Raw genomic sequence first — 45,986 nt, forward strand, 5'->3', positions numbered from 1 at the left:
GCTCGCGCTTGAGCGTGGCGAGGCCTTCGTCCGTGCCGATGTCCAGGCCGGTCGGGTTGAGGCCGGTCTTGCCGATCTCCAGGCCGCGCAGCGCCTTCTGCAGCGACTCGTGGAAGCTGCGGCCGATCGCCATCACCTCGCCCACCGACTTCATCTGGGTGGTGAGGCGCGCGTCGGCCTGCGGGAACTTCTCGAACGCGAAGCGCGGAATCTTGGTGACCACGTAGTCGATGGTCGGCTCGAACGAGGCCGGCGTGAGGCCGCCGGTGATGTCGTTCTTCAGTTCGTCCAGCGTGTAGCCCACGGCCAGCTTGGCCGCGATCTTGGCGATCGGGAAGCCGGTGGCCTTGGAGGCCAGCGCGGACGAACGCGACACGCGCGGGTTCATCTCGATCACCACCACGCGGCCGTTCTCGGCATTGATGCCGAACTGCACGTTGGAGCCGCCGGTGTCCACGCCGATCTTGCGCAGCACCGCGATCGAGGCGTCGCGCAGGCGCTGGTATTCCTTGTCGGTGAGCGTCTGCGCCGGCGCCACGGTGATCGAGTCGCCGGTGTGCACGCCCATCGGGTCGAGGTTCTCGATCGAGCACACGATGATGCAGTTGTCCGCGGTGTCGCGGACCACTTCCATCTCGAACTCCTTCCAGCCCAGCACGGATTCCTCGACCAGCACCTCGTGCACCGGCGAGAGGTCGAGGCCGCGCTTCACGATCTCCTCGAATTCCTCCTTGTTGTACGCGATGCCGCCGCCGGAACCGCCCAGCGTGAAGCTGGGGCGGATGATGGTGGGGAAGCCGACCCGCACCTGGATCTCCACCGCCTGCTCGTAGCTCTTCGCGACTTCCGCCCTGGGGCAGTCCAGGCCGATCTCGGCCATCGCCTGCTTGAACAGCTCGCGATCCTCGGCCATGCGGATCGCGTCGCGCTTGGCGCCGATCAGCTCGACCTTGTACTTGTCCAGCACGCCGTTGTCGGCGAGGTCCAGCGCGCAGTTCAGCGCGGTCTGGCCGCCCATGGTGGGCAGCACCGCGTCCGGGCGCTCCTTGGCGATGATGCGCCCCACCGTCTGCCAGTTGATCGGCTCGATGTAGACGGCGTCGGCCATCTCCGGGTCGGTCATGATGGTGGCGGGATTGGAGTTCACCAGGATCACCCGGTAGCCCTCTTCCTTCAGCGCCTTGCAGGCCTGCGCGCCGGAGTAGTCGAACTCGCAGGCCTGGCCGATCACGATCGGGCCGGCGCCGATGATGAGGATGCTCTTGATGTCGCTACGCTTGGCCATCTCAGCGGGCCTCCTGCATCAGCTTGGCAAACCGGTCGAACAGGTAACCGATGTCGTGGGGGCCGGGGCTCGCTTCCGGGTGCCCCTGGAAGCAGAACGCCGGGCGGTCGGTGAGCGCGAAGCCCTGCAGCGTGCCGTCGAACAGCGAGGTGTGCGTGACCCGCACGTTCGCCGGCAGCGTGGCCGGGTCCACCGCGAAACCGTGGTTCTGGCTGGTGATCAGCACGCGGCCGTCGCCGTGGTCCTTCACCGGGTGGTTGGCGCCGTGGTGGCCGAACTTCATCTTCAGCGTCTTCGCGCCCAGCGCCAGGCCCATGATCTGGTGGCCGAGGCAGATGCCGAACAGCGGGATCTTCGCGTCGAGGAAGGCCTTGGCAGCGGCGATCGCGTAGTCGCAGGCGGCCGGGTCGCCAGGGCCGTTGGAGAGGAACACGCCATCGGGCTGCATCGCCAGCGCCTCGGCCGCCGGCGTCTGCGCCGGCACCACCGTGATGTCGCAACCCTGCTCGGCGAGCAGGCGCAGGATGTTCTGCTTCACGCCGAAGTCGTAGGCCACCACCTTGAAGCGCCTGGCCGGCTGGTTGAAAGCCATGCGGTCGAGGTCGTAGACGCCTTCGTTCCAGGCGTACGGACTGGTCGCGCTGACCACCTTGGCCAGGTCCATGCCGTTCAGGCCGGGGAAGGCCCGCGCCTTGGCCAGCGCGGCCTCGGCCGAGATGCCCTCGCCAGCGACGATGCAGCCGGCCAGCGCGCCCTTGTCGCGCAGGATGCGCGTGAGGCGGCGGGTATCGATGCCGGCGATCGCCACGACGCCGTGGCGCCTGAGGTAATCGGGCAGGCTTTCGGTGCTGCGCCAGTTGCTGGCCCGGCGCGGCACGTCGCGCACGATCAGGCCGGCGGCGTGCACCTTGCCGGATTCGACGTCCTCGGCGTTGCAGCCGGTGTTGCCGATGTGGGGGTAGGTCAGGGTGACGATCTGCCGGCTGTACGAGGGATCGGTGAGGATCTCCTGGTAGCCGGTCATGGCGGTGTTGAAGACCACCTCGCCAACGGTTTCACCAGTCGCGCCCACGGCATGGCCGTGGAACACGCTGCCGTCTTCGAGGGCGAGCAGTGCGGGGATGGGCATGGGAACCGCCTTTCGGGTGCAGCAAAGTCCGCAAGCCGCGCGAGACAGGCTTGGGACCTTGGAGGGGAGGACATTCGGGCGGGTCGCAATGATAGGCGTCGCGGACCTTTCTGTCCACTTCGAACGTGACAAATGGCGCCAACTCCGTCAGCACCCGTACCGCCTGCCGGCGCTACACTCGCCGCGTCTTTTCACCGGATTGAAACCTGTACATGAACCCGGCCGCCCTGCTGGACCCTGCGCGCCTAGACCGCCCGGATACCCTGATCCGGCATGAACCGTTTCCGTTCATGATCGCGCATGGCCAGTTGCCGGACGAAGCGCGCGGCGACCTGGACCGGGACTTTCCGCCCTATTCCAGCGCCGGCTTCTTTCCCTGGAACCCGGACGACTGCGGCCCCTCGGTCAATGCGCTGGTGGAACAGCTCGTCGCCCCGGCCTTCGCCGGCCTGATCGGCCAGCGGCTGGGGATTCCCGACCTCGGCGACTATCCCACCCTGGTGACGCTGTGCCGGCTGCTGAACCGGCGCCACGGCACCATCCACACCGACAGCAAGTCCAAGGTCGCCACCGCCCTGCTCTACCTCAACCCGCAATGGCGCGATACCAGCGACGGCTGCCTGCGCTTCCTGGAAAAGATCGACGACATCGACGCCACCGTGGCGCCCGAACTGCCGCCGCTGTACGGCGAGTTCGCGGTGTTCAAGCGCGCCGAGAATTCCTTCCACGGCCACCTGCCCTACGAGGGCGAGCGCCGGGTGATCCAGGTGGCCTGGCTCACCAGCGAGGAGGAGAAGCTGCGCAAGACCAGGCGTGGCGAGTTCTCCCGCCTGTTCAAGAAGCTGCTGGGCCGGCTGGACACGCGCTACGGCGCCGGCCGCGACCGCAACGCCGCCCACCGCGACTGAGCCGCGCTCAGCGGGCGAAGTGCCAGGCCACGTAGGCGGCGAACACGCCGTACAACAGGCCCACCGGCAGCAGCCGGCGCGCGTCCACGTGGCCGCGCCGGAACAGCCGCCACAGGTAGACGATGGCAATCGCGGTGAGCGCGCCGGACACGATCAGCGGCGGGTCGAACAACCACGGCGTGGCGAAGATCGCCAGCGCGCTGGGGATGGTGGCCTGGATCATCATCGCGCCGGAGATGTTCGCCAACGCCAGGCGCTCCTTGCCCTGGCGCACCCAGATCAGCGCGTTGAGCGTTTCCGGCAGCTCGGTCGCGACCGGGCTGAGCACCAGCGCCACCAGGTGCGGCGGCAAGGCAAAGGCCTCGCCGATCGCTTCCAGCTGCCCCACGAACACCCGCGAGGCCGCGGCGATCACCGTCAGTGCAGCCACCGTCTGCACCAGCACCCAGCGCATCGCCGGCTCGGCCTGCCGCGGCGACAGTTTCAGCGGCTCCAGCTCCTCCTCGTCCGGCGCGCTGTCGTCGCTGCGCATCTCGCGCCACACGTACAGCGCGTAGGCCAGCAGGAACAGTACGCCCAGCAGCGGCTTCAGCGCGAACACCACGAGGCCCAGGCCCACCTTGACCGCGAAGATCGCCAGGAACCAGGCCTGGTCGTGGGCCAGCCGCTGGTGGTCGACGCGCACCAGGCGGTCGGTGCGCCGCAGGCGGCGGCGGTTGAACCACAGCGCCGCGCCGACCACCGCGTAGGCAATGGTGGCCAGCACCAGCGGGCCACCCATGGCCGCACCCACGCCGATGTCGCGCGCCTCCGGGCTCTTGCCGAAGACCACCGCCACGAAGGTCACCGCGCTTTCCGGCAACGCGGTGCCGAACGCCGCCAGCACGGTGCCGGTGGTGGTCGCGCCGAGCTTGAGCTTGCGCCCCAGCCATTCGATGCCGTTGACGAAGTATTCGCAGGCGAGATAGATCGCGCCGGCCGAGACGAGGAACAGGCAGAACGTGAGCAGCATGGGATGCACGTGGGCCGGGCGAACGGGACAACCGATGGCGCAGCGACACCGTTCGCCCGGCCGGGTGAACATATCGCTGGCCAAAGGTCTCGCCGGGCAAGTCGCCGCTTGGCGACGCTGCTGTCCGCACCATGGCGCCACACGGCGGCGACCAAGTCTGTTGATGCGAACGCCTCTGGGGACGAGGCTGGCTACTCCCCAATGACAGGCTGGCGATGCTAGCTGCCGCCGACAGGCGCGGCAAGCCCTTGCGCGCTCAGCCCGTGGACGCGAGCACGTCCTCCAGCCGCCATTGCCCGGCCGCGCGACCGACCAGCCAGTGCGCGGCCTGCAGCGCGCCGCGCGCGAAGATCGTGCGGTCGGTGGCGCGATGGCCCAGTTCCAGCCGCTCGCCCGGCCCGATCAGCAACGCCTGGTGCTCGCCCACGATGTCGCCGCCGCGCACCACCGCAAAGCCGATGCTGCCAGCCCTGCGCTTGCCGGTCTGGCCTTCGCGGCTGTAGACCGCCGCGGCATCCAGCGTGGTGTCGCGCGCCGCGGCAGCGGCCCGCCCCAGCGCCAGCGCCGTGCCCGAGGGCGCGTCCTGCTTGCGGCCGTGATGGGCTTCGACGATCTCCAGATCCCAGTCCGGCAGTGCCGCGGCGGCCTCGCGCAACAACCGCGTGAGCAGCGCCACGCCCAGGCTGAAATTCGCAGCGCGCAACAGCGCGATGCGCGAGCCGGCGGCTTCCAGCCGTGCCTGCAGGCTCGCGTCGAGGCCGGTGGTGCCGGTGACCAGGGGAATGCCGTGTGCGAGGCAGTGATCCAGCGTCGCCGTCAGGCCGGCCGGCCCGCTGAAGTCGATCACCACGTCGAGCGCCGGCGCCTTCGACCAGTCGTGTACCTGGCACAGCGGGTGCCCGAACCACACCGGCTCGCCGTCGTGCGTCGAGCCCGGCGACACCACCGCGTACGCCAGCTCGAAACGGTTGTCCGAACGGAGCAGCGACATCAGGGCCTGCCCCATGCGGCCGGAAGCGCCGTTGATGGCGAGGCGGATCGGGGAAGTGGTCATGGCGTGCAATCCGGAAACGTGGCGGAACAAACCGCGCGAGAGTAGCAGGATGCCGGACCGGCGCGGGCATGGCGCCGCGCCGCACGCTGCAGTATTACGAAGTCACCCGCGACCAGAACTGCTTCACGCCGTCGACCCAGTTCTTCGCCCGCGGCATGTGCTCCTCGACCCTGCCGTCGTTGAGGCTGGCTTCGAGCTGTTCGAACAGTTCGCGCTGCTGCTTGGTGAGGCGCACCGGGGTTTCCACCACCACCCGGCAGATCAGGTCGCCGGCGCGACCGCTGCGCACGGACTTCACGCCGCGCCCGCGCAGGCGGAAGGTCTGTCCGGTCTGGGTCTCCGGCGGGATGCTGATGGGCACCTCGCCGTCCAGCGTGGGCACCGGCAACTCGGCGCCCAGCGCCGCCTGCGAGAAGCGGATCGGCACTTCGCAGTAGAGGTCGTTGCCCTCGCGCTGGAAGATGCGGTGCTCGCGCACGTGCACTTCCACGTAGAGATCGCCGGCGGGCGACCCCGACGGACCGGCTTCGCCCTGGCCGGTGAGGCGGATGCGGTCGCCGTTGTCGACGCCGGCGGGAATCTTCACCGACAACGCGCGCGTTTCCTCCAGCCGTCCTTCGCCGTGGCAATGCCTGCACGGCTTCTCGATGGTCTGGCCGCTGCCGCCGCAATGCGGGCAGGCCTGCTGGATCGAGAAGATGCCGTTCTGCATGCGCACGCGGCCATGGCCGTGGCAGGTCTTGCACTGCGTGGTCTTGCCGTCGGCCGAACCGCTGCCGTTGCAGTGGTGGCAGTTGACCTGGGTGGGAATCTCGATCTTCTTCTCGATGCCGAACACGGCTTCCTCGAGGTCGAGCTCCATGATGTAGCGCAGGTCGGCGCCGCGGCGCGGCTGGCGGCCGCGGCCACCGCCGAAGATGTCGCCGAAGATGTCGCCGAAGATGTCGCCCATGTCGCCGAAACCGGCGCCGCCGCGACCGCCCATGCCGCCCTCGAAGGCGGCGTGGCCGTACTGGTCGTACAGCGGGCGTTTCTGCGCGTCGGCGAGCACTTCGTAGGCCTCCTTGGCCTCCTTGAACTTCTCCTGCGCGTGCGGATCGTCCGGACAGCGGTCCGGGTGGTACTTCATCGCCAGACGGCGGAAGGACTTCTTCAGCTCGACCTCGGTGACGGTACGTTCGACACCCAGGACTTCGTAGTAATCACGCTTGCTCATTGCTTGCCTTGATCCGCGATTCGATGCGCCGATCAGGGATGAACCAGATCGCTGCCACCGTGGCATAAAACAGACAGGACAGCCACGGCAGCCACTCCACGACCGCCAGCGCCGACAGGTACAGCACCAACGACAGCTTGCCCTTGGTGTCGCTGCCCACCGCCTGCGAAAGCAGCGAATCGCGGCCGTTGAAGGCCACGATTTCCCGCTGCATCAGCAGGAAGGCCACGCCCGTCATCAGCAGCACGACGCCGTAGAGGGCGACGGGCACCGTGTCGAAGTGGCTTTCGCTCATCCAGGCGGTGGTGAACGGCACCAGCGTCACCCAGAACAGCCAGTGCAGGTTGGCCCACAGCACGCGTCCGTTGATGCGCTCGGTGGCCCGCAGCATGTGATGGTGATTGTTCCAGTACAGGCCGATGTACACGAAGCTCAGGACATAGCTCAACGCCGCCGGCCACAAGGCCAGCAGCGCCTGCCACTCGGTGGTGTGCGGCGGCTTCAGCTCCAGCACCATGATGGTGAGGGCGACCGCCATCACGCCGTCGGTGAACGCTTCCAGTCTGCCTGTGCCCATGCCCTTCCCCGGCCGTCTTCACGGCAGCGGCCCGCATGCCTTCGCCAGGCATGCGGGCCGCCGCAACGACATCACTTCTTGCCGTCGTCCTTCACTTCGGTGAACTCGGCGTCCACCACGTCGTCCGGCTGCGCCGGGCCTTGCGGGCCGGGCTGCGGGCCGGCGTCGGCCGGGCCGCCCTGGGCGGCGGCGTACAGCGCCTGCGCGGCCTGCTCCAGCTTGGAGATCTTCGACTCGATCAGCGCCTTGTCGTCGCCGTCCTTGACCTTCTCCAGCTCCGACAGCGCTTCCTCGATGCTGCCGATCTGGGCGCCGACCTTGCCGCCGTGTTCCTTCAGCGCGCTGCGGGTGGCGTGCACCAGCTGGTCCGCCTTGTTGCGGGTGCCGACCAGCTCGTGGAACTTCTTGTCCTCTTCCTTGTTCGCCTCGGCGTCCGCGACCATGCGGTTGATCTCGTCCTCGGACAGGCCCGAGCCGGCCTTGATCTCGATCTTCTGTTCCTTGCCGGTCTTCTTGTCCTTGGCCGACACGTGCAGGATGCCGTTGGCGTCGATGTCGAAGGTCACCTCGATCTGCGGCATGCCGCGCGGCGCCGGGTCGATGCCGGAGAGGTCGAACTTGCCCAGCGACTTGTTCGCGCTGGCGCGCTCGCGCTCGCCCTGCAGCACGTGCACGGTCACCGCGGTCTGGTTGTCGTCGGCGGTGGAGAACGTCTGCGCGGCCTTGGTCGGCACCGTGGTGTTCTTCTCGATGAGCTTGGTCATCACGCCGCCCATGGTCTCGATGCCCAGCGACAACGGGGTGACGTCGAGCAGCAGCACGTCCTTCACCGAACCGCCCAGCACGCCGCCCTGGATCGCCGCGCCCACGGCCACGGCCTCGTCGGGGTTGACGTCCTTGCGCGGCTCCTTGCCGAAGAAGTCCTTCACCGACTCCTGCACCTTGGGCATGCGGGTCTGGCCGCCGACGAGGATCACCTCGTCGACGTCGGACACGCGCAGGCCGGCGTCGTTGAGCGCGGTGCGGCAGGGCTCGATGGTGCGCTTGACCAGGTCCTCGACCAGCGCTTCCAGCTTGGCGCGGGTGAGCTTGATGTTGAGGTGCTTCGGACCGGAGGCGTCGGCCGTCACGTACGGCAGGTTCACCTCGGTCTGGTGCGCGGAGGACAGCTCGATCTTGGCGCGCTCGGCCGCGTCCTTCAGGCGCTGCAGGGCCAGCGGGTCCTTGCGCAGGTCGATGCCCTGGTCCTTCTGGAACTCCTCGACCAGGTAGTCGATGACGCGCATGTCGAAGTCTTCGCCGCCGAGGAAGGTGTCGCCGTTGGTGGCCAGCACCTCGAACTGCTTCTCGCCGTCGACCTCGGCGATCTCGATGATCGACACGTCGAAGGTGCCGCCGCCGAGGTCGTACACCGCGATCTTGCGGTCGCCGCCCTTCTTGTCCAGGCCATAGGCCAGCGCGGCCGCGGTCGGCTCGTTGATGATGCGCTTCACTTCCAGGCCGGCGATGCGGCCGGCGTCCTTGGTGGCCTGGCGCTGGCTGTCGTTGAAGTAGGCGGGCACCGTGATCACGGCCTCGGTGACCGGCTCGCCGAGATAATCCTCGGCGGTCTTCTTCATCTTCATCAGCACCTTCGCGGAGATCTCCGGCGGCGCCATCTTCTTGCCGTCGGCGGTCTGCACCCAGGCGTCGCCGTTGTCGTTCGCGACGATGCCGTAGGGCACGATGTGGAGGTCCTTCTGCACCTCGGCATCGGTGAACTTGCGGCCGATCAGGCGCTTCACCGCATAGAACGTGTTCTTGGGGTTGGTCACGCCCTGGCGCTTGGCCGGCGCGCCGACCAGCACTTCGCCGTCCTTGCTGAAGGCCACGATGGACGGCGTGGTGCGGTCGCCCTCCGAATTCTCGATGACCTTGGCGGTGCTGCCGTCCATCACGGACACGCAGGAGTTGGTGGTGCCCAGGTCGATGCCGATGATCTTGCCCATGTGTCTAGCTCCCGAATCTCGTAGGCGGCCCCACGACCGCGCAATGGTTTCCAGATGGGGCCCGCGTGCGGCGAATCAATGCCGACGGAGCACCCGATGCGTAGCGTTCAGCGTCGCGCGGCTCAGTCCTTCGCCACGGCGACGAGCGCCGGACGCAACAGGCGGTCGTTGAGCACGTAGCCCTTCTGCAGCACGCTGACCACGGTGCCGGCCACCGCGTTGGGCGCCTCGACCATGCTCACCGCGTGGTGGCGCTCCGGGTCCAGCGGCTGGCCCAGCGGGTCGACCTGCGCCAGGCCGTTGCTCTCGCCCACCTTGAGCAGGGACTTCAGCGTGAGGCTCAGGCCTTCACGCATCGAAGCCACGTCGGCGGTCGCGACCGCGAGGCCGCTTTCCAGGCCGTCGTACACCGGCAGCAGCTCGTTCAGCAGTTTCTCGTTCGCGAAGCGGCGCGCCTGTTCCAGGTCGCGGTGCAGGCGGCGGCGCTGGTTCTCGATCTCGGCCTTCTCGCGCAGCACGGTCTCGCGCAACTCGGTATTGCTGGCCTCCAGTTCGGCCACGCGGGCCTTGAGCGCCTCCAGGTCGGCCTGGAGCGCCGCGTCGGCGGCATCGGCCTCGGGCGTCGCCTGCGGGGCGTGCGGATCGTTGTTCTGCATGAATGACTCCAAACCTCGTCCAAGGCCGGCATGTATTGCCGACCGCTCGAAACTCGCGGGTATCCCCGCCTCCCGTGGCCTCTATGAGGCCGTCGCGGCGCGATTCAAGGCATCGCTGAGCAGGCCGGCCGTGGCCTGCACCACCGGGATCACCCGCTCGTAGGCCATGCGGGTCGGGCCGATCACGCCCACCGCCCCCAGCACGCGGCCCTGCACGCCATAGCTTGCGGTGACCACGCTGCAGCCGTCCAGCGCCGCGAAGCCCGATTCCTCGCCGATGAACAGGCGCACGCCCGGGGCGCGCGCGCACACTTCCATCAGCTGCAGCAATTCGTTCTTCTGCTGGAACGCCTCGAACAGCTCGCGCAGCCGCTGCAGGTCGGCCAGCTCGGCATAACCCATCAGGTTGGTCTGGCCGCTGACCAGTACCTCGTCGCCGCCGGCCTGCGGCGCGAACGAGGCGGTGGCCAGCTCGGTGGCGGACGCCACCAGCCGGTTCAGCTCGCTGCCCGCCGCGCGCAGCTCGGCCAGCAGGTGCGCGCGGATGTCGTCCACCCGCAGGCCCACGAAATGCGTGTTGATGTAGTTGGCCGCCTGCTCCAGCTCGCGGCCGTCCAGCGGCTTGGCCAGCTGCACGACGCGGTTCTGCACCTGGTTGTCGGAGAACACCAGGATCACCAGCACCTGCGCGTCGGGCAGCGGCACGAAGTCGATGTGGCGCAGCGGGAAATCCGCCTGCCGCGGCACCGTCACCACGCCGGCGAAATGCGTCATCGCGGAAAGCAGGGCCGAGGCGTTGCCGAGCAGGTCGCGCGTGGGCGCCTGCCCGGGCGGCAGCTCGCGCTGCAGGCGGACCAGTTCCTCGTGCGGCAAGGGCTGCAGCTCGATCAGGCTGTCCACGAACAGGCGCAGGCCGCGCGGCGTGGGAATGCGTCCCGCCGAGGTATGCGGCGAGGCGACCAGGCCCGCCTCTTCGAGGTCGGCCATGATGTTGCGGATCGTGGCCGGGCTCACGTCCAGCCCCGACGAACGCGACAGCGTGCGAGAGCCCACCGGCTCGCCGTCGACCAGATACTGCGCGATCAGGCTGCGCAGCAGGCGCCGCGTGCGAGCATCGAGTTCGTGGTCGTGATGACGGGACATGCGCTCTGTAGCAGTGGATGAGACGACAAAGAGATAAGGTCTGCGCGCCCGTCATGCAAGCCGGCGGGCGCCTATCTGGCTGGGCATTGTAGCGGCAGGGATCGAGCCCGGACGGCTTCTGCCATGCGGCTCCCACTACAATCGCCCGACCGCCACCCGGACTGCCGCCAGCCCGCCATGCTTACTACGCTCCACGTCCGCCAGTTTGCCGTCGTCGAAAAGGCCGAAGTCGAATTCGGCGCCGGCCTCACCGTGGTCAGCGGCGAAACCGGCGCCGGCAAATCGCTGCTGGTGGACGCGCTGCTGCTGCTCGCCGGCGCCCGCGCCGACAGCGGCATGGTGCGCACCGGCAGCGACCGGGCCGAACTCTCCGCCGAATTCGACCTCGCCGCCCTGCCCGAGGCCCGCGCCTGGCTGGCGAAGGAGGAACTGGACGACGGCGAAGCCTGCCAGCTGCGCCGGGTGATCCGCGCCGAGGGCAGCTCGCGGGCCTGGATCAACGGCCGCCCCGCCAACGCCGGCCAGCTCGCCGAGCTGGCCACGCTGCTGGTGGAAATCCACGGCCAGCACGAGCACCAGGCCCTGCTTTCCCGCGCCCACCAGCTCGCCCTGCTCGACGCCTTTGCCGGCCACGAGACACAGGCTGCGCAAGTACGCGAGCTGGCCACGCAGTGGCGCGAGCTGGGCGCTCGCATCCGTCGCCTGAGCGGCGGCGAGGATCGCGAACAACGGCTGGCCCTGCTGCGCCACGAACTGGCCGAACTCGAGCAGTGGGCGCTGCCGCCGGCCGAACTGGCCGAACTGGAAGCCAGCCACAAGCGGCTCGCCAACGCCGGCCGGCTCGCCGAAGGCGCGGCCGGCGTGGTCGAACTGCTGGATGGCGACAGCGAATTCGCGCTGCGCCGCGCGCTGGGCCGCGCGCATGCCGAGCTGGGCAAGCTGGCCATGCTGGACGAGGCACTGAACCCCGCGCTCGAACTGCTGGACAACGCCGCGATCCAGCTGGGCGAAGCGGCCGACACGCTGGGCCGCTACGCGCAGGATGTCGATCTCGACCCCGAGCGCTACGCCGAAGTCGACACCCACCTCGCCCGCCTGCACGAACTCGGCCGCCGCCATCGCCTGCCGATCGCCGAACTGCACGACAAGGTCGCCTCGCAGCGCGACGAGCTGGCCGAACTGGAAGGTGCCGGCGACGCGCTGGAAAAACTTTCCGCCCAACGCGACCGTACCCGGGCCGACTACGACAAGGCCGCCGCGGCCCTGGGCAAATCGCGCCGCAAGGCCGCGGACAAGCTCGGCAAGGACGTCAGCGCGCTGATGGGCGAACTGGGCATGGCCGGCGGCGTGCTGCAGGTCGAGCTCGAACCGGCCGAAGGCGACGAGCCCGACCCGCAGGGCCGCGAACGCTGCGAGCTGCTGGTCAGCGCCAACCCCGGCCAGCCGCCGCGCCCGCTGCGCAAGGTGGCCTCCGGCGGCGAGCTGGCGCGCATCAGCCTGGCCATCGAGGTCGCCACCCTGGGCAAGGACAGCATCGGCACCATGGTGTTCGACGAGGTGGACAGCGGCATCGGCGGCGCCGTGGCCGAGGTGGTGGGCCAGAAGCTGCGTGCCCTGGGCAGCCAGCGCCAGGTGCTGTGCGTCACCCACCTGCCCCAGGTCGCCGCGCAAGGCCATGCGCACCTGTACGTCAGCAAGCACAGCGAAGGCGGCCACACCCGCACGCAGATCCAGGGCCTGGACGCCGAGGGCCGCCGCGACGAGCTGGCGCGCATGCTGGGCGGCGTGGAGATCACCCGCGAGACCCGCGCCCACGCGAAACAGATGCTGGAACGGGCGCAGGCCTAGCCGGGGGCCAGCAAGCCGCGTTCGCTGGCCATCCGGTACAGCTCCAGTTCCGAGCCGGCGTTGAGCTTGCCCATCACGCTGGCGCGGTGGATGTAGGCGGTCTTCTGGCCGATGCCCAGCTCGGCCGCCACCTGCTTGGGCGTGCGGCCGCGGGCCAGCAGCAGGAACACCTCGTGCTCGCGGGCGGTCAGGCGGTGCAGCGGGTCCAGCGCGGACTCCGGCTGCTCGGCGCGACGCTGGCGCAGGTCGGAACTCAGGAACTGCTCGCCCTGCATCACCGCGCGCAGGCCGGCCACCAGTTCTTCCGGCGCGACGCCCTTGGTCACGTAGCCGCTGGCGCCGCGACGCAGGGCTTCGGACACGTACGGCTCGCCGTCGTGCATGCTCAGCACCACGATGCGCGTGGCCGGCGCCACGCTGCAAAGGTGCTCGATCAACGGCAGGCCGCTGCCGTCGGGCAGCGACAGGTCCAGCGCCACCAGGTCGGGTTGCCATTGCGCCACCGCCTCGACCGCGTCGTCGGCGCTGCGGCACTCGCCCACCACCCGCAGGTCGGGCTCCAGTCCGATGAGGCGCTTGAAGCCCTCGCGCACGATGGCGTGGTCGTCGACCAGGACGATGCTGTACATGGGGTCTACTGTATACGCACCGGCCCGCGCCGCGGTCGCCGGACGGCCATGTACCATCCGCGGATGCGTCTGAAACCGTTCCGCCTGCTGCGCTCCGGCCCGCTGGTCGGCGCACTCTATCTCCTGACATGGCTGCTGCTGTGGCCCACCGCGCAGCCTTACTGGATGCTGCCTTACGGCGTGCGCTTCGGCGCGCTGCTGCTGCTCCCCATGCGCCAATGGGGCTGGATCCTCGGGGCGGAGCTGCTCGCCTCCGCCGGCATGAGCCTGCACGAGGGCCTGCCCATGGGCTGGAGCGGCTACCTGCTGGGCGAATTGCCCGAACCGCTGGTGACCGCGGCCGGCCTGTGGTTGCTGCGCCGGTTCAATCCCCACGCGGGCTCGAGCCTGCACAACCCGCAGGAGACGACCCGGCTGCTGCTGGCGGCGATCCTGGTGGTGCTGTGCACCAGCACGGTGGGCGTGGGCTTGCTGACCATGGTCCATACGCTCGCCGCCGAGGACGCGCTGATCCACCTGCTCGGCAACGAACTGCTGGGCGGCTACCTCGGCGTGCTGCTGGTGGTGCCGGTGATGATCCTGCTGTTGCGCGCCCCGCCCAGCCGCCAGGCCGTGGCAGGCCTGCTGCTCGACGGCCTGCAGGTGATGCTGCCGGCCATGGCCGTCCTGTGGTTGCTGTCCGAGAAAGCCGCCTCGGAACCGCAGTTCGCGCGCGCGCTGTCGCTGGCGCCGGTGCTGTTTTTCGCGTTCCGCCACGGCTGGCGCGGCGCGAGCCTGGCGATGATCGTCTCCAGCCTGGGCATGACGGCGCTGGACCGGCAGCTGGGCCACCCGTCCTCGGCGGCGGGTTATCTGTTCCTGGCCGTGGCCGGCACCGGCACGCTGATGCTGGGCTCCGCCACCGATGCCTTGCGCCGCAGCAAGCTGCGCGTGGCCGAACAGAACACCCACCTTGCCGCGGTGAACCGCCGGCTGGATCTGCTGGCGCGGCAACTGCGCGCCGCCGCCCGCGGCAACCTCCAGGTCGACGAAAACCAGCGCCGCCATCTGGCCGCGGAGCTGCACGACGAGCTTGGCCAGAACATCACCGCGATCCAGACCCACGTGAAACTGGCACAGGCGCGCCTGCAGCAGGCCGGGCTGGAGGACATCGGCACCTCGATCAACGGCATCCTCGCCCACATGCGGCGGGCCCTGCACCGGGTGCTGGACGACCTGCGCCCCGCGGTGCTGGACGAGTTCGGCCTGCTGCGGGCGCTGGACGAAGGCCCGATCCGCGACCTGCTGAACACGGCGGGCATCAGCTACCGCACCGAGCTGCGCGGCGATCCGCGCATGCTGGACGACGACACCCGCACCACGATCTACCGGCTGGCGCAGGAAAGTGCGACTAACGCGGTGAAGCACGCCAGGGCCGGCGAGTTCCGGCTGCGCCTGCGCATCGGCGAGCGCCGCGGCGCGGCGCTGGCCCTGCTGGACCTGCGCGACGACGGCATCGGCTTGCCGGAACGGCTCCCGCGCGGCGGTCACGGCCTGCAAGGCATGCGCGACCGGGTCACCTCGCTGGGCGGCGTGTTTCGGCTGCGGCCGGAAACGCAGGGCGTACACCTGCGCGTATTGTTGCGCAGCAGCATCGAATCGCCCGTCACGAGCCGGAATATCTAGGAAATTTTCCGATACCCAGCTCGTAAAAGCTTCGTTAGGATCGGCTTATCGATGTGGGGGAGCCGCCATCGTGAGATGGCGTGCCGGAGTCCTCGTGGGGACGGCGACTCCGGAGAGATGGCAGGACGCCATCTGGTCGTTACCTTGGACGCACCCGGCCTGAGCGAGCAATTCGTCCTGCCGGTGTTCCAACCAGGTATCGAGGCAATCGCGAGGTGGACAGGAGTCCTTCCTCGCGATTTTTTTTGCCCATGATCCGCCCCGGCAATCCGGGACGACGCCCGCTCAGCCCTTGCGTATGCGCTGCTTGGGGCGCACGTACAGCACCAGGCTGTGGTCTTCGATCACGTAGCCGTGGCGCGCGGCGATCTCGTGCTGCAGGCGCTCGATCTCCTCGCTGACGAACTCGATCACTTTTCCGCTGTCCACATCGATCATGTGGTCATGGTGGCGGCCGCGGTCGAGTTCGTAGACGGCCTGGCCGCCCTCGAAGTTGTGCTTGATGACGATGCCCGCCGCCTCGAACTGGGTCAGCACGCGGTACACCGTCGCCAAGCCGATGTCCTCCTGATGGGAGAGCAGCTTCTTGTAGACGTCCTCGGCGGTGAGGTGGTTGCCCTCCTCCTCGTCGAAGATCTGCAGGATGCGCATGCGCGGATGAGTCACCTTGAGGCCAACCCGGCGCAGTTCTTTGGTTTCCTGTTCCATCGTTGTCCCTCACGCCGGCACGGCGATGCCGAACCGGTAGTGTATCATCCGACACCTTCATGATCCGGACGCACCACGCATGCACAAGCTGATCACCCTGCCGGTTGTCGCCCTGCTGGGGCTTGCCGTCGCCGGCTGTCACCTGGTCTACACGCCCGACGTGCGCCAGGGCAACCTGCTCGACAAGACCATCGACGAGCAGGCGGTGAACCAGCTCAAGCCCGGCCTGACCAAGCGCCAGGTGCTGCTGCTGGTGGGCACGCCGTCGGTGGCTGCGCCGTTCGACCAGAACCGCTGGGACTACACCTCGACCTTTTCGCACCGCGGCGGCCCGATGCAGGTCAGCACGATGACGCTGTACTTCGAGAACGACACGCTGGCGCGCGTCGAGGGCAATCCCTACCTCGAGAACAACAAGAACCTGCTCAAGGAAAGCAAGAAGTACCACGTCGATTATCCGATCGACGAGTCCAAGGGCGACAAGGACGTGAACGGCAAGGACGACAAGGGGTCCGGCACCGGCATCGACGGCGCCCACTGAGACGACGGCACGCGCGGTTCAGCCCCGGCCGGCCCTGCGTCGGCGCGAGGCCATCGGATCCAGGCGCAGCGGCCGGTAGATTTCCACCCGGTCGCCGTCACGCAACACGTGGTTCCCGTCGATCCGGCGCGAATGGATGCCCAGTTGCAACGGCGCCGCCGCTTCTGCAGGCAACTGCGCCAGCATCCCGGCCGCCTCGACCGCCTGCAGCGCCGTGCTGCCCGCCGGCAGGCAGACCTCGACACGCTGCACGTCGTGCACGCCGGCGTACACCACCTGCACGGCGATCACGGGCTCAGCCATACACCTGGTCCGCGACGCGGCAAAAGTCGTCGACCATGCGGTTCGCGAGGCTCTGGAACCCCAGCTTGAGCACGCTGCCGCCGATCCGTCCCGCATAGTCGAAATCCAGCGCCAGCGCCACCTTGCAACCGTCCTCGCCCAACGCGGTGAAACTCCACAGGCCGTCCAGCGAGCGGAACGGCCCGTCGACCAGGCGGATGTCGATGCGCTGCGGCCGCTCGGCGGTGTTGCGCGTGGTGAAGCTGTGCCGGAGGCCCGCGAAATGCAGGTCCAGCCGGGCCACCAGCACGTTGCCGGTACGCTCGATCACCGTGGCCGAGGAGCACCACGGGAAGCGCTTTGGGTATGCTTCCACCCCGTCGACCAGGTCGAACATCTGCTCCGGCGAGTGGCGCACCAGCGCGCTGCGGCGTATCTCGATCACGGTATCCTCGCGGTTTTGCATCCTTGATGGATGCGAAGATCAAACGGGCATCCATCCATGGACGCACCCGGTGGTTTCCTGCATTCATCCATGAATGCGAAGATCAAACGGGCATCCATCCATGGATGCACCCGGTGGTTTCCTGCATTCATCCATGAATGCGAAGATCAAACGGGCACCCATCCATGGATGCACTCTTGAATAGAACGCGTTGCCCCCTGACGGGCACGCAGGCAGCGCGGCCACCCAGCGGCCCGAAGTTTAGCGGACATGGCCAAGAGCAAGGACAAGGACACCACCAAGGGCACCGGCACCATCGCGCTGAACAAGCGCGCCCGTTTCGAGTACCACATCGACCAGCGCTACGAGGCCGGGGTCGCGCTGCAGGGCTGGGAGCTGAAGGCGCTGCGCGCTGGCCGGATCAACTTCGGCGACGGCTACGCCATCGTGATCAAGGGCGAGATCTTCCTGGTCGGCGCCTCCATCCCGCCGCTGATCAGCGCCTCCACCCACGTGATCGCCGAGGACCGGCGCACGCGCAAGCTGCTGTTGCATCGCAAGGAGATCGACCAGCTCATCGGCGCGGTCGAGCGCAAGGGCTACACCCTGGTGCCCACCGCGATGTACTGGAAGAACGGCAAGGTCAAGGTGGAAGTGGGCCTGGCGCGCGGCAAGCAGGAGCACGACAAGCGCGATACCGCCAAGCAGCGCGACTGGCAGATCGAGAAGCAGCGCACCATGCGCTCCCACAACCGCACGTCCTGACGGCGCGGATCCGCACCTTGCCCGGCAACGCCGGCGGCCTGTCGGCGTTGCCGGGCGCGACGGCGACGAACAACGCCTGCGCCGCCGATGTCGATCCCGCTTCCCGCCGTTCGTCGCACTTGTGAGAGCGCCACCGGGCCAACCCGTCCCGCCCGCTCCGCGACCCACAGGAGAAACGACGATGCGATGCATGGTGATCGTGAAGGCGAACGCGGACAGCGAAGCCGGCGTGATGCCGGACACCGAGCTGCTCACCGCGATGGGCAAGTTCAACGAGGAACTGGTGAAGGCCGGCGTGATGCTGGCCGGCGAAGGCCTGCACCCCAGCTCGCGAGGCGTGCGCGTGCGCTTCGACGGCAGGCAGCGCACGGTGATCGACGGCCCGTTTGCCGAGACCAAGGAGCTGATCGCCGGCTTCTGGCTGTGGCAGGTGAAGTCCATGGAGGAAGCGGTCGAATGGCTCAAGCGCGCGCCGTTCGACGGCGGCACCGAGCTGGAGATCCGCCGGGTGTTCGAGGCCGAGGACTTCGGCGCCGAATTCACGCCCGAGCTGCGCGAACAGGAAGAGCGCCTGCGCGCGCAGATCGACAACCGCACCTGATCCCCTGCCACCAGACACCGGAGCACCGCGATGCAATTCGTCAGCTACCTCACTTTCGACGGCAATGCCGAAGCCGCCTTCGATTTCTACGCCCGCTGCCTCGGCGGCAAGGTCACCTGGCTCTCGCGCTACGGCGAGGCGCCGCCGGAGATGCCCATGCCGCCCGAGATGCGCGACAAGGTCATGCACATCCGCCTGGAGGTCGGCGACCAGGTGCTGATGGCCTCGGACGCGATGGCGCCGCAATGCCCCTACGAGCCGATCAAGGGCTGCTCGGTGTCGATCCAGCTCGACTCGCCGACGGAAGCGGAACGCATCTTCAACGCGCTGGCCGACGGCGGCCAGGTGCAGATGCCCATCGGGGAAACGTTCTGGGCCGCGCGTTTCGGCGCCCTGGTGGACCGTTACGGCGTGCCGTGGATGATCAACTGCCCGCATCCGCAGTGAACCCCGTGCCGCCGCCCCTTGCCGCCACGGAACGATGATGGTCTGATCGGTCGCCATGACGGCGACCGACACCCACCGCAGGATCGAAGCCATCTGGCGGATCGAATCGGCACGGATCATCGCCGGGCTCGCGCGCATGCTGCGCGACGTGGGCCTGGCGGAGGAACTGGCGCAGGACGCGCTGGTGACCGCGCTGGAGCAATGGCCGCAGGCCGGCGTGCCGGACAACCCCGGCGCCTGGCTGATGACCACGGCGAAGCACCGCGCGATCGACCGCCTGCGCCGCCATCAGCTGATGGAGCGCAAGCACGAGGAAATCGCCCGCGAGCTGGAAGCGGAGCAAGCCGATGCCATGCCTCGCCTCGACGACATGCTTGACGACGACATCGGCGACGACCTGCTGCGGCTGATCTTCACCGCCTGCCACCCCGCGCTGCCTCCCGAGTCGCGGGTGGCGCTCACCTTGCGCATGCTCGGCGGCCTCAGCACGGTCGAGATCGCCCGCGCCTTCCTGCAGCCGGAACCCACCGTGGCGCAACGCATCGTGCGCGCCAAGCGCACCCTGGGCGAGAAAAAGGTGCCGTTCGAGGTACCGCGCGGCGACGAGCTGGCCGAACGGCTGGACGCCGTGCTGGGCGTGATCTACCTCGTCTTCAACGAGGGCTATACCGCCACCGCCGGCGACGACTGGATGCGCCCCGCCCTGTGCGAGGAGGCGCTGCGCCTGGGCCGCATCCTGGCCGGCCTGATGCCGCAGCAGGCGCCGGTGTTCGGCCTGCTCGCGCTGATGGAGCTGCAGGCCTCGCGCGCCCACGCGCGCAGCGGCCCGGACGGCGAACCGATCCGCCTGCTGGAACAGAATCGCGCGCGCTGGGACCGGCTGCTGATCCAGCGCGGCCTCGCCGCGCTGGAACGCGCGCGCCAGCTCGGCGGCGACGCGGAGCCCTACACCTTGCAGGCCGCGATCGCCGCCTGCCACGCCCGCGCGCCCACCGCGGAGCAGACCGACTGGAACCGCATCGCCGCGCTGTACGCCACGCTCGCCGCCGTCGCCCCGTCGCCGGTGGTGGAGCTCAATCGTGCCGTGGCGGTCGGGATGGCCAACGGACCGGCCGCCGGCCTCGCCCTGGTCGACACGCTGCGCGACGAGCCGGTGCTGGCGAACTACCACCTGCTGCCTGCCGTGCGCGGCGACCTGCTGGAAAAACTCGGTCGCCACGACGAGGCCGGCACGGAGTTCGGACGCGCCGCCGCGCTCACCCGCAACACGCGCGAGCGCGACCTGCTGCAGGCCCGCGCCGCGGCCTGCGCGAAACACGACTCGACCAGCTGAGGGCAACTGCGCAGTAGGGGCGGCCGCCCCCGCATCCCGGCCATGCAGCCAGCAAAAAGGGCCGCCTGTTGGCGGCCCTTGCATGAAACGACGGCAAACCTCAGGACTGCTGGCTGTCGTCGACCGGCGCGGCGTCCGCGTCGTTCGACCCGGCGTCGCCCTCTTCCTTCTTGCCGATCATCGACTCCAGCGCACCCGCGCCCTTGAAGCCGGCGACCGCGGCGATGCCCTTGGTCAGCAGGCCCGCATTCGGATCGAGCTTCTCGGCGCCCTCGACCGCGGCCACCGCACCCGCGACTTCACCCAGGGTATCCAGAATTCCCATGACGACCTCCTGTATTGGTTGGAGCCGCGAGCATGTAGCCACGCGGCTAACCGCCATATGAATCCGGCCGCAAGTTCGCCCGCCGCGGAATTGCGAACGCACAAGGGCCGGAACCCCGCGATTCCGGCCCTTGCGATGCATGGGTCGTTTGGTGGAGATGGACCAACTTCGTGACGCCCACGGCTGGCAGGCTGTCGAGAAGCCAAAGCTCACCGTGCTCGCCTTCAACCGCCAGCGGCTGTTCGACGAAGCCATCGCCCGGCACTTCTTCGAGCACACCGTATTGCTGGCGCGGATACCAGAGCTGGTCGGAGACGAGCACTTTCCGGTGGACGGCATGCTGCCCTGGACTTGCTCGCCGCGGCAGGCGTCAGACGCTTCGGATTGTCTCCCCCTTTCCGAGCCCCGCTATTGGCTGGGCCGATCGTAGCGTCATCCATTACGTGCATTGGCCAAAGGCCGTTCCACGCAATCAAGAATGCCGCATCACTACACAGTGCTCTCGACCGTCGGATCGCGCCCGACTTCCGCACGCCTATACCGTCACAACCCACGCTGCTTGATCGTGCAGCGACAAGTCTCGCTGGGCCTGCGCTTCGTCGCGATCAGAAATTCGCGTCCACGGAAAACCATCAACCTTCCACGGGCTTTGCCACCCGGAGCCGAACGAAAATAGGCGCCACATGGGCGCCTAAGTATTTGAAGACAATGGAGGCCTAGGTCGGAATCGAACCGGCGTACGCGGATTTGCAGTCCGCTGCATGACCACTCTGCCACCAGGCCATTGTCGGGCCGTTGCAACCGGGAACGGTCGCCCTCTTCTCGATAAAACAAAACCCCGACGCGCGAGGTTTTGCCTGAAAACTGGAGCGGGAAACGAGACTCGAACTCGCGACCCCGACCTTGGCAAGGTCGTGCTCTACCAACTGAGCTATTCCCGCTTGAGGAACCGTAGATGATAGCAGAATGACAACGGATGGGAAGCCCCGCACCGGTATCGCGCCGGCATCGCGCGCCGCGCCAAGCCCCGGTCCGGAAACGACGAAGCCCCGGCGGACCGGGGCTTCGTGCATGAATCTGGAGCGGGAAACGAGACTCGAACTCGCGACCCCGACCTTGGCAAGGTCGTGCTCTACCAACTGAGCTATTCCCGCTTGAGGAACCGTAGATGATAGCAGAATGACAACGGATGGGAAGCCCCGCACCGGTATCGCGCCGGCATCGCGCGCCGCGCCAAGCCCCGGTCCGGAAACGACGAAGCCCCGGCGGACCGGGGCTTCGTGCATGAATCTGGAGCGGGAAACGAGACTCGAACTCGCGACCCCGACCTTGGCAAGGTCGTGCTCTACCAACTGAGCTATTCCCGCTCGGGAGCGCGCATTCTAATACGCGAACGCCGGGCGTCAAGACTTTGCGCCGCCCGGCTCAATCGCCGCCGCGCATGCCCGGTTGCCGTGGCGCGTCGCCGCGCAGGCTGGGCCATGCGGCGTGCAGGTAGTACAGGCCGGACCAGATCGTGAGTATGCCGGCGATCACCAGCAACCCCTCGCCGATGTGGTACAGCCGCAGCGCGGTGGCCTCCTTCTCGTGCTGCACGATCAGCACCACCAGCGCCACGATCTGCATCACCGTCTTCAGCTTGCCGATGAAGGCCACCCGCACCGTGGCGCGCATGCCGACTTCGGCCATCCATTCGCGCAGCGCGGAGATGCTGATCTCGCGCCCCACGATGATGGCCGCGGTCACCGCCATCACGATGCTGGACCAGCCTTCCGGATGCGACTCCACCAGCAGGAACAGCGTCACCGCCACCATCAGCTTGTCGGCCACCGGGTCGAGGAAGGCGCCGAACGCGGAGGTGAGGTTCATCCGCCGCGCGAGGAAGCCGTCCAGCCAGTCGGTGATCGCCGCGAGCAGGAACACGACCGCGGCGGTGATGTTGTGGCCGTGGAACGGCAGGTAGAACGCCAGCACCATCACCGGCAGCAGGGCCACGCGGAACAGGGTCAGCCAGGTGGGGAGATTGATGCGCATGCACGGGTCCGTAGCTTTCTCACAGTGTCGCACGTCGCTGCGTCGATGGCGCGGCAAAAATGCCAGGCATGCGCGGCCTCATCGACGCGTGCTCAACCGTGCAGCGCGGCATAGATGCGCTCGGCCAGGCCGCGGTCGATGCCTTTCACCCGCATCAGTTCCTCCACGCCCGCGGCTTCCACGCCGGCGAGGCCGCCGAAGGTCTTCAGCAGCGCGCTGCGCCGGCGGGCGCCCACGCCGGGCACGTCCTCCAGCACGCTGCGTTCGCGCGCCTTTTCGCGGCGCTTGCGATGGCCGCTGATCGCGAAGCGGTGCGACTCGTCGCGCACCGCCGCCACCAGGTGCAGCGCCGGCGAGGTGGGGCCGGGATGGATTTCGCGGCCCTGGTCGACCAAGATCAGCGTCTCCTCGCCCGCGCGCCGCGCCGGCCCCTTGGCCACGCCGACCACGTGGATGCCGGCGACGCCGAGTTCCTTCAGCACCTCCAGCGCCTGCGCCACCTGGCCGCCGCCGCCGTCGATCAGCAGCACGTCGGGCTTCGCGCCCTCGCCTTCCACCACCTTGCGGAAGCGCCGGGTCAGCGCCTGGTGCATGGCGGCGTAGTCGTCGCCAGGCGTGATGCCGGCGATGTTGAAACGGCGGTAATGCGACTTCTCCGCGCCCTCCGGCCCGAACACCACGCATGAAGCCACGGTCAGCTCGCCGCGGGTGTGGCTGATGTCGAAGCACTCGATGCGCCGCGGCGGCTCGGGCAGTTCCAGCAGCCTCTGCAGATCCTCGAAGCGCGTGCCCAGGGTCTGGCGACTGGCGAGACGCTGGGTCAGCGACGCCTGCGCGTTGCGCTCGGCCATCTGCAGGAAGCGCGCGCGTTCGCCTCGCACGCTGCTCTTCAGCTCCACCGCGTGCCCGCTGTGTTCCGTCAGCACTTCGACGAGCACCGCCTGGTCGGGCAATTCCTCGCCAAGGATCAGCTCGCGCGGCACCGGGCGGTCCAGGTAGTACTGCGCCACGAACTGCGCCAGCACGTCGGCCGGCTCGGCATCCAGCGGCAGGCGCGGAAAGAAGTCGCGCGTACCCAGGCTGATGCCGTCGCGGAAGAACAGCACGCTGACGCAGGCCAGCCCCGACTCGATGCGACAGGCGATCACGTCCATGTCGGCGCTGGCGCCCTGCACGTGGTGCTGGGCCTGCAGTTGCCGCAGCGCGGCGACCTGGTCGCGCAGCGCGGCGGCGCGTTCGAAATCCAGCTTTGCGCTGGCCTGCTCCATCGCCGCGGCCAGTTCGTCGATCACCGCGCTGCTGCGGCCTTCGAGGAACATCTCCACGTGGCGCACGTCGTTGCGGTAGTCCTCCACCGAAATCAGTCCCACGCACGGCGCGGTGCAGCGGCCGATCTGGTGCTGCAGGCAGGGACGCGAGCGGTTGCGGAAGTAGCTGTCCTCGCACTGGCGCACCTTGAACAGCTTCTGCATCAGGCCCAGGCTCTCGCGCACCGCGAAGGTGCTGGGATAGGGCCCGAAGTAGCGGCCGGGCAGGTTCTTCGCGCCGCGGTGGAAGGCCAGCCGCGGGTAGTCCTCGCCGCCGGACAGATAGATGTAGGGGTAGCTCTTGTCGTCGCGCAACATGATGTTGTAGCGCGGCTTGAGCGACTTGATGAGCTGCGATTCCAGCAGCAGCGCCTCGCCTTCCGTGCGCGTCACGGTGATCTCGCAGCGGGCGATCTGCGCGATCATCGCGGCGATGCGCGGTTCCAGGCGCGGCTTGAGGAAATAGCTACCCACGCGCTTCTTCAGGTTGCCGGCCTTGCCCACGTACAGCAGCTCGCCGTCCGCGTCGAAATAGCGGTAGACGCCGGGCGAAGTGCTGAGGGTGCGGACGAAGGCCTTGCCGTCGAAGGCCTGCGGCGAATCGGATGCCATGCGGCGATTCTAGCTGCTGGGCGGCTCAGGCAGTGCGCAGGCGCGCGACGAAACCGGCGACGCTGCGCTCGGCGAGCGCCACCGCCGCCGCAAAACCTGCAGCATCGCCATGCCACGGATCGGGAAACTCGACCGGCGGCGCCGCGGCGCTCCACTCCAGGAACAATACCGCCTTCGCCGCCAGCTCCCGGTTCGGTGCGTGCTGCCGCAATTCGCGCAGGTTGGCGCGGTCCATCGCCAGCAGCAGGTCGTAGTCGTCGAAATCGCGCGCGTTCAACTGGCGCGCGCAATGTGCCGACAGGTCGTGGCCCGCTACGCGCGCCGCCGCGATCATGCGCCGGTCGGCGCCCTCGCCCGTGTGCCAGCCGCCGGTGCCGCAGGAGGCCACGCTCACGTCCAGTCCCGCTTCATCCAGGTGCTTGCGCGCCACGGCTTCGACCAGCGGCGAACGGCAGATGTTGCCCAGGCACACGAACAGCACGCGCCGCACGTTCATCGCTGCGCCTGCAGCCATTGCCCGGCGCGCAGCAGGTCGGCCTCGGTGTCGATGCCGGGCGGGAACGGCTCCGGCGTGAGCCGCACCGCGATGGCATGGCCGTGTTCCAGCACACGCAACTGTTCCAGCGATTCGGCCTGCTCCAGCGGCGTGCGCGCCAACCGGGCGTATTGCGCGAGGAAACCCGCGCGGTAGGCGTAGATGCCGATATGGCGCAGGAACGGCACGCCTGCCGGCAGCGCCTCGCGGTTTTCGGCGAAAGCGTCGCGCACCCACGGCAGCGGCGCGCGGCTGAAGTACAGCGCCCGGCCGTTCGCGCCGCGCACCAGCTTCACCACGTTGGGATCGAACAGTTCGTGCGCCTCGGCGATCGGCGTGGCCAGCGTCGCCACGGGCGCGTCGTCTTCGGCCAATGCGCGAGCCACCTCGCGGATGCCGGCGGCGGGCGCGAACGGTTCGTCGCCCTGCAGGTTCACCACGATGGCGTCGGCGGCCCAGCCGCACAGCGCGGCGCATTCGGCGAGACGGTCGCTGCCGGATGCGTGATCGGTCCGCGTCATGCACACCTCGACGCCCTGCCCGACCAGCGCATCGGCGATGCGGACATCGTCCGTAGCGACCACCACGTTCGTCGCGCCGGCCTGCAAGGCCCGTTGCGCCACGCGTACCACCATGGGCACGCCGGCGATCTCGCGCAGCGGCTTGGCCGGCAGTCGCGTGGAAGCGTAGCGGGCGGGGATGGCGACGATGAAGGGCGGTACGGCGGACATGGCGACCTCACGACAAGGATGCCAAGCCTAGCGCATGGCGATGTGGCTGACGCTGTTCGCCTGGGCATTGCGCGGCAATGTCGAGGGGTGGCCCTTCGACTCCGGCCCTGCGGGCCTGCGCTCAGGGTGAACGGTGGGAGTTTGTCGGTGGCCGGCAGCCAGCGCTTGGCGATGTGGCCCACTTCCGTTCGCCCTGAGCGTAGCGCAGCGAAGTCGAAGGGCGCCCCTTCAACTTCGGCCTGCGGGCCAGCGCTCAGAGCGAACGATGGGACGTCAGTCCGCGACGGCGAGCGCGAAGCCGCAGCCGTTGGCCAGCGCCATGAAGCCGGGGAACGAGGTGGCCACGTGGAAACAGTCGTTGATGCGCACCGGCGCCTGCGCCACCAGCCCGGCCACCGCGAAGCTCATCGCGATGCGATGGTCGGTAAGGCTTTCCACGGTCCCGCCGGCAAGCGTGCCGCCGTGGATGGTCGCGCCATCCGGCGTCTCGTCCACCTTGCCGCCCAGGGCGCGCAAGCCCGTGGCCATGGCGGCGAGGCGGTCGGATTCCTTGACGCGCAGTTCGGCAGCACCGCGGATCACGGTATCGCCCCTGGCCACGGCTGCAGCAACGAACAGCGCGGGGAACTCATCGATCATGTCCGGCACCAGCGCCTCGGGCAACTCGACCCCGTGCAGCGGTGCGTAACGAACCACCAGGTCGCCCACCGGCTCGCCGCCGCTGCTGCGCTGGTTCTCGACGCGGATATCCGCGCCCATCAGGCGCAATGCTTTGAGCAGGCCAGTGCGGCGCGGGTTGAGGCCGACCGCAGGGAGACGCAATTCGGAACCCGGCACGATGCTCGCGGCAACGAGGAAAAACGCCGCCGAGGAGAAATCCGCCGGCACGTCCACGTCGATGGCGCGCAGCGCGTGGCCGCCGGTCAACTTCGCGCGGCCGGGCTCGAACGCGATCGGCCAGCCGAACGCGGCCAGCATGCGCTCGGTGTAGTCGCGGGTGGGATGCGGCTCGATCACTTCGGTCTCGCCTTCCGCGTACAGGCCCGCCAGCAGCAGCGCGGATTTCACCTGCGCGCTGGCCACCGGCAGTTCGTAGCGGATGCCGTGCAGGCGTTGGCCGCCGTGGATGTGCAGCGGCGGCAGGCCATCCTGGGTATCGATGCGCGCACCCATCGCAGCCAGCGGATCGGTGACGCGACGCATCGGCCGCTTCGACAGCGAAGCATCGCCGACCAGCGTGCTGTCGAACGCCTGCCCGGCCAGCAGGCCGGCCAGCAGGCGCATGCCGGTGCCGGCGTTGCCGCAATCCAGCGGGTCCGGGCTCGCGCGCAGGCCGTGCAGGCCCACGCCATGCACCAGGCGCTCACCCGCGGCCGGCGTCTCGATGCGTGCGCCCAACTGCTGCAGCACCGCGGCAGTGGCGCGGGTGTCCTCGCCCTCCAGGAAGCCGCGGATGCGCGAGCTGCCGTCGGCCAGCGCGGCGAACATCAGCGCGCGATGCGAGACGGACTTGTCGCCCGGGACGCCCAGCGTGCCGCGCAGCGGTCCGGCCGGGCCGCTGCGCCAGTCCAGCCGCCCGCTCACGGCAACGCCACCGGGTAGGAACCGAGCACGCGCAGTTGCGCCACCGATTGTTCGATCTCCTTCACCGCTGCCTGCAGCGCCTCGTCCTGGATGTGGCCGGAGACGTCGATGAAGAACGCGTATTGCCACCTGCCGCTGTGCGCGGGGCGCGATTCGATGCGGTTGAGGCTCACCCCGCGCCGGGCGAACGGGCTGAGTACGTGGTACAGCGCGCCCGGCTGGTCGTTCACCGTGATCAGCAGCGAGGTGCGGTCGTTGCCCGAAGGCGGGAACAGGCTGCGGCCGATCACCAGGAAGCGCGTGGTGTTGTCGGCGCGGTCCTCGATGCCGGTGGCGAGGGTCTTGAGGCCGTAGACCTTGCCGGCCGTCTCGCCGGCGATCGCGCCGGCGTCGTCGGCGTGGCGCGCCCGGCGCGCCGCCTCGGCGTTGCTGCCCACCGCCTCGCATTCCACGTCCGGCAGGTTCATGCGCAACCAGGTCTTGCACTGCTGCAGCGACTGCGCGTGGGCGAAGACGCGCTTGACGTCCTCCAGCCGCCCCGCCATCGAATGCAGGCACTGGTGCACGCGCAGCTCGATCTCGCCGCAGATGCGCGCGTCGGAGGTGAGGAACATGTCCAGCGTCACCTGGATCATGCCCTGGCCGGAATTCTCCACCGGCACCACGCCGAAGTCGGCATGGCCGGCGGCGACCTCCTGGAACACTTCCTCGATGCTGCCCAGCGGCAGGCCGTAGGCGGCGTGGCCGAAGTGCTTGCGCACCGCCTGCTCGCTGAACGTGCCCTCGGGACCGAGGTAGCCGATCTTCAGCGGGTCTTCCTGCGCCAGGCACGAGGACATGATCTCGCGGAACAGCCGCACCATCTCGGCGTCGGGCAGCGGCCCCTTGTTGCGGTCCACCACCATGCGCAGCACGTGCGCCTCGCGCTCGGGGCGGTAGTAGTCGATCGCGGACAGGCCCTCGCCCTTCACCCGGGCCACTTCCTGCGCCCAGTTCGCGCGCTCGGAGATCAGTTCCTGGATCTGCCGGTCGATGCTGTCGATGCGCTCGCGCACATCGGCCAGCGAGGTCTTGCTGTCGGTCATGTCGGCTGTCTAAACGGATGGAAGGCCAAATGCGGGGGATCGATGATGCCCGAAACGCGCGGCTGTTGCGAACGCCTCCGCTTTCGGCGGACCGGGACGGCGCCGCGCCTCAGCCGTGCCGCGTCGCGAAGTCGCGCATGAACGCGACCAGCGCGTCCACCGCCTCGGGCGGCACCGCGTTGTACAGCGAGGCGCGCATGCCGCCCAGCGCCTTGTGCCCCTTCAGCGCGATCAGGCCGGCGGCCTCGGCTTCGGCGAGGAAAGGCGCGTCCAGCGCGCTGTCGTGCAGCGTGAACGGCACGTTCATGCGCGAGCGCGCGGCCGGGTCGACCGGGTTGCGGTAGTAGCCGCCGGAGCCGTCGATGGCGGCATACAGCCGCTCGGCCTTGGTCCGGTTGCGTGCGGCCATCGCCGCCAGGCCGCCCTGCGCCTGCAGCCACTGGATGGTGAGCCCGGCGAGGTACCAGCCCCAGGTGTTCGGCGTGTTGAGCATGGAGTCGTTCGCCGCATGCTCGGCGTAGCGGAAGATCTTCGCCATCGGCCGCGTGGCGCGCGCCAGCAGGTCGCGGCGCACGATCATCAGCACCAGGCCGGAGGGGCCGATGTTCTTCTGCGCGCCGGCGTAGATCAGGCCGAAGCGGCGCACGTCCAGCGGGGCCGAAAGGATGTCGGAGGACATGTCGGCGACCAGCGGCACCTCGCCCACGTCGGGAACGTCGTGGTACTGCACGCCATGGATGGTCTCGTTGGGCGTGTAGTGCACGTAGGCCGCGCGCGGGTCCAGCTTCCACTGTTCGCGCGGAGGCAGGCGGCGGTAATCGTCGGCCTTGCTGTCGGCCGCCACGTTGACCTTCACGTAAGGCGCCGCCTCGCTGGCCGCCTTGGCGCCCCAGTGGCCGTTGACGATGTAGTCGGCGCCGGCGCCCTCGCCCGCCAGGTTCATCGGGATCTGCGCGAAGTGCTGGGTGGCGCCGCCCTGCAGGAACAGCACAGCGTAGTCGTCGGGGATCGCGGCCAGTTCGCGCAGCTCCGCCTCGGTGCGGGCCGCCATCGCGATGAAGCGCTTGCCGCGGTGCGACTGCTCCATCACCGACATGCCGCTGCCGTCCCAGTCCAGCAGTTCGCGCTGCGCGCGCTCCAGCACCTCGCGCGGCAGCGCCGCCGGACCCGCACTGAAATTCCACACCTGGCTCACCGAGCTGTCCCCATGGCTGCGTCCACCGCATTATGCCGCGCCGCAGCATGGGAAGGTCAATGGGACTCTTGCCAAATCCCCCAGCCGGAAACGGCTGTCCGGTCGACTGCCCCGATCAAGAACGTCCCGGGCTCAGAACCGTATCCACAGCACCAGCGCAATGCCCAGCGCCAGCAGCGCGGCGGTGAGGATCAGCCACCACCCCTCGCCGCGGGAGCCGGCAGGCTCCCCGGACACGGCCGGGGCCGGCGGTGCGGGCGGCGCCACCTCGGGCTCCGCCTCCATCCCCGGAGCGTCCAGCACGAAGCGGTGCGGCCCCAGGCTGAGCTGGTCGCCGGGCTGCAGCGCGAGGCGCTGCACCGGCACGCCATTCACCCGCAACGGATAGGCGGCCGACGCCTGCACCGTCTCCAGCATCAGCCGGTCGTCCTGCCAGGCCAGCTTCAGGCTGGCCACCTCGCCCTGCGGCAACTCCAGCGGGCAGCGGCCATACGGCCCCAGTTCCAGGCCATGGCCGATCGGCAGGACCCGTCCGGAATGCGCACCGGCCAGCGCGCGCAGCGCGGCGGTGCAACGCGCCTGCGCCGGGGCCGCCGTGGCGTTCCGCTGTTCCGGCGACGCGTCGTCGCGCAGCAGCATGCGGCAGTCGCCCACGCTCAGCATGTCGCCGGGGCGCAGCAAGGCGCGCTCGCGCACCGGCCGCGCATTCACGTATACACGCATGGCCGCGGGCAGCACCCGCAGCACCCAGCCACGCCCATCCTGTTCGATGCACAGATGCCGCGGCGCGGCCTGCGTGACCGACAACACCAGCTCGTTGTCCGCCGCGCTGCCGATGCGCAACTGCGGCTTCGCCCACAGGAAATCCTCGCGGGCGGAATGGAGGAACTCGATGCGCATCGCCTCACCAATCCATTGACCCGCTCACTCTAGCATGCGGTTCCTGAGCGTCCGTTCACGTCTTCAGGGTTGCGCGCGACGTCGATATCGTGGCGGCCGGGGACTTATCATGCGGCCTCCCTCGACGGAGCCCGGCATGCCCAGCATCGACATCCACCGCCCCCATTCCCTGCCGCTGGCGGAAGCCCGCGCCGTGGTCGAGAAGGTCGCCGCGCGCATGCACGAGAAGTTCGACCTCGAAGGCCGCTGGCAGGGCGACACCCTGCACTTCTCGCGCCCCGGCGTGAACGGCCGGATCGCGGTGGGCGTGGATGCGATCCGGGTACGCGCCGACCTGGGCCTGCTGCTGTCGCCGCTCAAGGGCATGATCGAGCAGGAGATCCGGCGCAAGCTGGACGAGCACTTCGCCTGACGGTTCTTTGCGGCCGCCATCCATGGCAGCCGCCCTCCGGGCCATCGCTGCGCGATGCCGGATATCGCTCCCGGCGATATTTTGATCGGAGGCCAGACCGTGGCATAATCGCCGGCTTGTGCGGCCATCATGGCCGCTCTCCGACCCGGAACACATGGCCAAAGACGACGTCATCGAAATGGAAGGCACGGTCCTCGAGACCCTGCCCAACACCATGTTCCGCGTGCAACTCGAGAACGGGCACGTGGTCATCGCCCATATCTCCGGGCGCATGCGCAAGCATTACATCCGCATCCTCACGGGCGACAAGGTCAAGATCGAGATGACCCCGTACGACCTGAGCAAGGGGCGGATCACCTACCGCATGAAATAAGGCGATTGCCGCATCGGCATGAAAAGGCCGCGCATTGCGCGGCCTTTTGCTGTTGCCCGGTGCAGCCGGCCGTCACTCCACCACGGCCGGCACCTTCTCGGCGGCTTCGCAGCCCACCGTCAGCTCGCCGTCCTTCACGCCCAGCGTCACCTTGCCGCCCTCGGCCAGCTTGCCGAACAGCAGTTCGTCGGCCAGCGCGCGCTTCACCTTTTCCTGGATCACGCGCGCCATCGGGCGGGCGCCCATCTGCGCGTCGAAGCCGTGCTCGGCCAGCCAGCGGCGCGCCTCGGCGTCGACATCCAGGCTGACGTGCTTCTCGGTGAGCTGGGCCTCCAGTTCGATCAGGAACTTGTCGACCACGCGCAGGATGTGCTCGAAGTCCAGCGCGTTGAACTGGATGATCGCGTCGAGGCGGTTGCGGAATTCAGGCGTGAAGGCACGGCGGATCACCTCCATCGCATCGGTGCGGTGGCTCTGTTCCACGAAGCCGATGCTGCGCCGGGCGGCCTGCGCCGCGCCGGCGTTGGTGGTCATCACCACGATCACGTTCTTGAAGTTCGCCTCGCGCCCGTTGGTGTCGGTGAGCACGCCGCGGTCCATCACCTGCAGCAGGATGTTGTAGACGTCCGGGTGCGCCTTCTCGATCTCGTCGAGCAGCAGCACGGCATGCGGGTGCTTGGTCACCGCCTCGGTGAGCAGGCCGCCCTGGTCGAAGCCCACGTAGCCCGGGGGCGCGCCGACCAGGCGCGACACCGAGTGCGCCTCCATGTACTCGGACATGTCGAAGCGGATCATCTCGATGCCGAGCTGCAGCGCGAGCTGGCGCGTGACCTCGGTCTTGCCCACGCCGGTGGGGCCGGCCAGCAGGAAGCTGCCGATCGGCTTGGCCGGGTCGGCCAGGCCCGAGCGCGCCATCTTGATCGAGGCGGCCAGCGCCTCGATCGCGGCGTCCTGCCCGAACACCACCATCTTCAGGTTGCGCTCCAGGTTCTTCAGCACGTCGCGGTCGGAAGCGGAAACCTGCTTGGCGGGGATGCGCGCCATCTTGGCCACGATGTATTCCACCTCGGCCACGTCCACCTTGCCGCTGCGCTGGTCCTCGGGCAGCAGGCGCTGGCGGGCGCCGGCCTCGTCGATCACGTCGATCGCCTTGTCCGGCAGCAGGCGGTCGGGGATGTGCTTCACCGACAGGTCCACCGCCGCCTTCAGCGACTCGTTGGTGTAGATGACGTTGTGGTGTTCCTCGAAGCGCGTGCGCAGGCCCCTGAGGATCTCGATGCTGTCGGCCACGGTGGGCTCGACCACGTCGATCTTCTGGAAGCGGCGCGCCAGCGCGCGGTCCTTCTCGAACACGCCGCGGTATTCTTGGAACGTGGTCGAGCCGATGCAGCGCAGCTCGCCCGAGGCCAGCAGCGGCTTGATCAGGTTGCTGGCGTCCATGGTGCCGCCCGAGGCGGAACCGGCGCCGATGATGGTGTGGATCTCGTCGATGAACAGGATCGCGCCCTGCTGCTTCTTGAGCTGGGCGATCACCGCCTTGAGGCGCTTCTCGAAGTCGCCGCGGTACTTGGTGCCGGCCACCAGCGCGCCCAGGTCCAGCGACCAGATGGTGGCGTTCTCCAGCACCGCGGGCACTTCGCCGTCCACGATGCGCTTGGCCAGGCCCTCGGCCAGCGCGGTCTTGCCCACGCCGGCGTCGCCCACGTAGAGCGGGTTGTTCTTGCGGCGACGGCACAGCACCTGGACGGTGCGCTCGATCTCGTCGGCGCGGCCGATCAGCGGATCGATCTTGCCTTCCAGCGCCAGTTCGTTGAGGTTGCTGGCGTACTCGGAGAGCGGATTGCCCTTGGCCTCGCCGCCCTCCTCGCCCTCGCGCTCCACGCCGCTGGCGGCGCTGCCCGGGGCCTCGTCGCCCACCTTGGCGATGCCGTGCGAGATGTAGTTGACCACGTCCAGCCGGGTGATCTCCTGCTGGTGCAGGAAGTACACGGCGTGGGAATCCTTCTCGCCGAAGATCGCCACCAGCACGTTGGCGCCGGTGACTTCCTTCCGCCCCGAGGACTGCACGTGGTAGACCGCGCGCTGCAGCACGCGCTGGAAGCCCAGCGTGGGCTGGGTATCGCGCTCGTCGCCGTGCGGCAGCACCGGCACGGTTTCGGCGATGACCTTCTCCAGCTCGTGGGTGAGCCGCGGCAGGTCCACGCCGCAGGCGCGCAGGGCGCCCAGCGCGGACTGGTTGCCGGTGAGGGCGAGCAGCAGGTGCTCCACGGTCATGAACTCGTGGCGCTGCTCGCGGGCCTGCTTGTAGCACTGGCCGATGGTGACTTCGAGATCCTTGCTGAACATCCGGACCGTCTCCGTTGCAATGGCATGGGCGGCTTGGGCCGCGATGGCTACATGGTGGGGGCTGCCTGGCGGTTTCCATAGTGCCGCAAAGCGGTCACTGAAGCTTCTCCATAGTGCACAGCAGAGGGTGCTGATGGGAACGTGAATACTCGTTGACCTGGGTGACCTTGGTCTCGGCCACCTCCCGGGTGAACACGCCGCACACGCCCTTGCCGCGGGTATGCACGTGCAGCATCACCTGCACGGCGCGTTCCTGGTCCAGGCTGAAGAAGCCGCGCAGCACTTCGACCACGAAGTCCATCGGGGTGAAGTCGTCGTTGAGCAACACCACCTGGAACAGCGGCGGCCGCGCCACCTCCGGCTTGGCGACCTGCACCGCCAGACCGTGGCTGCCTTCCTGTTCGTTTTCGTGTTCGTGGGCCATGAATGACGGGATTCGTTCGTTGGTGACGAGTATACGCCGCACCGACTGCGCGCCCGGCGGCTACTGCCTTCTCAGGTGATGGCACAATGACGGCTTTTCCAGCCCCCGTCCCGCATGTCTCCTGCCGCTGCCGCCGATGCGATCTGGCGCCCCCACGTCACCGTGGCCTGCGTGGTGGGCGACGGCGCGCGCTACCTGATGGTCGAGGAAGAGGTGAATGGGCGGCTCGCGTACAACCAGCCCGCCGGGCACCTGGAAGACCGCGAGCGCCTCGTCGACGCGGCCGTGCGCGAGACGCTGGAGGAAACCGGCTGGACGGTGCAGCCCACCCACCTGATCGGCGTGCACCAGTGGCGCAGCACCGAGCACGGCGAAGGCGTGATCCGCTTCAGCTTCGCGGCGCGTCCGCTCAGCCACGATCCGGAGCGGCCGCTGGACACCGGCATCCGCCGCGCGCTCTGGCTGACCCGCGCCGAGATCGCCGCGCACGGCGAACGCCTGCGCAGCCCGCTGGTGCTGGAAAGCATCGACGCCTGGCTGGCCGGCGCGCGGTTGCCGCTGGACGCGCTGCACTGGTGGCCGGACGGCGCCACGCCATGAAGGTGATGCTGGGCATTTCCGGCGGCGTCGACTCCTCGGTCGCGGCGCTGCTGCTGCAACAGGCCGGCCACGAGGTCGAAGGCCTGTTCATGCAGAACTGGGAAGAGGACGACCGCAACGGCCCCTGCACCGCCGACGCCGACCGCAAGGACGCCGTGGCCGTGTGCGGCCGGCTGGGCATCCCGTTCCACGCGCGCAACTTCGCCGCCGAATACTGGGACGGCGTGTTCGAGCACTTTCTCGCCGAATACCGCGCCGGCCGCACGCCCAACCCCGACGTGCTGTGCAACCGCGAGATCAAGTTCAAGACCTTCCTCGACGAAGCACGCGCGCTGGGCGCGGAGAAGATCGCCACCGGCCACTACGCCCGCGTGGGTTGCCGGGATGGCGAATACCGCCTGCTGCGCGCGGTCGATGCGGCCAAGGACCAGACCTACTTCCTGCACGCGCTGGGCCAGGCGCAGCTGGCGACCACGCTGTTCCCGGTCGGCGAGATCGAGAAGTCGCGGGTGCGCGAGCTGGCGCGCGAGGCGCAGCTACCCACCCACGCGAAGAAGGATTCCACCGGCATCTGCTTCATCGGCGAGCGCGATTTCCGCAGCTTCCTGGCGCAGTACATCCCGGCGCAACCCGGCGAGATGCGCACGCCCCAAGGCGAACGGGTCGGCGAACACCAGGGCGCGATGTACTACACGCTGGGCCAACGCAACGGCCTCGGCATCGGCGGGCGCCAGGGCGCCAGCGGCGAGCCCTGGTACGTGGTGGGCAAGGACGTGGCGGCCAACGTGCTCTACGTGGCCCAAGGCAACGCCAACCATTGGCTGGATTCGCGCGTGCTGCGCAGCGAGGCGCCGCACTGGGTGGCCGGCCACGTGCCCGCCGCCCGTTTCCGCTGCACCGCCAAGACCCGCTATCGCCAGGCTGATCAATCGTGCGACGTGCAGGTGCTGGACACCGGCCTTGAGGTACGCTTCGACACCCCGCAGCGTGCGGTGACCCCGGGACAGTCGGTGGTGTTCTACGACGGCGACACCTGCCTCGGCGGCGCGGTGATCGCCGCCACCGATGCGCCTTACGGCGGCCTTTCCCCCATACGAAACGAGAATTGATGGTGCTTGACGCCTTTTCGATGAACGAGGAACGCGTGCTGGCGCTGGCCGGCCTCTACCAGGCCTGCGCGCTGGTGCAGCAACTGGCCAACCAGGGCCGCTGCGACGAGACCGCGATGGACGCCAGCATCGCCAGCGTGTTCCGCATCGACGCGCCTTCGGTGGTCGGCGTGTACGGCAGCATCGCCAGCGTGCGGCTGGGGCTGCGCAACCTGGTGTCCCAGCTGGACGAGACCAGCGACGACATGGCGGTGACCCGTATGGCGATGACCGTGATGCGGCTGGAACGCAGCCTGTCCGGCCGCCCGGAGCTGCTCGACCAGCTGCAGCAGGGCATCCGCGCCGCGCAGCGCCAGGTCGAGCATTTCGGCCAGGACTCCAGCCAGGTCACCGCGCGCCTGGCCGAACTCTATGCCTCCACCTTGTCCACCCTGCGTCCCCGCGTGATGGTCAACGGCAGCCCGCAGCAGCTGCAGCAACCGGCCATCGTCGAGAAGGTGCGCAGCAACCTGCTGGCGGCGGTGCGCTCGGCCGTGCTGTGGCACCAGTTGGGCGGCCGCCAATGGCAACTGCTGCTGTTCCGGCGGCAGTGCAGCATGCTGGCCCGCGGCCTGCTCACCGGCGCCACGCTGGACAACGGGCGCTAGCCGACCAGCTTCAGCCCTGGCAGCTGCCGCGCCAGCGTGCGCAGCAGCTTGGCGAACGCGGCCAGGTCGGCGCCCCAGGGCGTGGCCTCGCGCCAGTACAGCGCGATCTCGCGGCCCGGCGCCTGCCCCCGGATCTTCGCCAGCACGATGTCCGGCTTGGAAGCCAGGCGTTGGTGCGCCAGCGCGGGCACCAGGGCGTGGCCGCCGCGCAGGCTGACCAGCGCGGCGAGGCTTTCCAGGCTCACGTCCTGCACGTGGCCGTCGCCGCCACTGTGGCTCTCCGCCATCAGGATCGCGTCCGCCGCGCCCAGTTGGTCCAGCGCCACGCTGCGCCGGCCGGCCAGCGGATGATCCGCGCGCAGCATCACCTCCCACGGCTCGAAGAACAGCGGCTGCATCGCGATGCCGCTGGCCAGCGGCGCCAGCGGCGCCAGCACGGCATCGAGTTCGGCCTCGTGCAGCCGGCGCAGCAGGCCGCGCGGCTTGCCCTCCGAAATGCCCAGCCGCACGCCCCGGAAGTGCTGCGGGAACGGCGCGATCAGATGCGGCAGCAGGTAGGGCCCCAGCGAGGCCGGCACGCCCAGGCGCAACTCGCCGCCGAACGCCACCTCGCCGGCGCGGGCGGTCTGCTGCAGCAATTCGGCCGCGGCCAGCACCGCATCGATGCGTTCCAGCAGGCGCCAGCCGCCCGCGGTGGGCACCACCTTGCGGCCGCCGCGCTCGAACAGCGGCGCGCCCAGCGCCTGCTCCACCTTCTGCACCTGGTGCGACAGCCCGGACGGGCTGATGTGCATGGCCCGGGCCGCGCTGTTGAAGCTGCCGTGGCGATGCACTGCCTGCACCATCACCAGGTCGCGCAGCGAAATCGCCGAAATGTGCGAAGTGATCATCCGTGCGCCCGTGGTTGCCGCCATGGGCCAAGCATAAACGACGAAGCCCGGCGCAAGGCCGGGCTTCGCTTCAGGCGACTTCTCCCGTGGACGGGAGAAGCATGGCTCATGCCTCGACGGTATCCGCGACTTCCTTGTAGTCCTGGATCTTGTCGAAGTTCATGTAGCGATAGATCTTCTCGCCGTTGGCGTTGATCACGCCCACGTCGGCCATGTACTCCGCCTTGGTCGGGATCCTGCCCAGGCGCGAGCAGATCGCCGCCAGCTCGGCCGAACCCAGGTACACGTTGGAGTTCTTGCCGAGGCGGTTCGGGAAGTTGCGGGTGGAGGTGGAGAACACCGTGGCGCCCTCGCGCACCTGCGCCTGGTTGCCCATGCACAGCGAGCAACCCGGCATTTCGATGCGGGCGCCGGCGGTGCCGAGCACGCCGTAGTGGCCTTCCTCGGTGAGCTGCTGCTGGTCCATCTTGGTCGGCGGGGCCACCCACAGCTTGGTCGGGATGTCGCGCTTGCCTTCCAGCAGCTTCGACGCGGCGCGGAAATGGCCGATGTTGGTCATGCACGAGCCGATGAACACTTCGTCGATCTTCGCGCCGGCCACGTCGCTGAGCGTCTTCACGTCGTCCGGGTCGTTCGGGCAGGCCACGATGGGCTCGTGCACGTCGGCCAGGTCGATCTCGATGACGGCGGCGTATTCGGCGTCGGCGTCGCGCTCCAGCAGCTGCGGGTTCGCGAGCCAGGCTTCCATCGCCTTGATGCGGCGCTCGATGCTGCGCGGGTCCTTGTAGCCCTGCGCGATCATGACCTTCAGCAGCGTGATGTTGCTGTTGATGTATTCGATGATCGGCGCCTTGTCGAGGTGCACCGTGCAACCGGCGGCCGAACGCTCGGCCGAGGCATCGGACAGCTCGAACGCCTGCTCCACCTTGAGGTTCGGCAGGCCTTCGATTTCCAGGATGCGGCCCGAGAAGACGTTCTTCTTGCCCTGCTTGGCGACCGTCAGCAGGCCCTGCTTGATGGCGTACAGCGGGATCGCGTTGACCAGGTCGCGCAGGGTGACGCCGGGCTGCAGCTCGCCCTTGAAGCGCACCAGCACGGATTCCGGCATGTCCAGCGGCATCACGCCGGTGGCGGCGGCGAAGGCCACCAGGCCCGAACCGGCCGGGAAGGAAATGCCGATCGGGAAGCGCGTGTGGCTGTCGCCGCCGGTGCCGACGGTGTCGGGCAGCAGCATGCGGTTGAGCCAGCTGTGGATCACGCCGTCGCCCGGGCGCAGCGCGATGCCGCCGCGCGTGCTGATGAATTCCGGCAGCGTGTGGTGGGTCTTCACGTCCACCGGCTTCGGGTAGGCGGCGGTGTGGCAGAACGACTGCATCACGAGGTCGGCCGAGAAGCCCAGGCAGGCCAGGTCCTTCAGCTCGTCGCGGGTCATCGGGCCGGTGGTGTCCTGCGAACCCACCGAGGTCATCTTCGGCTCGCAGTAGGTGCCCGGGCGCACGCCCTTGCCTTCCGGCAGGCCAACCGCGCGGCCGACCATCTTCTGCGCCAGCGTGTAGCCCTTGCCGCTATCGGCCGGCTGCTGCGGCAGGCGGAACAGGGTGGACACCGGCAGGCCCAGCGCCTCGCGCGCCTTGGCGGTGAGGCCGCGGCCGATGATCAGCGGGATGCGGCCGCCGGCGCGCACTTCGTCGAACAGCACGTCGGACTTCACCTGGAACTCGGCGATCACTTCGCCGTTCTTCAGCGCCTTGCCTTCGTACGGGCGCAGCTCGACCACGTCGCCCATCTCCATCTTCGACACGTCGAGTTCAACCGGCAGCGCGCCGGCGTCTTCCATGGTGTTGTAGAAGATCGGGGCGATCTTGCCGCCCAGGCACACGCCGCCGAAACGCTTGTTCGGGATGAACGGGATGTCTTCGCCGGTCCACCACAGCACGGAGTTGGTGGCGGACTTGCGGCTGGAGCCGGTGCCGACCACGTCGCCCACGTAGGCGACCAGGTGGCCCTGTTTGGTGAGGTCCTGGATCAGCTGGATCGGGCCGCGCTTGCCGTCTTCCTCCGGCTGGAACGGCGCGCCGTCGCGCTTGTTCTTCAGCATGGCCAGCGCGTGCATCGGGATGTCCGGGCGCGTGGTGGCGTCCGGGGCCGGCGACAGGTCGTCGGTATTGGTTTCGCCCGGCACCTTGAACACGGTGACGGTCAGGCTCTGCGGCACTTCAGGCTTGCTGGTGAACCACTCGGCATCGGCCCAGCTCTGCAGCACGGACTTCGCGTTGGCGTTGCCCTGGTCGGCCTTTTCCTTGACGTCGTGGAAGGCGTCGAACATCAGCAGCGTGTGCTTGAGCGCGTTGGCGGCGACGGTGCCGATCTGCGCATCGTCCAGCAGCTCGATCAGCGGATGGATGTTGTAGCCGCCCAGCATGGTGCCGAGCAGCTCGGTGGCCTTCTCGCGCGAGATCAGCGCGCTCTTCTCGGTGCCGAACGCCACGGCCGCCAGGTAGGAGGCCTTGACCTTGGCCGCGTCGTCCACGCCGGCCGGCACGCGGTTGGCGATCAGGTCGACGAGGAAGGCCTCCTCGCCGGCAGGCGGGTTCTTCAGCAGCTCGATCAGGTCGGCGGTCTGCTGGGCCGACAGCGGCAGCGGCGGGATGCCCAGCGCGGCGCGCTCGGCAGCATGTTGGCGATAGGCGGTAAGCATGTGGTCTCGTCCGATGGCTGAACTGAAGAGGCAGCGAGCCGGTGGTTCGCACCACCGCTGCGGACCGCCTTGGGGATGGTCTGATTGATCGACCGCTTGCTTGTCATTCCTGCGAAAGCAGGAATCCAGCGCCTTTGTGTTCCGTGGCTTGCAGGCACTGGATCCCAGCCTTCGCTGGGATGACGAGCAAAATCAGACCTTCCTTGGGCGAATCATCCGCATGGCTGCTGCCGGCGCTCGACAAGGCACAAGACCCTGTCGCCATGCCGTTTTTTGCGGCATTGCAGCCCGTCATTTTGCCAGCCGGAGGCCAGACGCCGCAACGCAAGACAACGCTTCCGCGAGCGTTCGAAATCTTGCAATGCAAATATGGCGCAATCCCTCCACCCCTCCCTTGAACTGCATGGCGTTTGGTCCAAACTGGGTCGCTGCGGCCACCCTGGAGTAGATTCCCTCACAGGCCCACACATCTTCCCCGGCCGCAACGACAGAGCGCGCCTTAGCACCCCCTCACGCTCGATGCCACGGGATTCCCCGGCTGCGCGTCCAAGCGTTCGCCAGACTCACGCAACAGGAGTTAGCCCCATGCTGGATTCATTTGCCACCCGCGATGCCTTCGAGGCCAACGGCAGGAAGTACAGCTACGCCAGCCTCGCCAAGCTGGGCCAGCGCTTCGACATCAAGCGCCTGCCCTACTCGATGAAGATCCTGCTGGAGAACCTGCTGCGCCACGAGGACGGCGTCAACGTCACCGCGAAGGAGATCGAGGCGGTGGCGAAGTGGGACGCGAAGAAGGAGCCCGACACCGAGATCGCCTTCATGCCCGCGCGCGTGGTGCTGCAGGATTTCACCGGCGTGCCCTGCGTGGTGGACCTGGCCGCGATGCGCGACGCCGTGGTGAAGCTGGGCGGCGATGCCAACCAGATCAACCCGCTGGCGCCGGCCGAGCTGGTGATCGACCACTCGGTGCAGGTGGACGTGTACGGCTCCGAGTCGGCGCTGGAGAAGAACGTCGAGATCGAGTTCGAGCGCAACCAGGAGCGCTACAGCTTCCTGCGCTGGGGCCAGAAGGCCTTCAACAACTTCAAGGTGGTGCCGCCGCGCACCGGCATCGTGCACCAGGTGAACCTGGAGCACCTGGCCCGCGTGGTGTTCACCAGCGACAAGGACGGCGAGAGCTGGGCCTATCCGGACACCGTGTTCGGCACCGACTCGCACACGACCATGGTCAACGGCCTCGGCGTGCTGGGCTGGGGCGTGGGCGGCATCGAGGCCGAGGCCGCGATGCTGGGCCAGCCGTCCTCGATGCTGATCCCGCAGGTGGTGGGCTTCAAGCTCACCGGCAAGCTGGCCGAGGGCGTCACCGCCACCGACCTGGTGCTCACCGTCACCCAGATGCTGCGCAAGCTGGGCGTGGTGGGCAAGTTCGTGGAGTTCTTCGGCCCGGGCCTGAAGCACCTGGGGCTGGCCGACCGCGCCACCATCGCGAACATGGCGCCGGAATACGGCGCCACCTGCGGCATCTTCCCGGTCGACCAGGAAGCGCTGAACTACCTGCACCTGTCTGGCCGCGACGACCACCAGATCGCGCTGGTCGAAGCCTACGCCAAGGCCCAGGGCCTGTGGCACGACGAGCACGGCACCGAGCCCGAGTTCACCACCACGCTGGAACTGGACCTTGCCGACGTGAAGCCGTCGATGGCCGGCCCCAAGCGCCCGCAGGACCGCGTGCTGCTGGATGGCGTGCAAAAGAATTTCCACGAGGTGATCGGCCCGCTCACCGCGAACCGCCGCCCGCGCGACGCCGCCACCGCCGACTTCATCAGCGAAGGCGGCTCGGCAGCCATCGGCAACCCCGCCAACGCCCTCACCAACGGCGGCGTGCTGGTGGAGAAGGACGGCCAGAGCTTCAGGATCGGCGACGGCTCGGTGGTGATCGCCGCAATCACCTCCTGCACCAACACCTCCAACCCGGCGGTGATGCTGGGCGCCGGCTTGGTGGCGAAGAAGGCCGCGGCGAAGGGCCTCAAGGCCAAGCCGTGGGTGAAGACCTCGATCGGCCCGGGCTCGCTGGTGGTCAGCGACTACCTCGAAAAGACCGGCCTGCTGAAGGAACTGGAGAAGGTCGGCTTCTACATCGTCGGCTACGGCTGCACCACCTGCATCGGCAACTCCGGCCCGCTACCGGCCGAGATCAGCAAGGGCATCGCCGAAGGCGACCTCGCGGTGGCCTCGGTGCTCTCCGGCAACCGCAACTTCGAAGGCCGCGTGCATCCGGAAGTGAAGATGAACTACCTGGCCTCGCCGCCGCTGGTGGTCGCCTACGCGCTGGCCGGCACGCTCGACATCGACCTGACGAAGGACCCGATCGGCACCGGCAACGACGGCCAGCCGGTCTATCTCAAGGACATCTGGCCGAGCAACAAGGAAATTTCCGACACCATCGCCGGCGCGATCAACCCGGAGATGTTCAAGAAGAACTACGCCGACGTGTTCAAGGGCGACAGCCGCTGGAACCGGATCGCCTCGCCGGACGGCGCGGTATATCGCTGGGACGACTCCACCTACATCAAGAACCCACCCTACTTCGACGGCATGACGATGGCGCTGAACCCGGTGGAGGACATCCACGGCGCCCGCGTGCTGGGCCTGTTCGGCGACTCCATCACCACCGACCACATCTCGCCGGCCGGCTCGATCAAGAAGGACAGCCCGGCGGGCCGCTTCCTGATCTCGAAGGGCGTCGAGCCGAGGGACTTCAATTCCTACGGCTCGCGCCGCGGCAACGACGACGTGATGGTGCGCGGCACCTTCGCCAACATCCGCATCAGGAACCAGATGCTGGATGGCGTCGAGGGCGGCTACACGAAGCACGTACCGTCCGGCGAGCAGATGGCGATCTACGACGCGGCGATGAAGTACAAGCAGGAGAAGACCCCGCTCATCGTGCTCGCCGGCAAGGAATACGGCACCGGCTCCAGCCGCGACTGGGCGGCCAAGGGCACCCTGCTGCTGGGCGTGAAGGCGGTGATCGCCGAGAGCTTCGAGCGCATCCACCGCTCCAACCTGGTCGGCATGGGCGTGCTGCCGCTGCAGTTCGGGGACGGCGACAGCGCCGGTTCGCTGGGCCTCACCGGCGACGAGAGCTTCGAGATCACCGGCCTGGCAGGCGGCGAGTCGAAGGAAGCGAAGGTGGTCGCCACCGGCGCCGACGGCAAGAAGAAGGAGTTCACCGTGAAGGTGCTGCTGCTCACGCCGAAGGAGCGCGACTTCTTCCGCCACGGCGGCATCCTGCAGTACGTGCTGCGCCAGCTGGCCGGCAAGAAGAGCGCCTGAGCACGACTGCCGCAGCATTGAACCCGGGCCGCCCCGACTCGCGTCGGGGCGGCCTTTTTTCGGCCATGGCGAGGGGTTCCGCGGCTTGCCGCCGTACGGAGCCGCATGCTCCAATGCCGAAAGGGGCGCCGCCAGCTCCATTTCGCCTTGGCGGCCATGATTCAGGAGTCGAGCAAGCACATGAGCAACGAGCGTCCGTGGCTGGAGCACTATCCGCAAGGCGTACCCGCCGAAATCGACCTCGATGCCTATGCCTCCGTGGCTGCCGTGCTGGAAGAAGCGTTCCAGCGCTTCCGCGACCGCCCCGCATTCTCCAACTTCGGCAAGCAGCTCAGCTACGGCCAGATCGACGAGCAGAGCCGGCATTTCGCCGGCTACCTCACCGGCGTGCTCAAGCTGGTCAAGGGCGACCGCGTCGCGATCATGATGCCGAACGTGCTGCAGTATCCGATCGCGCTGTTCGGCGCGCTGCGCGCCGGCCTGGTGGTGGTCAACACCAACCCGATGTACACCGCACGCGAGTTGCAGCACCAGCTCGAGGACTCCGGCGCCAAGGCCATCGTGGTGCTGGACAACTTCGCCGCCACGCTGCAGCAGGTGGTGGCCCACACCGCCGTGCAGCACATCGTCTGCACCGGCATCGGCGACCTGCTCGGTTTTCCCAAGGGCGCGGTGGTCAACTTCGTGCTCAAGCACGTGAAGAAGATGGTCCCCGCCTACCAGCTGCCGCAGGCGGTACGCTTCCGCGACGCCATGGCGCAGGGCGCGGCGCATCCGCTGCCGCGGGTCGAACTGGGCCACGGCGACATCGCGTTCCTGCAATACACCGGCGGCACCACCGGCGTGGCCAAGGGCGCCATGCTCAGCCACGGCAACATGGTGGCGAACATGCTGCAGGCCGGCGCGTGGATCGGCCGCAACGCGAAGGAAGGCGAGGAAACCGTCATCACCGCGCTGCCGCTGTACCACATCTTCTCGCTGACCGCGAACGGCCTGACGTTTATGCGCCTGGGCGGCCTCAACTGGCTGATCACCAACCCCCGCGACATGCCCGGCTTCGTCAAGGAGCTGAAGGCGTCGCGCTTCACCGCGCTGACCGGCGTCAACACCTTGTTCAACGGCCTGCTGAACACGCCGGGCTTCGCCGAAGTGGACTTTTCCCGTCTGCACCTGACGCTGGGCGGCGGCATGGCCGTGCAGCGCGCGGTGGCCGAGCGCTGGAAAAAGGTCACCGGCTGCACGCTGGCCGAGGCCTACGGCCTCACCGAAACCTCCCCGGCGGCCTGCATCAACCCGCTGGACCTCAAGGACTACAACGGCTCCATCGGCCTGCCCGTCCCGTCCACCGACGTGGCGATCTGGTCCGAGGACAACCAGCCGCTGCCGGTCGGCGAGGTGGGCGAACTGATGGTGAAGGGCCCGCAGGTGATGCAGGGCTACTGGAACCGCCCCGACGAAACCGCCAAGGTGCTGGGCGCGGACGGCTGGCTGCACACCGGCGACATCGCGAAGATGGACGCGAACGGCTACTTCTACATCGTCGACCGCAAGAAGGACATGATCCTGGTGTCCGGCTTCAACGTGTACCCGAACGAGGTGGAAGACACGGTGATGGAGCACCCCGGGGTGGCCGAAGTCGCCGCGGTGGGCGTGCCGGACGAGCATTCCGGCGAGGTGGTGAAGCTGTTCGTGGTGCGCAAGGACCCCAGTCTCACCGAGGACGCGCTCAAGCAGTTCTGCCGCGAGCGGCTCACCGGCTACAAGCGGCCCAAATTCATCGAATTCCGCGACACGCTGCCCAAGAGCAACGTGGGGAAGATCCTGCGGCGCGAGCTGCGCGACGAAAAGAAGGGCGCCGCCGCGGCACATTGATTCCTGCAGCGCCGCGCGGGCGCCTGCCACGGCGTCCTCAGCTCTTCCACGACTCCAGGATGTCGGCATAGCCGCCGAGCAGGTTCCACAGCGGCACCTGCTTGTCCTCGGGTATGCACACGTAGGAGAAGCCGATGTGGTGGTCGGCGACACGGGCCACCTGCGCCTCCAGGTGGATGTGCAGGTCGCTGCCGAAGATCATGTCCAGCAGCCAGGTCTGCCCCGCCTCGCCGGTCCAGCCCAGCGGTCGCCGCAGCAACGCGCCGGTGGCGGAAATGTCCACCAGTTCGGTCGGGTGCGACTCGACGCCGCGGCTCATCAGCACGGTCGTCTCGATCTGCATGCGCGCCGGGCGCAGGCGTTCGGCCTCGCCCTCGGTCAGCTTGTTGTCGTCCTTCGCCATGCCGGACTCCTTGAGTCTGTTGCATCCCCGCCACCGTGGCGGCCCCCTGCGGATCGATTTGCCTGAGTGTGTCCGCCATCACATTCAAGCAAGCGGTGTGCCATCCGCGCGAAACACCGATGCAACACGACTTCCGCCCACATTCGGGACAGCAGCGACTGACATTTGCTCGCTGTCCCGGACCTTCAGGGTCACCTGCGCAGCCGGTCATGCCGCCGTTCCGGCCGGCCTGGCCGCAGCGCGCTCCCTGCGGAAACGGCATTGTAACCACCCGTCGTCCCGGCACCGCAGCGCGTCGCAAGCCATGCATCCGCTGGACTTGTCGCCAGCCAGCCG

At 68.4% G+C, this 45,986-nt stretch carries 43 protein-coding genes, 4 tRNA genes and 1 riboswitch (1 of these 48 only partly in view); of the genes, 16 read left to right on the plus strand and 31 right to left on the minus strand.

What is annotated here, in order from left to right:
• Together carB and carA are read right to left on the minus strand one after the other, a co-directional pair.
• Positions 1-1,285 carry the 5' portion of a carbamoyl-phosphate synthase large subunit gene (gene carB, locus PCA_RS08395; protein WP_181302159.1) on the minus strand. The gene continues 1,943 nt to the left of window position 1, outside the view, so only the first 1,285 of its 3,228 coding nucleotides appear in the window; the start codon lies at positions 1,283-1,285; its stop codon lies off the left edge, out of view.
• Position 1,286: 1 nt separating this feature from the next.
• Complete coding sequence (gene carA, locus PCA_RS08400) at positions 1,287-2,414, minus strand: glutamine-hydrolyzing carbamoyl-phosphate synthase small subunit (RefSeq protein ID WP_181302160.1); 1,128 nt, start codon at positions 2,412-2,414, stop codon at positions 1,287-1,289.
• A 212-nt stretch (positions 2,415-2,626) separates the two neighbouring features.
• Here carA and PCA_RS08405 point away from each other — a divergent pair, with 212 nt between their 5' ends.
• Complete coding sequence (locus PCA_RS08405) at positions 2,627-3,322, plus strand: 2OG-Fe(II) oxygenase (protein WP_181302161.1); 696 nt, start codon at positions 2,627-2,629, stop codon at positions 3,320-3,322.
• Between the two features lie 7 nt (positions 3,323-3,329).
• On the opposite strand, the gene PCA_RS08410 is transcribed toward PCA_RS08405, so the two are convergent.
• From PCA_RS08410 to hrcA, 7 genes are all read right to left on the minus strand, one after another.
• Positions 3,330-4,334: a sodium:calcium antiporter gene (locus PCA_RS08410; RefSeq protein ID WP_181302162.1), complete on the minus strand. Its 1,005-nt coding sequence runs from the start codon at positions 4,332-4,334 to the stop codon at positions 3,330-3,332.
• Positions 4,335-4,360: 26 nt separating this feature from the next.
• A riboswitch (yybP-ykoY riboswitch) is annotated at positions 4,361-4,546 on the minus strand.
• A gap of 44 nt (positions 4,547-4,590) precedes the next feature.
• Entirely contained in the window at positions 4,591-5,388 is a 798-nt protein-coding gene (dapB, locus tag PCA_RS08415) for a 4-hydroxy-tetrahydrodipicolinate reductase (RefSeq protein ID WP_181302163.1), read from the minus strand.
• A gap of 94 nt (positions 5,389-5,482) precedes the next feature.
• Positions 5,483-6,604: a molecular chaperone DnaJ gene (gene dnaJ, locus PCA_RS08420; protein ID WP_181302164.1), complete on the minus strand. Its 1,122-nt coding sequence runs from the start codon at positions 6,602-6,604 to the stop codon at positions 5,483-5,485.
• A complete protein-coding gene (locus tag PCA_RS08425; RefSeq protein ID WP_181302165.1) occupies positions 6,591-7,181 on the minus strand; it encodes a TMEM175 family protein in 591 nt (196 codons plus the stop codon). The genes dnaJ and PCA_RS08425 overlap by 14 nt, the downstream gene beginning before the upstream one ends.
• 71 nt (positions 7,182-7,252) lie before the next feature.
• Positions 7,253-9,169: a molecular chaperone DnaK gene (dnaK, locus tag PCA_RS08430; RefSeq protein ID WP_181302166.1), complete on the minus strand. Its 1,917-nt coding sequence runs from the start codon at positions 9,167-9,169 to the stop codon at positions 7,253-7,255.
• A 122-nt stretch (positions 9,170-9,291) separates the two neighbouring features.
• On the minus strand, positions 9,292-9,825 hold the full coding sequence (grpE, locus tag PCA_RS08435; protein WP_181302167.1) for a nucleotide exchange factor GrpE: 534 nt from the start codon (positions 9,823-9,825) through the stop codon (positions 9,292-9,294).
• 81 nt (positions 9,826-9,906) lie between these two features.
• Positions 9,907-10,968, minus strand: coding sequence for a heat-inducible transcriptional repressor HrcA (gene hrcA / locus PCA_RS08440; protein WP_181302168.1), 1,062 nt, complete (start codon positions 10,966-10,968; stop codon positions 9,907-9,909).
• A gap of 177 nt (positions 10,969-11,145) precedes the next feature.
• Here hrcA and recN point away from each other — a divergent pair, with 177 nt between their 5' ends.
• Positions 11,146-12,816 carry a DNA repair protein RecN gene (gene recN, locus PCA_RS08445; RefSeq protein ID WP_181302169.1) on the plus strand — a complete coding sequence of 557 codons (1,671 nt, stop codon included), beginning with the start codon at positions 11,146-11,148 and terminating at the stop codon, positions 12,814-12,816.
• Here the strand turns inward: recN and PCA_RS08450 are convergent.
• Positions 12,813-13,445 (minus strand): response regulator transcription factor, encoded by a 633-nt coding sequence (locus PCA_RS08450; protein ID WP_181302170.1) that lies wholly within the window; start codon positions 13,443-13,445, stop codon positions 12,813-12,815. The genes recN and PCA_RS08450 overlap by 4 nt on opposite strands.
• A gap of 63 nt (positions 13,446-13,508) precedes the next feature.
• Here PCA_RS08450 and PCA_RS08455 point away from each other — a divergent pair, with 63 nt between their 5' ends.
• Positions 13,509-15,110 (plus strand): MASE1 domain-containing protein, encoded by a 1,602-nt coding sequence (locus tag PCA_RS08455; RefSeq protein ID WP_181302171.1) that lies wholly within the window; start codon positions 13,509-13,511, stop codon positions 15,108-15,110.
• A 285-nt stretch (positions 15,111-15,395) separates the two neighbouring features.
• Here the strand turns inward: PCA_RS08455 and fur are convergent, their stop codons facing one another.
• Positions 15,396-15,818: a ferric iron uptake transcriptional regulator gene (gene fur / locus PCA_RS08460; protein ID WP_181302172.1), complete on the minus strand. Its 423-nt coding sequence runs from the start codon at positions 15,816-15,818 to the stop codon at positions 15,396-15,398.
• A gap of 79 nt (positions 15,819-15,897) precedes the next feature.
• Here fur and bamE point away from each other — a divergent pair, with 79 nt between their 5' ends.
• A complete protein-coding gene (gene bamE / locus PCA_RS08465) occupies positions 15,898-16,359 on the plus strand; it encodes an outer membrane protein assembly factor BamE (protein WP_181302173.1) in 462 nt (153 codons plus the stop codon).
• A gap of 18 nt (positions 16,360-16,377) precedes the next feature.
• Here bamE and PCA_RS08470 read toward each other — a convergent pair whose 3' ends face one another.
• Positions 16,378-16,650, minus strand: coding sequence for an RnfH family protein (locus PCA_RS08470; protein WP_343204429.1), 273 nt, complete (start codon positions 16,648-16,650; stop codon positions 16,378-16,380).
• A gap of 4 nt (positions 16,651-16,654) precedes the next feature.
• Complete coding sequence (locus PCA_RS08475; protein WP_181302175.1) at positions 16,655-17,086, minus strand: type II toxin-antitoxin system RatA family toxin; 432 nt, start codon at positions 17,084-17,086, stop codon at positions 16,655-16,657.
• Positions 17,087-17,356: 270 nt separating this feature from the next.
• Here PCA_RS08475 and smpB point away from each other — a divergent pair, with 270 nt between their 5' ends.
• From smpB to PCA_RS08495, 4 genes are all read left to right on the plus strand, one after another.
• The gene (gene smpB / locus PCA_RS08480) at positions 17,357-17,851 is read left to right on the plus strand and encodes an SsrA-binding protein SmpB (protein ID WP_181302176.1); all 495 of its coding nucleotides are present in this window, start codon (positions 17,357-17,359) and stop codon (positions 17,849-17,851) included.
• Positions 17,852-18,032: 181 nt separating this feature from the next.
• The gene (locus tag PCA_RS08485) at positions 18,033-18,452 is read left to right on the plus strand and encodes a YciI family protein (RefSeq protein WP_181302177.1); all 420 of its coding nucleotides are present in this window, start codon (positions 18,033-18,035) and stop codon (positions 18,450-18,452) included.
• Between the two features lie 30 nt (positions 18,453-18,482).
• Positions 18,483-18,899, plus strand: coding sequence for a VOC family protein (locus PCA_RS08490; RefSeq protein WP_181302178.1), 417 nt, complete (start codon positions 18,483-18,485; stop codon positions 18,897-18,899).
• A 55-nt stretch (positions 18,900-18,954) separates the two neighbouring features.
• Entirely contained in the window at positions 18,955-20,232 is a 1,278-nt protein-coding gene (locus PCA_RS08495; RefSeq protein WP_181302179.1) for an RNA polymerase sigma factor, read from the plus strand.
• Positions 20,233-20,332: 100 nt separating this feature from the next.
• Here the strand turns inward: PCA_RS08495 and PCA_RS08500 are convergent, their stop codons facing one another.
• Positions 20,333-20,557, minus strand: a complete 225-nt coding sequence (locus PCA_RS08500; RefSeq protein WP_181302180.1) for a hypothetical protein — start codon at positions 20,555-20,557, stop codon at positions 20,333-20,335.
• A gap of 139 nt (positions 20,558-20,696) precedes the next feature.
• Here PCA_RS08500 and PCA_RS08505 point away from each other — a divergent pair, with 139 nt between their 5' ends.
• Complete coding sequence (locus tag PCA_RS08505; protein WP_181302181.1) at positions 20,697-20,987, plus strand: hypothetical protein; 291 nt, start codon at positions 20,697-20,699, stop codon at positions 20,985-20,987.
• Positions 20,988-21,266: 279 nt separating this feature from the next.
• Here PCA_RS08505 and PCA_RS08510 read toward each other — a convergent pair.
• The 12 genes from PCA_RS08510 to PCA_RS08565 all read right to left on the minus strand — a co-directional run bounded on the left by PCA_RS08510 (position 21,267) and on the right by PCA_RS08565 (position 30,540).
• Positions 21,267-21,340 (minus strand) — tRNA-Cys (locus PCA_RS08510).
• An 82-nt stretch (positions 21,341-21,422) separates the two neighbouring features.
• Positions 21,423-21,498, minus strand: a tRNA-Gly gene (locus tag PCA_RS08515).
• 137 nt (positions 21,499-21,635) lie between these two features.
• Positions 21,636-21,711 (minus strand) — tRNA-Gly (locus PCA_RS08520).
• A 137-nt stretch (positions 21,712-21,848) separates the two neighbouring features.
• Positions 21,849-21,924, minus strand: a tRNA-Gly gene (locus tag PCA_RS08525).
• 58 nt (positions 21,925-21,982) lie between these two features.
• Complete coding sequence (gene pgsA, locus PCA_RS08530; protein ID WP_181302182.1) at positions 21,983-22,591, minus strand: CDP-diacylglycerol--glycerol-3-phosphate 3-phosphatidyltransferase; 609 nt, start codon at positions 22,589-22,591, stop codon at positions 21,983-21,985.
• Positions 22,592-22,683: 92 nt separating this feature from the next.
• Positions 22,684-24,510 (minus strand): excinuclease ABC subunit UvrC, encoded by a 1,827-nt coding sequence (gene uvrC / locus PCA_RS08535; protein ID WP_181302183.1) that lies wholly within the window; start codon positions 24,508-24,510, stop codon positions 22,684-22,686.
• Positions 24,511-24,535: 25 nt separating this feature from the next.
• Complete coding sequence (locus PCA_RS08540; protein ID WP_181302184.1) at positions 24,536-25,006, minus strand: low molecular weight protein-tyrosine-phosphatase; 471 nt, start codon at positions 25,004-25,006, stop codon at positions 24,536-24,538.
• Complete coding sequence (gene kdsB / locus PCA_RS08545) at positions 25,003-25,776, minus strand: 3-deoxy-manno-octulosonate cytidylyltransferase (RefSeq protein WP_181302185.1); 774 nt, start codon at positions 25,774-25,776, stop codon at positions 25,003-25,005. Before kdsB ends, PCA_RS08540 begins: the two co-directional genes overlap by 4 nt.
• 273 nt (positions 25,777-26,049) lie before the next feature.
• Positions 26,050-27,360, minus strand: coding sequence for a 3-phosphoshikimate 1-carboxyvinyltransferase (aroA, locus tag PCA_RS08550; RefSeq protein ID WP_181302186.1), 1,311 nt, complete (start codon positions 27,358-27,360; stop codon positions 26,050-26,052).
• Entirely contained in the window at positions 27,357-28,445 is a 1,089-nt protein-coding gene (pheA, locus tag PCA_RS08555; protein WP_181302187.1) for a prephenate dehydratase, read from the minus strand. The genes aroA and pheA overlap by 4 nt, the downstream gene beginning before the upstream one ends.
• Positions 28,446-28,554: 109 nt before the next feature.
• A complete protein-coding gene (gene serC, locus PCA_RS08560; protein WP_181302188.1) occupies positions 28,555-29,640 on the minus strand; it encodes a 3-phosphoserine/phosphohydroxythreonine transaminase in 1,086 nt (361 codons plus the stop codon).
• 132 nt (positions 29,641-29,772) lie between these two features.
• Entirely contained in the window at positions 29,773-30,540 is a 768-nt protein-coding gene (locus tag PCA_RS08565; protein WP_181302189.1) for an FHA domain-containing protein, read from the minus strand.
• Between the two features lie 136 nt (positions 30,541-30,676).
• Here PCA_RS08565 and PCA_RS08570 point away from each other — a divergent pair, with 136 nt between their 5' ends.
• Complete coding sequence (locus tag PCA_RS08570) at positions 30,677-30,952, plus strand: polyhydroxyalkanoic acid system family protein (protein ID WP_181302190.1); 276 nt, start codon at positions 30,677-30,679, stop codon at positions 30,950-30,952.
• A 154-nt stretch (positions 30,953-31,106) separates the two neighbouring features.
• Entirely contained in the window at positions 31,107-31,325 is a 219-nt protein-coding gene (gene infA, locus PCA_RS08575; protein ID WP_077485337.1) for a translation initiation factor IF-1, read from the plus strand.
• Positions 31,326-31,397: 72 nt separating this feature from the next.
• Here infA and clpA read toward each other — a convergent pair whose 3' ends face one another.
• Positions 31,398-33,671 (minus strand): ATP-dependent Clp protease ATP-binding subunit ClpA, encoded by a 2,274-nt coding sequence (clpA, locus tag PCA_RS08580; RefSeq protein ID WP_181302191.1) that lies wholly within the window; start codon positions 33,669-33,671, stop codon positions 31,398-31,400.
• A 94-nt stretch (positions 33,672-33,765) separates the two neighbouring features.
• Positions 33,766-34,095 (minus strand): ATP-dependent Clp protease adapter ClpS, encoded by a 330-nt coding sequence (clpS, locus tag PCA_RS08585; RefSeq protein WP_181302192.1) that lies wholly within the window; start codon positions 34,093-34,095, stop codon positions 33,766-33,768.
• A 114-nt stretch (positions 34,096-34,209) separates the two neighbouring features.
• Between clpS and PCA_RS08590 the strand changes: the two genes are divergently transcribed.
• The 3 genes from PCA_RS08590 to hflD are packed head-to-tail and all read left to right on the plus strand — an operon-like array spanning position 34,210 to position 36,451.
• Positions 34,210-34,695: an NUDIX hydrolase gene (locus tag PCA_RS08590; RefSeq protein ID WP_181302193.1), complete on the plus strand. Its 486-nt coding sequence runs from the start codon at positions 34,210-34,212 to the stop codon at positions 34,693-34,695.
• Positions 34,692-35,804, plus strand: a complete 1,113-nt coding sequence (gene mnmA / locus PCA_RS08595) for a tRNA 2-thiouridine(34) synthase MnmA (protein ID WP_181302194.1) — start codon at positions 34,692-34,694, stop codon at positions 35,802-35,804. Before PCA_RS08590 ends, mnmA begins: the two co-directional genes overlap by 4 nt.
• A gap of 20 nt (positions 35,805-35,824) precedes the next feature.
• On the plus strand, positions 35,825-36,451 hold the full coding sequence (gene hflD, locus PCA_RS08600) for a high frequency lysogenization protein HflD (RefSeq protein WP_181302232.1): 627 nt from the start codon (positions 35,825-35,827) through the stop codon (positions 36,449-36,451).
• On the opposite strand, the gene PCA_RS08605 is transcribed toward hflD, so the two are convergent.
• Both PCA_RS08605 and PCA_RS08610 read right to left on the minus strand, forming a co-directional pair.
• Positions 36,448-37,341, minus strand: a complete 894-nt coding sequence (locus PCA_RS08605; RefSeq protein WP_181302195.1) for a LysR family transcriptional regulator — start codon at positions 37,339-37,341, stop codon at positions 36,448-36,450. The genes hflD and PCA_RS08605 overlap by 4 nt on opposite strands.
• Before the next feature lie 106 nt (positions 37,342-37,447).
• On the minus strand, positions 37,448-40,039 hold the full coding sequence (locus PCA_RS08610) for a bifunctional aconitate hydratase 2/2-methylisocitrate dehydratase (protein ID WP_181302196.1): 2,592 nt from the start codon (positions 40,037-40,039) through the stop codon (positions 37,448-37,450).
• 585 nt (positions 40,040-40,624) lie between these two features.
• Between PCA_RS08610 and acnA the strand changes: the two genes are divergently transcribed.
• Positions 40,625-43,375, plus strand: a complete 2,751-nt coding sequence (acnA, locus tag PCA_RS08615) for an aconitate hydratase AcnA (protein WP_181302197.1) — start codon at positions 40,625-40,627, stop codon at positions 43,373-43,375.
• Positions 43,376-43,555: 180 nt separating this feature from the next.
• Positions 43,556-45,247 carry a long-chain-fatty-acid--CoA ligase gene (locus tag PCA_RS08620; RefSeq protein WP_181302198.1) on the plus strand — a complete coding sequence of 564 codons (1,692 nt, stop codon included), beginning with the start codon at positions 43,556-43,558 and terminating at the stop codon, positions 45,245-45,247.
• Between the two features lie 37 nt (positions 45,248-45,284).
• On the opposite strand, the gene PCA_RS08625 is transcribed toward PCA_RS08620, so the two are convergent.
• Positions 45,285-45,650: a PilZ domain-containing protein gene (locus tag PCA_RS08625; RefSeq protein WP_181302199.1), complete on the minus strand. Its 366-nt coding sequence runs from the start codon at positions 45,648-45,650 to the stop codon at positions 45,285-45,287.
• Positions 45,651-45,986 lie beyond the last annotated feature (336 nt).

This window comes from Rhodanobacter sp. PCA2 (genome assembly GCF_013620825.1).
Classification (GTDB): domain Bacteria; phylum Pseudomonadota; class Gammaproteobacteria; order Xanthomonadales; family Rhodanobacteraceae; genus Rhodanobacter_A.

What these genes read in the sequence shown, in the direction of transcription:
- carA (WP_181302160.1), bottom strand. Translation starts at nt 2,414, where the DNA reads ATGCCCATCCCCGCACTGCTCGCCCTCGAAGACGGCAGCGTGTTCCAC.
- PCA_RS08405 (WP_181302161.1), top strand. Translation starts at nt 2,627, where the DNA reads ATGAACCCGGCCGCCCTGCTGGACCCTGCGCGCCTAGACCGCCCGGAT.
- PCA_RS08410 (WP_181302162.1), bottom strand. Translation starts at nt 4,334, where the DNA reads ATGCTGCTCACGTTCTGCCTGTTCCTCGTCTCGGCCGGCGCGATCTAT.
- dapB (WP_181302163.1), bottom strand. Translation starts at nt 5,388, where the DNA reads ATGACCACTTCCCCGATCCGCCTCGCCATCAACGGCGCTTCCGGCCGC.
- dnaJ (WP_181302164.1), bottom strand. Translation starts at nt 6,604, where the DNA reads ATGAGCAAGCGTGATTACTACGAAGTCCTGGGTGTCGAACGTACCGTC.
- PCA_RS08425 (WP_181302165.1), bottom strand. Translation starts at nt 7,181, where the DNA reads ATGGGCACAGGCAGACTGGAAGCGTTCACCGACGGCGTGATGGCGGTC.
- dnaK (WP_181302166.1), bottom strand. Translation starts at nt 9,169, where the DNA reads ATGGGCAAGATCATCGGCATCGACCTGGGCACCACCAACTCCTGCGTG.
- grpE (WP_181302167.1), bottom strand. Translation starts at nt 9,825, where the DNA reads ATGCAGAACAACGATCCGCACGCCCCGCAGGCGACGCCCGAGGCCGAT.
- hrcA (WP_181302168.1), bottom strand. Translation starts at nt 10,968, where the DNA reads ATGTCCCGTCATCACGACCACGAACTCGATGCTCGCACGCGGCGCCTG.
- recN (WP_181302169.1), top strand. Translation starts at nt 11,146, where the DNA reads ATGCTTACTACGCTCCACGTCCGCCAGTTTGCCGTCGTCGAAAAGGCC.
- PCA_RS08450 (WP_181302170.1), bottom strand. Translation starts at nt 13,445, where the DNA reads ATGTACAGCATCGTCCTGGTCGACGACCACGCCATCGTGCGCGAGGGC.
- PCA_RS08455 (WP_181302171.1), top strand. Translation starts at nt 13,509, where the DNA reads ATGCGTCTGAAACCGTTCCGCCTGCTGCGCTCCGGCCCGCTGGTCGGC.
- fur (WP_181302172.1), bottom strand. Translation starts at nt 15,818, where the DNA reads ATGGAACAGGAAACCAAAGAACTGCGCCGGGTTGGCCTCAAGGTGACT.
- bamE (WP_181302173.1), top strand. Translation starts at nt 15,898, where the DNA reads ATGCACAAGCTGATCACCCTGCCGGTTGTCGCCCTGCTGGGGCTTGCC.
- smpB (WP_181302176.1), top strand. Translation starts at nt 17,357, where the DNA reads ATGGCCAAGAGCAAGGACAAGGACACCACCAAGGGCACCGGCACCATC.
- PCA_RS08485 (WP_181302177.1), top strand. Translation starts at nt 18,033, where the DNA reads ATGCGATGCATGGTGATCGTGAAGGCGAACGCGGACAGCGAAGCCGGC.
- PCA_RS08490 (WP_181302178.1), top strand. Translation starts at nt 18,483, where the DNA reads ATGCAATTCGTCAGCTACCTCACTTTCGACGGCAATGCCGAAGCCGCC.
- PCA_RS08495 (WP_181302179.1), top strand. Translation starts at nt 18,955, where the DNA reads ATGACGGCGACCGACACCCACCGCAGGATCGAAGCCATCTGGCGGATC.
- PCA_RS08500 (WP_181302180.1), bottom strand. Translation starts at nt 20,557, where the DNA reads ATGGGAATTCTGGATACCCTGGGTGAAGTCGCGGGTGCGGTGGCCGCG.
- PCA_RS08505 (WP_181302181.1), top strand. Translation starts at nt 20,697, where the DNA reads ATGGGTCGTTTGGTGGAGATGGACCAACTTCGTGACGCCCACGGCTGG.
- pgsA (WP_181302182.1), bottom strand. Translation starts at nt 22,591, where the DNA reads ATGCGCATCAATCTCCCCACCTGGCTGACCCTGTTCCGCGTGGCCCTG.
- uvrC (WP_181302183.1), bottom strand. Translation starts at nt 24,510, where the DNA reads ATGGCATCCGATTCGCCGCAGGCCTTCGACGGCAAGGCCTTCGTCCGC.
- PCA_RS08540 (WP_181302184.1), bottom strand. Translation starts at nt 25,006, where the DNA reads ATGAACGTGCGGCGCGTGCTGTTCGTGTGCCTGGGCAACATCTGCCGT.
- kdsB (WP_181302185.1), bottom strand. Translation starts at nt 25,776, where the DNA reads ATGTCCGCCGTACCGCCCTTCATCGTCGCCATCCCCGCCCGCTACGCT.
- pheA (WP_181302187.1), bottom strand. Translation starts at nt 28,445, where the DNA reads ATGACCGACAGCAAGACCTCGCTGGCCGATGTGCGCGAGCGCATCGAC.
- PCA_RS08565 (WP_181302189.1), bottom strand. Translation starts at nt 30,540, where the DNA reads ATGCGCATCGAGTTCCTCCATTCCGCCCGCGAGGATTTCCTGTGGGCG.
- PCA_RS08570 (WP_181302190.1), top strand. Translation starts at nt 30,677, where the DNA reads ATGCCCAGCATCGACATCCACCGCCCCCATTCCCTGCCGCTGGCGGAA.
- infA (WP_077485337.1), top strand. Translation starts at nt 31,107, where the DNA reads ATGGCCAAAGACGACGTCATCGAAATGGAAGGCACGGTCCTCGAGACC.
- clpA (WP_181302191.1), bottom strand. Translation starts at nt 33,671, where the DNA reads ATGTTCAGCAAGGATCTCGAAGTCACCATCGGCCAGTGCTACAAGCAG.
- clpS (WP_181302192.1), bottom strand. Translation starts at nt 34,095, where the DNA reads ATGGCCCACGAACACGAAAACGAACAGGAAGGCAGCCACGGTCTGGCG.
- PCA_RS08590 (WP_181302193.1), top strand. Translation starts at nt 34,210, where the DNA reads ATGTCTCCTGCCGCTGCCGCCGATGCGATCTGGCGCCCCCACGTCACC.
- mnmA (WP_181302194.1), top strand. Translation starts at nt 34,692, where the DNA reads ATGAAGGTGATGCTGGGCATTTCCGGCGGCGTCGACTCCTCGGTCGCG.
- hflD (WP_181302232.1), top strand. Translation starts at nt 35,825, where the DNA reads ATGAACGAGGAACGCGTGCTGGCGCTGGCCGGCCTCTACCAGGCCTGC.
- PCA_RS08605 (WP_181302195.1), bottom strand. Translation starts at nt 37,341, where the DNA reads ATGATCACTTCGCACATTTCGGCGATTTCGCTGCGCGACCTGGTGATG.
- PCA_RS08610 (WP_181302196.1), bottom strand. Translation starts at nt 40,039, where the DNA reads ATGCTTACCGCCTATCGCCAACATGCTGCCGAGCGCGCCGCGCTGGGC.
- acnA (WP_181302197.1), top strand. Translation starts at nt 40,625, where the DNA reads ATGCTGGATTCATTTGCCACCCGCGATGCCTTCGAGGCCAACGGCAGG.
- PCA_RS08620 (WP_181302198.1), top strand. Translation starts at nt 43,556, where the DNA reads ATGAGCAACGAGCGTCCGTGGCTGGAGCACTATCCGCAAGGCGTACCC.
- PCA_RS08625 (WP_181302199.1), bottom strand. Translation starts at nt 45,650, where the DNA reads ATGGCGAAGGACGACAACAAGCTGACCGAGGGCGAGGCCGAACGCCTG.